This is a genomic window from Streptacidiphilus sp. EB103A, assembly GCF_041261405.1.
GTDB lineage: Bacteria > Actinomycetota > Actinomycetes > Streptomycetales > Streptomycetaceae > Streptacidiphilus.
The window spans coordinates 1-50,474 of record NZ_JBGCAQ010000037.1 but is presented as its reverse complement, the minus strand read 5'-3'; the positions used below and the strand labels follow the sequence as shown (position 1 = coordinate 50,474).

The 50,474-nt window shown below is 69.3% G+C and carries 42 protein-coding genes and 4 pseudogenes; 35 read left to right on the top strand and 11 right to left on the bottom strand.

Annotation, left to right across the window (positions count from 1 at the left end):
* Nucleotides 1–238 precede the first annotated feature (238 nt).
* Nucleotides 239–2,854 carry a class III lanthionine synthetase LanKC gene (lanKC, locus tag ABH941_RS39320; protein WP_370136256.1) on the bottom strand — a complete coding sequence of 872 codons (2,616 nt, stop codon included), beginning with the start codon at nt 2,852–2,854 and terminating at the stop codon, nt 239–241.
* Nucleotides 2,855–3,323: 469 nt separating this feature from the next.
* Here lanKC and ABH941_RS39315 point away from each other — a divergent pair, with 469 nt between their 5' ends.
* The 12 genes and pseudogenes from ABH941_RS39315 (at nt 3,324) to ABH941_RS39260 (ending at nt 11,825) form a co-directional block, all read left to right on the top strand.
* Nucleotides 3,324–3,449, top strand: a complete 126-nt coding sequence (locus ABH941_RS39315; RefSeq protein WP_370136254.1) for a hypothetical protein — start codon at nt 3,324–3,326, stop codon at nt 3,447–3,449.
* A gap of 37 nt (nt 3,450–3,486) precedes the next feature.
* Entirely contained in the window at nt 3,487–4,056 is a 570-nt protein-coding gene (locus tag ABH941_RS39310; protein ID WP_370136252.1) for a DinB family protein, read from the top strand.
* 130 nt (nt 4,057–4,186) lie between these two features.
* Nucleotides 4,187–4,627 (top strand): hypothetical protein, encoded by a 441-nt coding sequence (locus ABH941_RS39305; protein WP_370136249.1) that lies wholly within the window; start codon nt 4,187–4,189, stop codon nt 4,625–4,627.
* 375 nt (nt 4,628–5,002) lie between these two features.
* Nucleotides 5,003–5,962 carry an alpha/beta hydrolase gene (locus ABH941_RS39300; RefSeq protein ID WP_370136267.1) on the top strand — a complete coding sequence of 320 codons (960 nt, stop codon included), beginning with the start codon at nt 5,003–5,005 and terminating at the stop codon, nt 5,960–5,962.
* Nucleotides 5,963–5,981: 19 nt separating this feature from the next.
* Entirely contained in the window at nt 5,982–6,722 is a 741-nt protein-coding gene (locus tag ABH941_RS39295; RefSeq protein ID WP_370136246.1) for an alpha/beta fold hydrolase, read from the top strand.
* A 202-nt stretch (nt 6,723–6,924) separates the two neighbouring features.
* The gene (locus tag ABH941_RS39290) at nt 6,925–7,881 is read left to right on the top strand and encodes a helix-turn-helix domain-containing protein (protein WP_370136243.1); all 957 of its coding nucleotides are present in this window, start codon (nt 6,925–6,927) and stop codon (nt 7,879–7,881) included.
* 22 nt (nt 7,882–7,903) lie between these two features.
* Nucleotides 7,904–8,257 (top strand): hypothetical protein, encoded by a 354-nt coding sequence (locus tag ABH941_RS39285; RefSeq protein WP_370136241.1) that lies wholly within the window; start codon nt 7,904–7,906, stop codon nt 8,255–8,257.
* A 181-nt stretch (nt 8,258–8,438) separates the two neighbouring features.
* Nucleotides 8,439–8,543, top strand: a pseudogene (locus tag ABH941_RS39280) (MerR family DNA-binding transcriptional regulator); the annotation flags it as partial.
* 67 nt (nt 8,544–8,610) lie between these two features.
* On the top strand, nt 8,611–8,922 hold the full coding sequence (locus ABH941_RS39275) for a hypothetical protein (RefSeq protein ID WP_370136270.1): 312 nt from the start codon (nt 8,611–8,613) through the stop codon (nt 8,920–8,922).
* Nucleotides 8,923–9,245: 323 nt separating this feature from the next.
* Nucleotides 9,246–9,632: a BlaI/MecI/CopY family transcriptional regulator gene (locus tag ABH941_RS39270; protein WP_370136238.1), complete on the top strand. Its 387-nt coding sequence runs from the start codon at nt 9,246–9,248 to the stop codon at nt 9,630–9,632.
* Between the two features lie 4 nt (nt 9,633–9,636).
* The gene (locus tag ABH941_RS39265; RefSeq protein ID WP_370136236.1) at nt 9,637–10,566 is read left to right on the top strand and encodes a M56 family metallopeptidase; all 930 of its coding nucleotides are present in this window, start codon (nt 9,637–9,639) and stop codon (nt 10,564–10,566) included.
* 104 nt (nt 10,567–10,670) lie between these two features.
* Nucleotides 10,671–11,825 (top strand): MFS transporter, encoded by a 1,155-nt coding sequence (locus ABH941_RS39260; protein WP_370136265.1) that lies wholly within the window; start codon nt 10,671–10,673, stop codon nt 11,823–11,825.
* Nucleotides 11,826–11,847: 22 nt separating this feature from the next.
* On the opposite strand, the gene ABH941_RS39255 is transcribed toward ABH941_RS39260, so the two are convergent.
* Together ABH941_RS39255 and ABH941_RS39250 are read right to left on the bottom strand one after the other, a co-directional pair.
* Entirely contained in the window at nt 11,848–12,270 is a 423-nt protein-coding gene (locus tag ABH941_RS39255) for a hypothetical protein (protein WP_370136234.1), read from the bottom strand.
* A 3-nt stretch (nt 12,271–12,273) separates the two neighbouring features.
* Nucleotides 12,274–13,071 carry a phosphatase PAP2 family protein gene (locus ABH941_RS39250; protein ID WP_370136231.1) on the bottom strand — a complete coding sequence of 266 codons (798 nt, stop codon included), beginning with the start codon at nt 13,069–13,071 and terminating at the stop codon, nt 12,274–12,276.
* Between the two features lie 201 nt (nt 13,072–13,272).
* On the opposite strand from ABH941_RS39250, the gene ABH941_RS39245 reads away from it, so the two are divergent.
* Nucleotides 13,273–13,926 carry a DedA family protein gene (locus ABH941_RS39245; protein WP_370136228.1) on the top strand — a complete coding sequence of 218 codons (654 nt, stop codon included), beginning with the start codon at nt 13,273–13,275 and terminating at the stop codon, nt 13,924–13,926.
* A gap of 195 nt (nt 13,927–14,121) precedes the next feature.
* On the top strand, nt 14,122–15,045 hold the full coding sequence (locus tag ABH941_RS39240) for an undecaprenyl-diphosphate phosphatase (RefSeq protein ID WP_370136226.1): 924 nt from the start codon (nt 14,122–14,124) through the stop codon (nt 15,043–15,045).
* A 304-nt stretch (nt 15,046–15,349) separates the two neighbouring features.
* Here the strand turns inward: ABH941_RS39240 and ABH941_RS39235 are convergent.
* Nucleotides 15,350–15,601: pseudogene (locus ABH941_RS39235) on the bottom strand (transposase); the annotation flags it as partial.
* Nucleotides 15,602–16,431: 830 nt separating this feature from the next.
* Between ABH941_RS39235 and ABH941_RS39230 the strand changes: the two are divergent.
* The 4 genes from ABH941_RS39230 (at nt 16,432) to ABH941_RS39215 (ending at nt 25,989) form a co-directional block, all read left to right on the top strand.
* Nucleotides 16,432–19,452, top strand: coding sequence for an alpha-mannosidase (locus tag ABH941_RS39230; RefSeq protein WP_370136224.1), 3,021 nt, complete (start codon nt 16,432–16,434; stop codon nt 19,450–19,452).
* Nucleotides 19,453–19,557: 105 nt separating this feature from the next.
* Nucleotides 19,558–21,555 (top strand): DUF2264 domain-containing protein, encoded by a 1,998-nt coding sequence (locus ABH941_RS39225; RefSeq protein WP_370136221.1) that lies wholly within the window; start codon nt 19,558–19,560, stop codon nt 21,553–21,555.
* Nucleotides 21,548–24,661 (top strand): alpha-mannosidase, encoded by a 3,114-nt coding sequence (locus tag ABH941_RS39220; protein ID WP_370136219.1) that lies wholly within the window; start codon nt 21,548–21,550, stop codon nt 24,659–24,661. The genes ABH941_RS39225 and ABH941_RS39220 overlap by 8 nt, the downstream gene beginning before the upstream one ends.
* A gap of 128 nt (nt 24,662–24,789) precedes the next feature.
* Nucleotides 24,790–25,989 carry an ROK family transcriptional regulator gene (locus ABH941_RS39215; RefSeq protein WP_370136217.1) on the top strand — a complete coding sequence of 400 codons (1,200 nt, stop codon included), beginning with the start codon at nt 24,790–24,792 and terminating at the stop codon, nt 25,987–25,989.
* 204 nt (nt 25,990–26,193) lie between these two features.
* Here the strand turns inward: ABH941_RS39215 and ABH941_RS39210 are convergent, their stop codons facing one another.
* Nucleotides 26,194–28,368 (bottom strand): beta-galactosidase, encoded by a 2,175-nt coding sequence (locus ABH941_RS39210; protein ID WP_370136215.1) that lies wholly within the window; start codon nt 28,366–28,368, stop codon nt 26,194–26,196.
* 696 nt (nt 28,369–29,064) lie between these two features.
* Here ABH941_RS39210 and mgrA point away from each other — a divergent pair.
* Nucleotides 29,065–30,093, top strand: coding sequence for an L-glyceraldehyde 3-phosphate reductase (mgrA, locus tag ABH941_RS39205; protein WP_370136213.1), 1,029 nt, complete (start codon nt 29,065–29,067; stop codon nt 30,091–30,093).
* A 128-nt stretch (nt 30,094–30,221) separates the two neighbouring features.
* Here mgrA and ABH941_RS39200 read toward each other — a convergent pair whose 3' ends face one another.
* The 4 genes from ABH941_RS39200 to ABH941_RS39185 form a co-directional block, all read right to left on the bottom strand.
* Nucleotides 30,222–30,575, bottom strand: coding sequence for a hypothetical protein (locus ABH941_RS39200; RefSeq protein WP_370136210.1), 354 nt, complete (start codon nt 30,573–30,575; stop codon nt 30,222–30,224).
* Nucleotides 30,576–30,838: 263 nt separating this feature from the next.
* Nucleotides 30,839–32,992, bottom strand: a complete 2,154-nt coding sequence (locus tag ABH941_RS39195; RefSeq protein ID WP_370136208.1) for an ROK family protein — start codon at nt 32,990–32,992, stop codon at nt 30,839–30,841.
* Nucleotides 32,985–33,320, bottom strand: coding sequence for a hypothetical protein (locus ABH941_RS39190; RefSeq protein WP_370136206.1), 336 nt, complete (start codon nt 33,318–33,320; stop codon nt 32,985–32,987). The genes ABH941_RS39195 and ABH941_RS39190 overlap by 8 nt, the downstream gene beginning before the upstream one ends.
* A 31-nt stretch (nt 33,321–33,351) precedes the next feature.
* Entirely contained in the window at nt 33,352–35,646 is a 2,295-nt protein-coding gene (locus ABH941_RS39185; protein WP_370136204.1) for a beta-galactosidase, read from the bottom strand.
* Nucleotides 35,647–35,969: 323 nt separating this feature from the next.
* Here ABH941_RS39185 and ABH941_RS39180 point away from each other — a divergent pair, with 323 nt between their 5' ends.
* The 12 genes and pseudogenes from ABH941_RS39180 to ABH941_RS39125 all read left to right on the top strand — a co-directional run bounded on the left by ABH941_RS39180 (nt 35,970) and on the right by ABH941_RS39125 (nt 46,196).
* A complete protein-coding gene (locus tag ABH941_RS39180; RefSeq protein WP_370136201.1) occupies nt 35,970–37,319 on the top strand; it encodes an ABC transporter substrate-binding protein in 1,350 nt (449 codons plus the stop codon).
* A gap of 9 nt (nt 37,320–37,328) precedes the next feature.
* A complete protein-coding gene (locus ABH941_RS39175; protein ID WP_370136198.1) occupies nt 37,329–38,228 on the top strand; it encodes a carbohydrate ABC transporter permease in 900 nt (299 codons plus the stop codon).
* A complete protein-coding gene (locus ABH941_RS39170; protein ID WP_370136195.1) occupies nt 38,225–39,100 on the top strand; it encodes a carbohydrate ABC transporter permease in 876 nt (291 codons plus the stop codon). Before ABH941_RS39175 ends, ABH941_RS39170 begins: the two co-directional genes overlap by 4 nt.
* A 78-nt stretch (nt 39,101–39,178) precedes the next feature.
* On the top strand, nt 39,179–39,862 hold the full coding sequence (locus tag ABH941_RS39165; protein WP_370136193.1) for a ThuA domain-containing protein: 684 nt from the start codon (nt 39,179–39,181) through the stop codon (nt 39,860–39,862).
* Nucleotides 39,847–40,965: a Gfo/Idh/MocA family protein gene (locus ABH941_RS39160; protein WP_370136190.1), complete on the top strand. Its 1,119-nt coding sequence runs from the start codon at nt 39,847–39,849 to the stop codon at nt 40,963–40,965. Before ABH941_RS39165 ends, ABH941_RS39160 begins: the two co-directional genes overlap by 16 nt.
* A gap of 157 nt (nt 40,966–41,122) precedes the next feature.
* Nucleotides 41,123–42,094, top strand: a complete 972-nt coding sequence (locus ABH941_RS39155) for a hydroxyacid dehydrogenase (protein ID WP_370136262.1) — start codon at nt 41,123–41,125, stop codon at nt 42,092–42,094.
* A gap of 118 nt (nt 42,095–42,212) precedes the next feature.
* Nucleotides 42,213–42,443, top strand: a pseudogene (locus ABH941_RS39150) (type I phosphomannose isomerase catalytic subunit); the annotation flags it as partial.
* Between the two features lie 96 nt (nt 42,444–42,539).
* Nucleotides 42,540–42,785 (top strand): S-adenosylmethionine:tRNA ribosyltransferase-isomerase, encoded by a 246-nt coding sequence (locus tag ABH941_RS39145; RefSeq protein WP_370136259.1) that lies wholly within the window; start codon nt 42,540–42,542, stop codon nt 42,783–42,785.
* Between the two features lie 16 nt (nt 42,786–42,801).
* A complete protein-coding gene (locus ABH941_RS39140; protein WP_370136188.1) occupies nt 42,802–43,095 on the top strand; it encodes an acyl carrier protein in 294 nt (97 codons plus the stop codon).
* Nucleotides 43,082–43,948, top strand: a complete 867-nt coding sequence (locus tag ABH941_RS39135) for a fructosamine kinase family protein (protein ID WP_370136186.1) — start codon at nt 43,082–43,084, stop codon at nt 43,946–43,948. Before ABH941_RS39140 ends, ABH941_RS39135 begins: the two co-directional genes overlap by 14 nt.
* Nucleotides 43,949–44,069: 121 nt before the next feature.
* Nucleotides 44,070–45,839, top strand: coding sequence for an ABC transporter ATP-binding protein (locus tag ABH941_RS39130; RefSeq protein WP_370136183.1), 1,770 nt, complete (start codon nt 44,070–44,072; stop codon nt 45,837–45,839).
* A 12-nt stretch (nt 45,840–45,851) separates the two neighbouring features.
* Entirely contained in the window at nt 45,852–46,196 is a 345-nt protein-coding gene (locus ABH941_RS39125) for a hypothetical protein (protein ID WP_370136181.1), read from the top strand.
* Here ABH941_RS39125 and ABH941_RS39120 read toward each other — a convergent pair.
* On the bottom strand, nt 46,193–46,675 hold the full coding sequence (locus ABH941_RS39120) for a hypothetical protein (RefSeq protein WP_370136179.1): 483 nt from the start codon (nt 46,673–46,675) through the stop codon (nt 46,193–46,195). The genes ABH941_RS39125 and ABH941_RS39120 overlap by 4 nt on opposite strands.
* 539 nt (nt 46,676–47,214) lie before the next feature.
* On the opposite strand from ABH941_RS39120, the pseudogene ABH941_RS39115 reads away from it, so the two are divergent.
* Nucleotides 47,215–47,358, top strand: a pseudogene (locus tag ABH941_RS39115) (flavin reductase family protein); the annotation flags it as partial.
* On the opposite strand, the gene ABH941_RS39110 reads toward ABH941_RS39115, so the two are convergent.
* Nucleotides 47,330–48,724, bottom strand: coding sequence for an IS256 family transposase (locus ABH941_RS39110; RefSeq protein ID WP_370136176.1), 1,395 nt, complete (start codon nt 48,722–48,724; stop codon nt 47,330–47,332). The pseudogene ABH941_RS39115 and the gene ABH941_RS39110 overlap by 29 nt on opposite strands.
* 192 nt (nt 48,725–48,916) lie before the next feature.
* Between ABH941_RS39110 and ABH941_RS39105 the strand changes: the two genes are divergently transcribed.
* The 3 genes from ABH941_RS39105 to ABH941_RS39095 form a co-directional block, all read left to right on the top strand.
* Nucleotides 48,917–49,543, top strand: a complete 627-nt coding sequence (locus tag ABH941_RS39105; RefSeq protein ID WP_370136173.1) for a multiprotein-bridging factor 1 family protein — start codon at nt 48,917–48,919, stop codon at nt 49,541–49,543.
* A 23-nt stretch (nt 49,544–49,566) separates the two neighbouring features.
* Nucleotides 49,567–49,920, top strand: coding sequence for a hypothetical protein (locus ABH941_RS39100; RefSeq protein WP_370136168.1), 354 nt, complete (start codon nt 49,567–49,569; stop codon nt 49,918–49,920).
* Between the two features lie 208 nt (nt 49,921–50,128).
* Nucleotides 50,129–50,474 (top strand): transposase family protein (locus tag ABH941_RS39095; protein ID WP_370136166.1); only part of this gene is annotated, 346 nt, incomplete at its 3' end.

Sequence of the window (50,474 nt, the reverse complement as noted above, 5' to 3'; positions counted from 1 at the left end):
CCCCACGGGCCGCGGGCCCGCCGGCCCCCCCCCGCCCCCCGCGGCGGCGCCGGGGCCGCCCGCCCCGCCCCGGGGCGGGCCCGGGCGCCCGGGCGGCCGCCCCGCTCCCAGTTACCTGCTGGTTACATGGTGGTGGTGGTCGTGTAGTTGGTGATGAGGCTCGCGTGGATGCTGAAGCAGGGGTACCAGGAGGCATCCTCCTGTTCGACGTCGAGCTGCTGGAGGGCGAGGATCTGGCTCATACTGATCGTCCTTTCCTTGTGGGTGAGGCAATCACGGCGGATGAGGCGCCGTGGTCCAGGGTGAACAGCTCGTCCTCGGGTCCGTGCAGGACACGTAGCAGGGCCAGCAGGACTCCTGCGGCGCCACCCGACAGGTCGGCGGCGTACCGCAACCCGCCCGCGCCGAGGTAACGAACGCCTCGCCCGTGGGGACTGGCGCTCTTCAGGAGTCCTGTGGCGACCCGTACGGCTGTTTCGCGGTCGGCCGGACAGCCGGTCAGTTCGGCGTGTTCGGCGAGGAAGTAGGCCAGCCCGGCGAGTCCGGTGTAGAGACCGGGTTCCAGGGTGCAGGTCTTCCGGGCGTCGGCGATGAGCAGGGGAAGTGCCGCGGCGCAGCGGTCGTCCGGGGCGGTGGCCACGTACCGGGTCAGGGCCGTGGCCACGCCGGCCGACCCGACGGCCAGGTAGGGCATGGCCCGCCTGAGCACGGCGTTGTCGGCGTAGGACAGGCCACCGTCGGGCAGCCGCAGGGCGCGGTCGAGTTCCTCGTGGAGCAGCTGACGGCCGGCTTCGAGATAGCGTGCCTGACCCGTCTCATCGGCCAGCCGGTGGAGGAAGAGGGCAAGCCCGGCCCTGCCGTGGAAGAGTCCCCTGGCGTCGTGGTCGCCGAGAGTGGCTCCCAGATCGGTCGTGCGCAGGATGGTGTCCCCTGCGGCTGCGGCCCGCTCCAGGTGCCGAGTGTCCCGTGTGCGCCGGTGCAGAGCGAGCCAGCTCAGGCCGATTCCGGCCAGGCCGCCGGCCAATGTGGTGCAGGTCCGGGTGAGGGGATGGTGCTCGGCGGCCCGCAGGAGCTCGACCGCCTCGTCCAGGCGGCCCAACTGCGCCAGGACCCGGGCGATGCCGGCCGATCCCGCGTTCAGCCCCGGGGGCAGTTCGTCGCGCAGGGCCAACGCGTTGAGGACCAGGTGCTTCTCGATCCCCTCGGGGACGGGCACGCCGGCTCGGTGCAGAGCGTGCACCACCCCGGCGGTTCCGTAGGCCACGCAGACGGTGTTGGTGCGGAACGCTTCGAACGCCGGCGGGAAGAGCCAGTCGGTGCGGTTGGTGTCGGCCGCGTCGAGTAGTCCGGTGGCCACCTTCCCTGCGAGTTCGGCGAGATGGCCCTCGGAATCGGCTTCGACGTCGGCCGGCGCGGGCAGTGGGGTGGAACTGCCGTTGCCCGCACGGGGGAAGGCGGTCGCGCGCGCCCAGAGGTCCGCCGGCGGCACCCCGGTGACCGCCAGGTCGCGTCGCAACAGCGCGAGGTAGGACGCGGTGGGCTCGGCCGCGCCCTGGAGAGGAGGAGCGAGGAGTGACAAGGCGAGTGCAGCCATGCCGTACCGGTCCCTCAGGAACGGGTCCCCTTCGGCGTCGGACAGCTCGCGGGGCGGGGTGAATCCGGCGGTGCCCATGGGCGCCGGTGGCTCGGTCAGCCGTGTTGCGGCCTCGAAGTCGACGAGTCTGGCGCGCCGGTCAGTGGTGATGATGACGTTGGCCGGGCTCAGGTCACCGAACCGGTAGCCCTGGGTGTGCAGGTGGGTCAGGGCGTCGTCCAGGCTGCGCAGGATCTGCCGGCATCCCTCGAAGTGACCGGCCGTGTCCTGGGCGGGCCAGTGGGACTTCGTGATGGGCGAGGTGCGGGCCACCCACTGCTGCAGGGGCATGCCGTCGACGAATTCGCTGACCAGGAAGTCGTGCTCCCACTCGGTGAAGTGGTCGAGGGGTTGCGGGCACACTCCGGGGGTCGCCGTGTGAACTGCGGTGAGCACCTCGTACTCGCGGCGCAGTCTCTCCTGTGCGCTGACACCGTCCCAGCTGTAGCCGTTGTGGGCGCGCGCCTCCTTGATGAAGACGAGGCGTCCGGTGCGCCTGTCCACCGCCTGGTACGCCCCGCCGGCGTTGCTGGGCTGCAGCACCTTGAGGATCTCGTAGTCGCGGATGACGATCGGCCCGGTGTGCGGTGCGGGCTCCTCGGCGACGAAGGGGTCGAGGATTCCGTCGGGAAGGATGAAGGCAGGCCGGCGCAGGTCCGGCACGTCGCGTCCGTAGCCGTCCCGGATGATCGGTTCTCTGGTGCCGTCGGGCAGCAGTCGACTCCGGTGGCTGAAGGCGCCGTAGCGGTAGTGGACGGTCCGTGAGTCCCGGTACCGCCGGTCGGAGAGGATGTAGGGGCCTTCCTCCCCGTCCAGGGCGGTTGACAGGGTGTCGAGGAGTCGGGCAGCTGTCTCGGTGTCGGGTGGGTAGACCGCGCAGAACTTGCCGGCCTGTGCCCGGTCCGCGTGTTTGTGGTGCAGGACCAGGAAGAACGTCCGGGCGGCGACGTGTTTGAACGGCACCCGCTCGGCGAAGCACGTGTCCGCCACCACGTCGAGGACGTCCTGGGCGCTGTCGAGGCGCGCGGACACGTGGATCTTCCAGCCCTGGGCGGCCCGGTGCACCTCCGGGTGGCTCCAGGCCGTCCAGATGTCACTGTCGGCGCACAACCATCCCTCCGGCACGCGCACAGGGGCGAACCGCTGCCCGGTGTCGGCGATAGTTGCCAGCGGAGCGTAGTGCTCCCGGTCCGCGAACGCCTGACCGACGACGTCGAGCAACGGATTCTCCTGAGGACGGAACGAGGTTGGGCGGAGCGGTGGCACCTGGTGCGTGGCGGTCGACGGTCCGCCTTGACGAAACCGCCGCCCTGCGGGCAGAACTGATTGTTGACCAAGACGCCGGCGAGGACATCCGTGTAATCACTGAAGCCCCCTACGTACTCAGCTCGCCCGCACCCATCTCTCCGGCGCCTTCGGCGGCCTGGTCCCGGCCGAGGCTCATGCCCGCCTGCTGCTGGGCCGCAGCCTCGCCGACGCTCACCGGCTCGACGAGGCGGACCCGCCATCGGCCGGGCCATGCAGCTCGCCGACACCAGCGGAGCCGCCCCCTTGAGCATGCTCGTCGTCTACACCCAGCGGCGGATCGGCGGCCGCCGTCCTCGCTCGGGTCGGCGCGACACCGCCGACCCGAGCCTGTCCGAACAGGAACGCCCCATCGCCGAACTGGTCGTCCGCGGCCGGAGCGACCGTGCCATCGCCGCCCGACCTGTTCATCTCCATCAAGACCGTCGAGGGCCATCTCACCCGCATCCACTGCAAGCTCCACGCGCTCGGGATACTCATGCTGATCTCGGGTGGGAGTCTGCGGTCTTGATCATCCGTCATGTCTCCGTTGTATGTAGTGTGCGGAAATGACAAGAAGCGAGCGAATCGCGGACCAGCTGGACCGGCACTGGCACAGAAACCTGCGGCCGCGGCTGCACGGTCTTGCCGATGAGGAGTCCTTCTGGGAGCCGGTGCGCGACTGCTGGAGCATCCGCCAACGTGGCACGTCGGCCGCACCGATGTCGGAGGGTTCGGGGGAATGGACGATGGACTACGCGTCCCCTGACCAGGAGCCGGTGCCGGCGCCGGTGACCACGATTGCCTGGCGGCTGGCGCACATCACCGTCTCCTGCCTGGGCTATCGGGTCGGATGGCACTTCGGCGGCCAGGACCTCGACTCCCAGCCGATCGCCTACGCGGGGACCGCTGACGAGGCGCTGAAACAGCTCGATGAAATGTATGGGAGATGGGACGCGGGGGTCCGCGAGCTCTCGGACGCTGACCTGGAGAAATCGCCCACGGTGGGTCCCGAGCGGTTTCCCATGGAGGGCATCGTCCTGCACGTCAACAGGGAGCTGATTCATCACGGCGCCGAGATTTCCCTGCTGCGCGACCTCTACCGCTGGCAGGACGGAGCCGTACCGCGCCGAATATGACTTTCCGGCAACCGGCGATCGAGCTTCGGAAACCTACCTGAACTCCGTGACGCTCCGTGGCGGCGAGCTTCAGTGAAGCTGCGCCCTCTGGAAGTAGCTGGTCAGGGTGGTGGCGTGAGGGTCGTTCGGGGTGCTCATGCTGGTGTCGGGCAAATGTCTCGGATGTAGATCATCTGTCAGCGGGCTCCTCGAGGTTGGTCAGGACGCGCAGGACGCCCTCATGGGCGTGGCACATCCCTTGATCACCCCCAGCCTGTTCGCCGCGAGCAAGGAACTGAGCGAACAGATCACACATGGCCTGGAGACCAGCGACAAGGTGCTGGGCACGATCAGGGGTACAGCAGAAGGCATCAGACCTGCCCACCTACTCCAGACCCCGGAAGGGTACGCCCGGCGGATGGCCGACACCCCAGCCGACTTCCGCGCGCTGCGCAGTGCCCTATGCGATCTTGACAAGGGGGAGGTCTGGGGCGGGTTGAGCGCGGTACCAAGGCCGGAGGACCAGACCGCCGTGATCTATGTCTGCCGACAGCACTACCTGGCGTTGCAGTACCCTCACCGGCCGACATGAGGTGGCTGTGGCTCTGCGCTCATCCATTTCCTTGGGCGTTGCTCGGCCCACCTGACGGTTCGTGACACAGTGTGGCGCGACTGTGAAGCTGTGCATGAGGGCGACGCCGTCGCGGTCGATGCGACTCGGTGAAACGACCCTGGCGGCCGTCAGGCCGCCGGGGTCGTTGTGAACAAGTTGTCGGCGTCATGCTCACGGTGTCGCATGGGTTCTCGGCTAGGTGGGTGCGGGCGGGCACCATGCCGAGCCTGCACAGTCCTGTTCCCAGCGCGCATCCGCCGCGCAATTCCCACGTCCCCGGTGAAGGCTGTTCCTAGACGCAGGTGGCCTGCAGCAGTAGCGCAGGGCCGTCCCCTACTAGCGGAAGCCAAGATGATGACCGACGTCAAGCCCGTCCTCGAGCCCGCGGCGCAACAGTTCGCCGACGACACCGCGAATCCGCCCTACCTGTTCGACCTGCCGGTCGCCGAAGGCCGTAAGACGGTCGACTCGGTGCAGGACGGCGACATCCCCGCCCCCGCCGTCGACATCGTCGATCTCACAGTTCCCGGCGGACCGTCGGGCACCGTGAGCATCAAGATCTACCGGCCGGCCGGTTCCGTCGGCGAGCTGCCGGTGATCCTCTTCACCCACGGTGCGGGCTGGGTGTTCGGCGACGCCCACACCCACGAGCGGCTGGTGCGGGAACTCACGACCCGCGCCGAGGCCGCGACCGTCTTCACGAACTACTCGCTGTCACCGGAGGCGAAGTACCCCACGGCGATCGAGGAGATCTACGCCGCGCTGGAGTGGATCGGCGAGAACGGGGCGTCGCAGAACCTGGACGCGAACCGGATCGCCGTGGCCGGTGACTCCGTCGGCGGGAACATGACCGCGGCGATCACCCTGATGGCCAAGCAGCGCGGCGGTCCGCGGATCGCCGCGCAGCTGCTGTACTACCCAGTCGCCGATGCGAACTTCGACACCGGCTCCTACCACCAGTTCGCCACCGACTACTGGCTTCGCCGCGACGCCATGCAGTGGTTCTGGGACCAGTACACGACCGACGCCGCCCAGCGCGCCGAGATCACCGCCTCGCCGCTGCGCGCCACGTTGGACGAGCTGGCCGGGCTACCGCAGGCCCTGGTCATCGTCGGCGAGGCGGACGTGCTGCGCGACGAGGGTGAGGCGTACGCGGCGAAGCTGCGCCAGGCCGGCGTTGCGGTGACCGCCGTCCGGTTCCAGGGCATCATCCACGACTTCGTCATGGTCAACGCCCTACGCGACACCCACGCCGCCAAGGCCGCCACCGCGATGGGCGGCGAGTTCCTCCGCAACGCCTTCTACGACGCCTGATCCGGAAGGATGAGCCGACATGCCCGAATCCGAATCCACACCCGCCGAAAGCGCGCCCACCGTCGTGCTGGTGCACGGAGCGTTCGCCGACGCCTCGTCGTTCGCCCGCGTCATCCCTGAACTGTTGGACCGGGGCCTCAAGGTCCTGGCTCCCGCCGTTCCCAACCGCAGCCTACTCGGCGATTCCGCCTACATCGCCTCCGTCATCGGCTCGATCGGCGGCCCCGTCGTCCTGGTCGGGCACTCCTACGGCGGCGCGGTGATCACCGTGGCCGGGGTGGAGGAGAACGTCAAGGCACTGGTGTACCTGTCCGGATACGTGCTGGCGGAGGGTGAGAGCCTGGGCGAGCTGCAGGGCGGTTTCCCCGACTCGCTTCTGGCCGGCGCCCTGGTCTACACGCCGTTCCCCGTGGCGGGCTCGGACCAGCCCGGCACCGACGTCTCGGTCGACCCGGCGAAGTTCCACGAGATCTTCGCCGCGGACGTCGAGGAGGAGCTGACGAGGGTCCTGGCGGTCTCGCAGCGCCCGCTGGCCGCCGCCGCGTTCGGCGAAAAGGCTCCGGCCGCCGCCTGGAAGACCAAGCCGGCTTGGGCGTCGGTCGCATCGGCCGATCACACCATCAACCCGGACGTTGAACGATTCGGCTACCGGCGGGCCGGGATCACGCCGATCGAAATCGACTCCTCGCACCTGGTCATGCTGTCGCACCCCAAGGAGGTCGCCGATCTCATCCAGCAGGCCGTCGACGCCGTCTCCTGAGTCCACGCCCACGTCCACGGCCCCCGGATCCCCGTCCCCGTCTTCCACCCCACGTGCGCACGCTGGAACTGCGCACCGGCGCGGCAGTCGTGATGCAGAACCAGAACACAACCGTGCGGGCTCGGCGCACGCATGCCACCCATGATTGGCCGCGCCCGGTTAGCATCGAGAGAGGAGCTTCGATCCGAAGGCAGGCCGCCGCATGGTCGTCGTGCACGACACCGACTCGATCCCGGCGCCGGACCGCATCGACTCCCTGAACGCGGCCTTCGCCGACAGGGAGAGCCCGCAGTCGGTCACCTACGTCAACACCGCGGCCATCCGCCACACGATGGAGCTGTTCGATCTCGGGTCCGGAATGCACCTGCTCCGGAACGTGGGGACCGGGCTGCACATCGTCCGCAGCGCGCGTCACGTGCGCCAGGGGGCTCCGGACCAGTTGGCGATCGCCATGCAGACGCGGGGCTGGGGGCTGGCGGTCACCTCCGACGGCCCGGTCGCGTTCGCTCCGGGTGGTCTCAAGATCGTCGACACCACCAAGCCGTACACCTATCAGCAGTCGGCGGTCAGTGACCACACGGTCATGCTCATCGACCCCACGCTGCTCGCCCTGCCGATGGACGTGCTCCGCAAAGCGGCGCCGGGCCTCCGGGCGAGCCCGGTGTACGGGCTCGTGCGCGCGCACTTCGTCGGGCTGTGCAACACCCCGACCGACCTGCCGACGGATGCGGCCGCGTCGGTCGGCGTGGCCACCGTGCAGCTGATCAGGGCCCTGATCACTACGTCCATCGACGATCCGCGGCGCGCCGAGGCCATGCACGACACGGAGGCCGTCCGCATCAGGATGTTCATCGAATCGCTTCTGCATGACCCGACCCTGTCCGTGGAGCGCATCGCCGCCGCGCACAACGTCTCCGCACGGCAGCTCTACAACATCTGGGCCCGATCCGGGAACGAGACCACCATCGCCGAATGGATCATGCACCGCCGGCTGGAGCGGGCCCGCCGGTCCCTCGCCGACGCGGACCCCAGAGTCTCGATCGCGGCCGTCGCCCGCGCCTCCGGATTCACCAACATGAGCCACTTCAGTCAGCGTTTCCGCAAGGCGTTCCAGACGACCCCGCGCGAGTGGCGCGACTTGCGCCGCGTCGGCGATTGAGCGTGGCTCCGGGCTTCGCATAGTGATCGTTTTCGACGCCGCCGAGGCCTCGCCGGAAGGCCGCGCGGAGGCCTTCCACGCCGCCCTCAACGACGTCACGCCGCCGACCGTCGTGACCTATGACGGCCCCGGCGAGTCCATCCAGTGCCGGATACCGGCCTGGCACTTCGGAGCGGTCAGCCTGGTCGCGACGACGGGCACGGGACTGCGGCTCCAGCGCGGACTGCGCCGGATCCGTGTCGAGGGGCCCCCGGCCGGGGTGGAGCCGTCCCCGGCAAGGGCGGCGCTCGGCCCCGGTGGCCTGGAGCCGCGGCCGCCCCCTCGCGCGAGCGGTACACGAGGCACGCCGGCCCGACCGAACCCGGGACTACCCTGACATCGGCGACACCGCCGAGCTAACAGCTGTGGAAACCAGCCGCTGCCCTCCTGGTCACTCCTCGCGGAACGTGCCTGAAGGATCTCCGCCGCTTTTTTGGGTCAATGCGGTGATCCCGTCGACCCGGTGGTTGCTTCTGTTGCTTGACCTTCGAGTCGGGTTGAAGGTTTACCGTCACGGCATGACCACGTACCGGATCTCGCAGTTGGCGGAGCGCTCAGGTGTTCCGGCCACGACCCTTCGCTTCTACGAGAGCGCCGGGTTGCTGCCGGCGGACCGTCCGCCCTGGAACTGGGCGTGCGCGCCCCCGAGGGCGCGGCGTCCATGCTGGCCGACCTGTTCGGAGCGACCGTATGAGCGATCCCCCTTCACCGCGTCCCGCCCGCCCCTGGGGCGTCCTCGGGGCCGGTGCGGCGGCAGCCCTGGCCTGCGCGGTGTGCTGTGCGGGCCCGCTGCTGGCGGTCTTCGGCGCGATCGGCGCGGCCTCGGCGGTCGCCTCGGTGTGGGTGCCCGCACTCGCGGTCCTGGCCGCGGCCGCGTTCCTGGCCCTGCTCCTGGTGCACCGACGCCGCCGCGCGGCGGCCTGCCGCACCGACCGCGCACCGGGGCCGGTGGATCTGCCCATGCCCCTCGCCCCGGGCACCACCGCCAAGCCCTGGTCCTGAACCACGGCGACACCGGGGCGATGGCTGCTTGGATGCACCTGGTGGTCCTCGATGCGCTCGACCGCGCCCTTGGACTCCTGTGACACCGGGGAAGCTCCTTGCTCACGTGCCGACCGCGCCGGTGGCGGCCACTGCCGAGCCAGCCTCACAGGTCACGCAGCTGCATCCTGACTGCACTCTTGGCCCCGTGGGGTCGGTAGCAGTGGACTCGCCTCCGTCCCGCTTCCTCTACATTGCGTAGTAGCTTGGGGCCCTCCAGGCAGCCTCAAGCGGACAGCGGCCTGGCATGTTCGAAGTCTTTGACGACAAGGGGTCACCGGGTGGTGGAGGAGCGTGATGGGCGCGGCGGCGCGGGCCGCCGTGCGGCGGGCGCGTTGGAGTCCGACGTGATGGCCGTGCTGTGGGCCGCCGAGGGTCCGTTGACAGCGGCGCAGGTCGGCGACCTGTTGCCGGACGAGTTGGCGTACACCACGGTGCTGACGATCCTGTCGCGGTTGGTGGACAAGAAGCAGCTGACCCGGGCCCGCGCCGGGCGCGGATACGCGTTCGCGCCGGTGCGCGACCAGGCGTCGGACACCGCGCAGCGGATGGCGTCGCTGCTGGACCAGGGGACGGACCGCAAGGCGGTGCTGGCCCGGTTCGTGTCCACGCTCAGCAGCGAGGACGAGGCGATGATGCAGGAGCTGCTGCGCGGGGACGAGGGGACCTGACCCGGTGCGGATCAGTGTCTACATCCCCTTCGTGGTCGCAGCCCTGCTGGCACTCCTCGCTCCTCACCTGGCACTTCGGCTCGCGCCGCGCACGGCGACCTGGGCGCTGGCGGGGGCCGCGCTGGTGGCGGGGGTGAGTTGGCTGGGTGCGCTGGCGCTGCTGGCGTTCTCCGGGTTCGGGCGGATCCCGCTGGTGGCGTTCCTGGGTTCGTGGTCCACCACGGTCCTGGACGCAGAGGACCCGGTCACCCGGACGGTGGCCGCGGTCTGTGCGGCGGTGCTGATGGTGTCAACGGTCGTCCTGGGCGTGGTCTCCTGGCGTCGCGGGCGCGTGCTGGTGGCCGCGTTCGTGGAGTGCCACCGCATGCCGGGCGACGGCGAACTGGCGGTGATCGACGACGCCCGCCTGGAGGCGTTCGCGCTGCCGGGGCTTCCTGGTTGGCCGGGCCGGGTGGTGGTCTCCACCGGGATGCTGCGCACGCTGGACGGCGCGGAGCGCGGGGCGCTGATGGCGCACGAACGCTCCCATCTGCGTAACCACCACCACTTCTTCCTCCTGGTCCTGCACCTGTCGGCGGCGGCCTGCCCGCTGCTGTTCGCGCTGGCCCGCGAGGGGGCGTTCACCGTGGAGCGGTGGGCGGACGAGGACGCCGCCGCGGCGCTCGGGGATCGCCGGCTGGTGGCTCGCGCGGTGGCCCGTGCCGCACTGGCCAAGAAGGACAGTCCGAACCGCGAAGGGGCGCTGGCCGCTACCGGCGGTCCGGTGCCGCGCCGGGTCAAGGCGCTGCTCGCTGCTCCGCCGTTGCCGCGCCGGATGCCGCTGGTGGTGTTCGCGCTGCTGCTGGCGTTGTGCTGCGGCAGCCTGGCTGAGGCTGCTCACGACACCGAGAAGATGTTTGAGGGCGCCCAGCACGCCTACGCCGCCAGCCACTGACCCGCACAACGAACTGATTCCCGCCGTCAGCACTCGGCCCCCAGGAGACCCCTGCCGTGACCGCGCCTCTGTCCACCTCTCCTCCCGTTCCTGCGCGGTGGCGGATGTGGCCGCTGTATGCGGCCGGGTTCACCACCGCGTTCGGCGCGCACGGCATCGCGGCCAACCTGGGTTCCTTCGCCGCAGGGCACCATCAGTCGCTGCTGGTGCTGGGCGGCCTGCTGGCGCTGTACGACGGGGCGGAGGTGCTGCTGAAGCCGGTCTTCGGCACCCTGGCCGACCGGATCGGGGCCCGCCCGGTGCTGTTGGGCGGCTTGGTCGCGTTCGCCCTCTTCTCGGCGCTGTTCGCGGTGGAGGACGACACTGGGCTGCTGTGGCTGGCGCGGCTAGGCCAGGGGGCGGCCGCGTCCGCGTTCTCCCCGGCGGCCTCCGCCTTGGTGGCCCGGCTGAATCCCGCAGCCAAGCACGGGCGGGCGTTCGGCTCCTACGGCTTCTACAAGAGCCTCGGATACACCGCAGGCCCGCTGCTGGGCGGCGTCCTGGTCTGGGCCGGCGGACTGCCGCTGCTGTTCACCATCATGGCCGTCCTGGCCGCAGCCGTGGCGGGCTGGTCGGGGCTGGTCGTGCCCGCCGCCGCGCCGCTGCCCCGGCGCCGCCAGACCGTCCTTGACCTGGCCCGCTCCCTGGGCAACGGCGCGTTCCTGCGCCCGACCCTCGCGTTGGCGTGCGCGACGGCCGCACTGTCGGCGGGGGTCGGGTTCCTGCCGGTGTCGGGCGCGGCCGCTCATCTGGGGACGGTGGCCACCGGGGCGGCGGTGTCGGTGCTGGCCCTGTGTGCCGCGCTGGTGCAGCCGCGTGCCGGACGGGCCATGGACGCGGGACGGATCAGCGCACCCACGGGCATTCGCGCCGGTCTGCTGCTGACGGCGCTGGGGCTGGCAGCGGCGATGCTGCCCGGTGTCGCCGGGCTGCTGCTGGCGGCTGTGGCCATCGGAGCCGGCACCGGCCTGATCACCCCGTTGGCGTTCGCCGCCTTGGCCGCCTCCACAGCACCTGAGCGGCTCGGGCAGACTATGGGGGCGGCCGAGCTGGGACGTGAACTGGGTGATGCCGGTGGTCCGTTGTTGGTCGCGGTGGTCGCTGTGGCCACCACGCTCACCGGCGGCTTCGCCGCCCTGGCGGTGGTGATCGGCGCCGCACCCTTGATCCTCTCCCGCACCGGGGAATCGCCCGTCGAGCAAGCACCCCCACCCTCCTGAACGTCGGCAGGCACCGCTGCGATCAGCGGCGCTGGCCCGAGGGTGCCGGATGGCCCACGGTGGCGGCCAAGGCGTCGAGTTCCACCGACAACCGGGTCACCTCGCTGCCGAGGTCGGCCAGCAGCGCGGCGCGCGCCTGCGGCGGGAGGTCGGGCACCTGGTTCAGGACCTGCACGTGGGCCTTGACGGCGGTCAGCGGCTCGCGCAGCACCTGGACTGCGGCGTTGACCCTGTGTCGCTCGCGATCCTGGGTGCTGGCCAGGGCTTGCAGCAGATCGGTGACCGCCGCGGCCAGGCGTGCGACCCGTCCGCGCCCGCGGGCCGCCTGCCGGCCGACGTCTGTGAGCCGGGCGTCGATGCGGCCGCTGCGGGCGGCCAGCTCGATCGCGCGGGTCAGCTGCTCCACCTGCGAGCCACCCAGACGCCGGGTGAAGACCTCGCTCACCGGTCAGCTCGCGGCGTGGCGTCGACGCTGCCCGCCACCAGCAGCAGACCAGTCCTCGCGCACAGCAGCCGCAGTACCAGCAGCAGCCGGCACCGGCTCACCCTGCGATGTGGACTGCCCCTCGGACAGGGGGCCGAAGCGGGCCAGCAGCGGGGACAGCACCGGGATCTGGGTCAGGCGGGACTGGAACCAGGTGTGCCACAGGCCGGACAGGCAGATGATCGCCGAGCAGGAGACCAGCAGGGAGCCCAGCACGTCGGTGGGGTAGTGCGCGCCGATGTAGAGCCGGGAGAACGCGACCAGGGCCACAACTGCCGCTCCGGCCAGAGCGACCGGCTTCTGGTGGCGGGTGCCGCGGGCCAGGAAGCAGGCGGCGATTGCGGCCGAGACGGTGAAGGCGACGTGGCCGCTGGGGAAGCTGTTGGAGCCGATCTCCGGGTCCAGGGAGTAGATGGCTGGGGGCCGGTTGCGGGCGACCAGGATCTTCGCGATCTCCGAGCTGTTCCAGCCCACGGCGACCACCAGGAACGTGGTGACGGTCTTGACCGGGCTGTGGCGCACGAACAGCAGCCAGCCGCACCACAGCGCGAGGATCACCAAGCCGCCGACCGGGGAGACGATGTCGCTGACCGCGAGCATCGCCTGGTTCAGCCACCCGGTACGCGTATCCAGCTGCAGGCGGCGGTCCCAGTGCAGTTCGTGCGGCTGCAGCAGCGAGGTGTGGGCGGCGACCAGGCCGATCGCCAGCGCGATCACGAACAGCAGCAGGGCGGTGCGGAACCAGTGGCGCACGTACGGCATGCGGGTCCTTCCAACGGCAGGGGGAGCGGCACAGCGGGTGCCGGGGCGGTCGCCGCCCACCGCGCACGTGGGTGCACCCCGGGGGAAGGTGAATAGCACGTGACGTTGGGACGGCGAAGCGGCGACCGCCCGGCATAAGCTACTACACGTTGTAGAGTCGCGGATGGTTCCACCCCGCTCCCGCGCACCTGAGGACGGCCGATGCACGCGATCACCGACTGGCTCGGATCCCTGTCCGGACCCGTCGTCTACGCCGTGGTCTTCGCCCTGGTCTTCTGCGAGGACGCGCTGTTTGTCGGCTTCGTCCTGCCCGGGGAGACCGCCGTGGTCCTGGCCGGGGTGCTGGCCAGCCAGGGCAAGGTCTCGGTGTGGTGGCTCGCGAGCGTGGTCGTGCTGGCCGCCATCGCGGGGGACAGCGTCGGCTACGAGGTCGGGCACCGCTTCGGCCTCAGGATCCTGACCACCAGCCCTCTGCGCGGCCACCAGGACCGGATCGCCAAAGCCCAGGACCTGATCCGGCGCCGCGGACCCGAGGCGGTGTTCCTGGGCCGCTTCATCGCCTTCTTCCGCGCGATGATGCCCGCCCTGGCCGGCATCTCCCGCATGCCCTACCGCCGTTTCCTGCTCTTCAACGCGCTGGGTGGCCTGGCCTGGGGCATCGGCTACACCCTGCTCGGCTACTTCGCGGGCAACGCCTACAGCAGGATCGAGGCCCAGGTCGGCCACTACGTCGCCGTTGCGGTGGCCGCCGTCGTGGTCATCGCGCTGGTGGCGTGGCACCTGCGCCGCAGGCGCCGTGCCCGTGCTCCCAAGCCGGACGGTGACGCCCGCGACGACGCCGAATCGGATCTTTAGCCACCATCCGCCGACGGGGCGGCGAGGCGGAGCCGGGCCGGTGGGTCCGGGCTGCCGGGCGCCAGCTGCTCGTTCCGGGTGTTGAACGCTGGATGTCAGCTTGGCGAACAGTGGCTTCCAAGCCCGCTGGGCTTCTACAGCGTGTAGTAGCTTCGGGTCGCCCGCTCGTCAAATCCCTTGCTGCGAAGGCTGCCCGTGTCCGTTCTCACCTATCCAGAGGCCATCGGTGTCGGCCTGCTGCAGGGCGTCACCGAACTCTTCCCCGTCTCCAGTCTGGGCCACAGCATCCTGGTGCCCGCACTGCTCGGCGGACACTGGAAGACCGACCTCAACGTCTCCGCCGCCGACTCGCCCTACCTGAACGTGCTGATCGGCCTGCACCTGGCAACCGCCCTGGCGCTGGTCGTCTTCTTCCGGCGCGACTGGGTCCGGGTCATCTCCGGCCTGATCAGCTCCGTGCGCCAGCGCCGGATCGAGACGGTGGACGAGAAACTCGCCTGCCTGCTGATCGTGGCGACGATACCCGTCGGCATCGCGGGACTGGCCCTCGACAAGGTCTTCCGCGAACACCTCGGCAAGCCCATCCCCGCCGCGATCTTCCTGACCGTCAACGGCCTGGTGCTGTTCGTCGCCGAACGCCTGCGCCGCGGCGGCACTGGCCAACGCCGCGCCACCGACGACCTGCCCGCCCCCGGCGACGAGCAGCTGCACCCCGACGAACTCTCCGACCGAAGGATCACCAAACTCGGCTGGGGCCGCGCCCTGATCATCGGCGGCGCCCAGATCCTCGCCCTGCTCCCCGGCATCAGCCGCTCCGGCGTGACCATCAGCGCCGGCATCTTCAAGGGCCTGCGCCACGAGGACTCCGCCCGCTTCGCCTTCCTCCTGGCCACCCCCGTCATCGGCGCCGCCGCCCTGCTCAAGGTCCCCGCGCTCCTGGGTCACCAGGGCGACGGCATCCGCGGCCAGGTCCTGGCCGGGGCGGTCGCCGCGTTCGTCGCCGGCTACATCGCAGTCCGGTTCCTGACCCGGTACTTCGAGACCCGCACCCTGACCCCCTTCGCCATCTACTGCACCCTGGCCGGCGCGGGCAGCCTGGCCTACCTCACCCTGGGCTGACCGACATCGCGCAGACGAAGCCCCGGCCGGGGACTGGCTCGAACGTGCGGCGCAGGCCGATGAGGTAGACGCGTAGATAGCCCGCTCTGTCCTCGCGTCCGGGGTCCCTGAGGCTCTGCAGGAGATGGCGTGCGGTCACGCCTTGTCCGGACTGCTGGAGGAGCACGGTCAGGATGCGCCACTCGATGGGGGGTGAGTCTAACGGCGCTTCTTCCCCCGGTAGCGGCTCGCAGGTTGGGCGCACGGTGTAGTCGCTGATGGCGGTGGTGTGGCTGATCGGCGCTGCTGTTGCCGGGCGGCGCAGTACGGCGCGGGTGACGTCGTTGCGGTTGCCGCCGGTCACCGTGGCGGCCAGCGGGATGCCGTCGGCGTCCACGATGACGTGGTGCTTGCTGCCGGTCTTGCCACGGTCTACCGGGGAGCGCCCAGTGTGGTCTCCGCCCTTCAAGGCACGCAGGTGGGAGCCGTCCACGGAAGCGCGGGACAGGTCCAGGACGTCGCCTGCGCGCAGTTCGGCGAGCAGGAGTTCGTGCAGTTGCTGCCACACGCCTGCCTCGTTCCGGGCATTGACCAGCATCTCATTGAACATGTTTATCTCGATCATGGGTGTCATGTCGGTCGAGGTGCCCCGTAGCTCGATGGCCTGTTCGGGTGGATTGTCGGCACGTGCAGCGTCCGCGACGGCTCCCGCCAGCCACAGTCGCCCGACCGCTTGCTGACCCGCGCTCCTAGATGCGGCGGGGAACGTCGGTGTGGAGGCCTGCCCGACAGGTGAGTCCAGCGGCCTGGTTAGTCAATGGATTTGAGAAAGATTGGGATGCGAATGTCTGAAGGGGGCGTCTCGACGGGTGGGCTGGGTGATGTGGTGTCCGATGCCCGTAGCGGCATCGTCCCGGGCCTTGCAGTGCTGAAGTGCGAGCATGAGGGGGCGCTGCCTTCCCGAGTTCCTCCAACGTATTGACAAACCTCGGCTCCGGTTCGTAGGTTCACCGGGAAGCGATTACCACCCGACCGCTGCTCGCGATCGCGCGCGGCGCCGATGGGAGCGTGCGATCACTGTGACCACTGACACCACCCGCCGGGCGCCGGCCGTCCGTGGCAGCTGGGTCGGGTACCGACCCGTGGCGATCGGCGATGGATGCCTCCGCGCTTCCTGAAGGACCAGGGCTTCGCCGCCGAGACCTTGGGGGCCTCGCGCCCTACGGGAACGCCGGTTTCCTGGACATCGTGCTCACCTTCATGGCCGCCGCGGGCCTGCGTCGTGTCCTGCTGGCCGCGACCACCTGCGAGCGGCCCGCCTCGGTGACCCGACTCGGAAGTCGGGCGTTGTCGCCCGAGCCTCTCGACCGTCCCGCACCTCTTCGAAGCAACAGGAGACCCCACCTCATGCACGACGACCGAGTACTGGTCGAGGCACGACTGGAACGCGTCCTGCGGGAGCGTATCCGCCCGGCCGTGTACCCGCTGACGGCCCCGCTGGATGTCGAGATCTGGTCCACCGCGGGTGAGCCCGTACCGGTGGCCGAGGGGCTGGCGGCCCCGACCCTTCCCATCGCCGAGGGAACCCCGTGGGGCGCACCCTGGGGCACGAGTTGGTTCAAGGTCTGCGGAGCGGTCCCCGCCGAGTGGGCCGGTCGGACCGTCGAGGCCGTGCTCGATCTGGGCTTCACCCCGCGTACCCCGGGTTTCCAGTGCGAGGGGCTGGTCTACCGGCCGGACGGGACCCCCGTGAAGGGGCTCCACCCGCGCAACTCCTATGTGCGGGTGGCCTCCCCGGCGCTCGGCGGGGAGCAGGTGCACTGGCGTGTGGAGGCGTCGTCCAATCCCGACCTCGACGGGGGCGGGGTGCCCTTCCAGCCCACGCAGATGGGGGAACGGGCCACGGCGGGGGACGCGCCCCAGTACGTGCTCGGGCCCATGCGGCTGGCGGTCTTCGACGAGACGGTGTGGAACCTGGTCATGGACCTGGAGGTGCTCGGCGAGCTGATGGCCGAACTCGCCGTGGACGCGGCGCGCCGCTGGGAGATCCTGCGCGCGGTCGGCCGGGCGCTGGACGCCGTCGACCTCCAGGACGTCAACGGTACGGCCCAGGCGGCACGCGACGAGCTGGCCGGGGTGCTGGCCGCGCCCGCCGTCCCCGCCGCGCACCGGATCAGCGCGGTCGGCCACGCCCATATCGACTCCGCGTGGCTGTGGCCGCTGCGTGAGACGGTGCGCAAGGTCGCCAGGACCGCCTCCAACATGACCGCATTGCTGGAGGAGGAGCCCGAGTTCGTCTTCGCCATGTCCCAGGCCCAGCAGTTCGCCTGGATCAAAGAGCACCGGCCGGAGGTCTGGGCCCGGGTCAAGGAGGCGGTCGCGGACGGGCGGTTCGTCCCGGTCGGCGGGATGTGGGTGGAGTCCGACACCAACATGCCGGGCTCCGAGGCGATGGCCCGTCAGTTCGTGCACGGCAAGCGGTTCTTCCTGGAAGAGTTCGGCCTGGAGAGCGAGGAGGCCTGGCTGCCGGACACCTTCGGTTTCGCCGCAGGTGTGCCGCAGATCATTCGTGCCGCCGGGGTGCGCCGGCTGCTGACCCAGAAGATCTCGTGGAGCCGGACCAACAGCTTTCCGCACCACACCTTCCTGTGGGAGGGCATCGACGGGTCGCGGATCTTCACCCATTTCCCGCCGGTCGACTCCTACAACTGCGAGATGAGAGGGCGTCAGATCGCCCACGCGGATCGCAATTTCAAGGAGAAGGGCGCTGCCACCCGCTCGCTGGCACCGACCGGCTTCGGCGACGGCGGAGGGGGCACGACCCGGGAGATGGTCGCGAAGGCGGCGCGGCTGCGCAGCCTGGAGGGCTCGGCCACGGTGCAGTGGGAGGCACCTGCCGAGTTCTTCGCCAAGGCCGAGGCCGAGTATGCGTGCCCGCCGGTCTGGGTCGGCGAGCTCTACCTGGAACTGCACCGGGCCACGTTGACCAGCCAGGCGCAGACCAAGCGCGGCAACCGGAGCAGCGAGTCGTTGCTCAGGGAGGCCGAGCTGTGGGCGGCGACGGCGGCGGTGCGCGTCGCAGCGCCCTACCCGTACGCCGAGTTGGACCGGATCTGGAAGACGGTGCTGCTGCACCAGTTCCACGACATCCTGCCCGGCTCCTCGATCGCCTGGGTGCACCGTGAGGCACGGGAGACCTACCGGCGGGTGGGGGAGGAACTGGAGGGCATCATCGCCGGTGCTCAGCGCGCGCTGGCCGGCGAGGGGTCGACCCAGCTGGTGTTCAACGGCGCGCCGCACGACCGCAGCGGCGTGCCCGCGGGCGGAGCCGCGCCAGAGGCAGGACCGGGCGGCTTGGTTGCCCCTGTCCCGCGCGAGGGCGGCGGGTATGTGCTGGACAACGGCCTGCTGCGGGTTGAGATCGACGACCGTGGCCTGGTCGTGTCGACCTACGACATCGGGGCGGGACGTGAGGCGGTCGCCCCTGGGCAGGCGGCCAACCTGCTCCAACTGCACCCCGACTTCCCGAACCAGTGGGACGCCTGGGACGTCGACGCCTTCTACCGGAACACCAGCAGCGACCTGGTCGAGGTCGCCGGCATGGAGGTGGCGGGTTCGTCGGTCCGCGTCGAACGGGTCTTCGGCGCGTCCCGGGTCGTCCAGTTGCTGTCGGTGCCGTGGGGTGTGAAGCGGCTCGACATCGACACGGAGGTGGACTGGCACGAACGCGAACGCTTCCTGAAGCTCGCCTTTCCGCTGGACGTGAAGGCGGACCGGTACGCCTCGGAGACCCAGTTCGGGCACGTGTACCGGCCCACCCACCAGAACACCAGCTGGGAGTGGGCGAAGTTCGAGGCTTGCAACCACCGCTTCGTATACATGGACGAGCCGGGCTGGGGTGTCGCGGTCGTCAACGACGCCACCTACGGCCACGACGTCACCCGTTCGGTGCGCGGCGCGGGCACGACCACGACGGTGCGGGCGTCGCTGCTGCGCGCACCGCGCTATCCCGACCCGGAGACCGACCAGGGTGTGCACCGGTTCCGGCACGCTCTGGTGCCGGGGGCAACCGTCGACGACGCGGTCCGCGAAGGCTACCGGGCCAACCTTCCGGAGCGCAGGGTCACCGGAGCGGTCGCCGCGGTGGAGCCGCTGGCGACGGTGCGCGAGGAGGCCGCCGTGGTGAGCGCGGTGAAGCTGGCCGATGACCGCAGCGGGGACCTGGTGGTCCGCATCTACGAAGCCCACGGCGGCCGCACCCGCGCCACCGTGTCCGTGGCCGACGGCTTCGCCGTGGACCGTGCCGTCCTGACCGACCTCCTGGAACGGCCGCTCGCGGGCGCCGACCCGCTCGCGACCGGGCAGGGGACCGTTCGACTCGCGCTGAGGCCATTCCAGATGGTGACCCTTCGGATCCCGCGAACCTGACCCTCCGTCACCGGTCCGACGTGGAGCATCGCACGGCAGGCGCGGTGTTCGGTGCTCCACGTCGTCAGGAACCGGTGGCCTGATCCGGGTGCAGTCCGAACAAGCATGGGAGAGACACCGCTCTTGAACCGCAACCCCGCCGAGGACCGTGCCCACTGGGAGCTGACCGCGGACCGCCTGCTGCTCGCGGCGAGGCCGTACGCGACCGCCGGACACGCCCTGATCGGACTGCCCGGTATCCCGAGCGCCAACGGCATCCACAGCGACGGCCTCGAAGGCTTCGCCCGCACCTTCCTGCTGGCCGGGTTCCGGCTGGCGGGCGCACGCGGGGCGGACCCGCACGACCTGGCCGGCTGGTACGCGGCGGGCCTGGCTGCCGGCACCGACCCGAAGAGCCCCGAACGCTGGCCCACCTTCGCCGAGAGCAACCAGGCCAAGGTCGAGGCCGCCTCCATCGCGCTCGCGCTGCACGAGACCCGGCTATGGATCTGGGACCGCCTGGAGGACCGGATCCGACAGCAGGTCCTTGATTGGCTCGCGCCGATGGTCGGCGACCCCATGCCCGGGAACAACTGGGTGTGGTTCCAGGGCGTCACCGAGGCATTCGCCCAAACCACCGGGGGCGCATGGCGCCAGCAGGACCTGGACCGCGTCATCGCGCTCACCGACGGCTGGTACGCCGGGCAGGGCTGGTACTCCGACGGGCTGACCGGCGGCGAACGCCGCAACTTCGACCACTACAACGGCTGGGCCATGCACCTGTACCCGCTGTGGTTCTGTCGCATCCTGGGCGACGCCGCACCCGCCGGGCTGCTCGACCGCTACCGCGCCAGGCTGCGGCGCTTCCTGGAGGACCAGCGGTACCTGGTCGGGGCCAACGGCTCGCCCCTCGTCCAGGGCCGCTCGCTCACCTACCGCTACGCAGCCCTCGCGCCGCTGTGGACCGGCGCGCTCTTCGATGCCACACCCCTGGTACCGGGGGAGACCCGGGCCCTGGCCAGCCGCATGCTCGACCACTTCACCTCGCACGGCGCCACCGACGACCGCGGCCTACTCACCCTCGGTTGGCACCGGCCCTACCGCGGCGTGCTCCAGGTCTACTCCGGGCCCGCCTCGCCCTACTGGGCCAGCAAGGGCTTCATCGGCCTCGCACTGCCACCGGACCATCCGGTGTGGACCGAAGAGGCCACCCCACTCCCGGTCGAACAGGGCGACTTCCTCCGCACGCTGGCCGCACCAGGCTGGCTGGTCTCCGGCACCGCCGCGGACGGCGTGGTCCGCGTCGTCAACCACGGCGGCGACCACGCCGACCCGGCACATCCGCACGCGGACGACCCCTGCTACGCACGCTTCGCCTACTCCACCCACACGGCACCGGAGACCCCTGGGGACCCCACCGCCGCCCCGGACGCCTGCGCGCACACCGACCCGCTCGACAACGCGGTGGTCCTGCTCGACGCGCAGGGCCGCGCCTCCCACCGGCGCCCATGCATCCGGATCTCCGTCGACGGCGCCACGGCCGTCTCCCGCTCCCGGGCCCACTGGCCGCAGAACTCCACCTGGGATCCCTTCGGCGGCCCCGACACCACCCACCGGCCAGGCCCCTGGATCACCGTGGGCTCCGCACTGCGCGGATCGGTCGAGGTCCGCGCCGTCCGGGTGGACGGTGACCCCGGGGACGGCCATGTGCTGCGCATCGGCGGCTGGGCCCTGGCCGTCAGCCAGGCCGCCGCACCAGCCGACGGCACGGTGACCGGTGCCACGGCCCGCGTCGCGGGCTCCGCCGGACTTCTCTCGCTGGTCGTCGGCGTGCACGGACTCCCGCACGCCCGGGTGGTACCGGGTGCCGACAGCAACGCCATGGGCCCCGCCTCGGCCACCCCGGTCGTGGAGACCGAGGGCCCAGTCGCCCACGGAGTCCTCCACCTCGCGCTGGTCCACCTCGGCGGAGCCGACCCCGCCGCCCTACCCCAGATCACCCCCCGGGCCGAGGACACCACCCTGCTCGCGGACGTCACCTGGCCCGACGGCACCCACGACACCATCCGCCTGACTGCACCCGACCACGCGCACGACCCCTGGAAGGACCACCACGGTGCATGACGACCGCCGGATCACCGAGACCCGGATCCGCAAGCTGCTGGACCGGGTGATCCGCCCCGCCCTCTACGGCACCGCCCGCCCGCTCACCCTTACCGCCTGGAAGGTCGACGGCGAACCCGTCCCGGTGGCCGAGGCCCTGCACGCGGACTACCAGCCCTTCGCCCTCGGATCGACCTGGGGCGGCCCTTGGTCGACCACCTGGCTTCGGGCGCGCGCACAGATCCCCCAGGAGTGGGCCGGCCGCCGCGTCGAGGCGGTCTTCGACCTCGGTTTCGACCTCAACCGCGGCCCTGGCGGCCAGGCCGAGGGCCTGGTCCACGACGCCCACGGCACCCCGATCCAGGGTCTGCACCCCTACCACCGCAGCGTGCTGCTCGCCCAGTCCGCCACCGCCGGCGACCAGGTCGACCTGCTCGTGGAGCTCGCCGCCAACCCCTGGATCGTAGGCAGCGCCGGCCACAACACCCACCTCGGCTCGCTGGATACCGCGGGCACCGAGCACCTCTACCGCCTGGGTCAGGCCGAGATCGCCGTGCGCGAGGAGGACGTCTGGCACCTGATCCACGACATCGAGGTGCTCGACGAGCTGATGCACGAGCTGCCCGAGGGCTCCTCCCGGCGCCACGAGATCCTGCACGCGCTACGCCGAGCGGCCGACGCCGTCGACGCCACCGATGTGCCGGGCACCGCCGCGCAGGCCCGGAACCGGCTGGCCGAGGTGCTCGCCCGGCCCGCGCATGCCTCCGCGCACACCATTTCGGCGGTCGGGCATGCCCACATCGACTCCGCCTGGCTGTGGCCGGTCCGCGAGACGGTGCGCAAGTGCGCCCGCACCTTCACCAACATCACCACTCTCGCCCAGGAGTACCCCGAACTGGTCTTCGCCTGCTCCTCGGCGCAGCAGTACGCCTGGATGAAGGAGCAGTACCCGGAGGTCTACGCCCGGATGAAGAAGGCCGTCGCCGCGGGCACCTGGGCGCCGGTAGGCGGCATGTGGGTCGAGGCCGACGGCAACCTCCCGGGCGGCGAGTCGCTGGCCCGCCAACTCGTCTACGGCCGCCGCTTCTTCGCCGACGAGTTCGGCGTCGAGCAGCACGGCGTCTGGCTGCCCGACTCCTTCGGCTACACCGCCGCCTACCCCCAACTGGCCAAGCTGGCCGGCGCGCGCTGGTTCCTCACCCAGAAGCTCTCCTGGAACGAGACCAACCGGCTGCCGCACCACACCTTCGCCTGGGAGGGCATCGACGGCTCCCGCGTCTTCACCCACTTCCCGCCCATCGACACCTACAACGCCGAGCTCACCGGGGCCGAACTCGCCCACGCCGAGGACAACTTCATGGACAAGGGGGCTGCTACCCGCTCGCTGGCGCCGTTCGGGCACGGCGACGGCGGAGGCGGCCCCACCCCCTCGATGCTGGAGAAGGCGCGCCGCCTACGCGACCTGGAAGGCTCGCCCCGGGTGGTGATCCAGGCGCCCGACGCCTTCTTCGCCGCCGCCGCGGCCGAGCACGAGAGGCTCCCGGTATGGCGAGGTGAGTTGTACCTGGAGAACCATCGCGGCACCTACACCAGCCAGGCCCGCACCAAGCGCGGCAACCGGCGCAGCGAGGCGCTGCTGCGCGAGGCCGAGCTCTGGGCCGCCACCGCAGCCGTCCGCACCGGCACGGCGTACCCGTACGAGCGCCTGGAAGCCCTGTGGCGGCGGGTGCTGCTCAACCAGTTCCACGACATCCTGCCCGGCACCTCCATCGCCTGGGTGCACCAGCAGGCCGAACGCGAGTACGGTGAGATCCACGCCGAGCTTGAGCAGGTCATCGCCGATGCCACCGGTGGGCTCCCCGGAACCCTCGCGTTCCTCAACGCCGGACCCTACCCGCGCCGCGAAGTCACCCGGGTCGCCATCGGAGATGGCTTCACCGACGCTCAGGCACTCGCCGACGGCAGCTCCGCGGTCCTCGCCGATGTGCCCGCCCTCGGCTCCGGTCGGACCGCCTCCACGGCCGCCACTGTCACCGCCACTGCCCATGACGGCGGCTACGTCCTCGACAACGGCATGCTCACCGTCCTCGTCGACCGGCGCGGCCTGATCACCAGCGTGTACGACCACACCGCCCGGCGCGAGGCCGTCGCCCCCGGCACCGCGGGGAACCTGCTCCAACTGCACCCCGACGACCCCAACCTGTGGTCCGCCTGGAACCTGGACCCCTACTACCGCGACACCGTGCACGACCTGGACCAGGCAGAGTCGGTCACCCTCGTGGACGCAGGCCCGCTGCTCGCCGCGGTCCGCGTCGTCCACGCCCACGGGGCCTCCCGCTTCATCCAGGACATCGAACTGACCGCCGAGAGCCGCCAGGTGACGGTCCGCAACGACATCGACTGGCAGGAGCGCGACACCCTGCTCAAGGCCGCCTGGCCCCTCGACGTCCACGCCGAGCACGAGAGCGCCGAGATCCAGTTCGGCCACGTGCGGCGCCCCACCCACGAGAACACCAGCTGGGACGCCGCCCGCTTCGAACTGTGGGCGCACCGCTGGGTCCACGTCGGCGAACACCACTGGGGCGCCGCCCTGCTCACCGACTCCACCTACGGCCACGACGTCCACCGCGACACCCGCGCCGACGGCGGAACCACCACGACCGTCCGCCTCTCCCTGCTGCGCTCCCCCCACAGCCCCGACCCCCAGGCCGACCGGGGCCGACACCGATTCAGCTACGCCCTGGCCCCCGGCGCCGGCATCGAGGAGGCCATCGCCGGGGGCTACGCCCTCAACCTTCAACTGCGCCCGGCTACCGCCGAGGCCCGGCCGCTGGTCGCGCTCGACACCACCGACGTGGTGGTGGAGTCCGTCAAACTCGCCGACGACCGCAGCGGCGACGTCGTGGTCCGCCTCTACGAGGCGGGTGGGGGAGCGCTCGCGGCACGGCTGTCGACGGGCTTCGCGCTCGCCACCGCCCACGACTGCGACCTGCTGGAACACCCGCAGCAGGAACTGACCGCGACGCCCGGTGCGACCGGGACCGCTGGCATCGACCTGCGCCTGCGCCCGTTCCAGATCCGCACGCTGCGCCTTCGCCCCGCCGCCACGGCCGAGGATCCCGCGTGACGGGCCCGCGCGGACGCCGCGGGCCGGCAAGCTCCGCCGTCGGCAGCACAGGGGTGTCATAGCATGTCACCGACCGGACGCGTCGGGGCGGCGGACCTGTGACACCGCCCGAGGCTGGGAGAAGAATGATGACGGAGAGCAAAGGGACGTCCACCATCCGACGCGGCACCAACCTGCCGCGCGTGGGTGACTTCAACGAGTCCGTGATCCTGGACGCCATCCGCCGGCACCCGACGGGCCTGAGCCGGGTCGAACTCGCCCGCGCCACCGGGCTGTCCGCACAGACCGTCTCCAACATCACCCGCCGACTGCTCGACCAGGGCGTGGCTCGGGAGTCGGGCAAGCAGAGCAGCGGGAACGGCAAGCCCCGCACCCTGCTGGAGATCGTTCCCGGCTCCCGCTACGCCCTCGGCGTGCACCTCGACCCGGCCGTCATCACCTGCGTGCTGGTCGACCTGCTCGGCACGGTCGTGGCCCAGCGCAGCCAGGTCACGCCCAGCGGCGACACCGACAAGATCGCTGCGGACATGGCCGCCTCGGTGTCCGCGATCGTGGCCGAGTCCGGGGTGGACCGCGAACGCATCCTGGGCCTGGGGATCGCCGCACCCGGCCCCATCGACGCCGAAGCAGGCTGGGTGGTGGACCCGCCCGAGCTGCGCGGCTGGGGCCGGTACCCGCTGCGCGACAGCCTCAGCGAGGCGACCGGTTTCCCCGCGGTCCTGGACAAGGACGTCACCGCGGCGGTCGTCGCCGAGCGCTGGACCGGCTCGGCCACAGACAGCCGCAACCTGCTCTTCTTCTACTTCGGTACCGGCTCCGGCATGGGCCTGGTCGTGGACGACACTGTGCTGCGCGGTGCCTCGGGGAACGCCGGGGAGGTCGGCGGCTTCGGCGCGGCGTTCTCGACCAGGACCGTGGTCGAGGAGTCGATCGCCCTGGGCGTGCTCGGTGCGGAATACACGGTGACCAGCCCGCCCGACGCCCAGCGGGGCCTGGAGCGGCTGGCCGCGCTGGCGGTTGCGGGCGACGCCCAGGCCGACGGTGTCCTGGAGCGCTTGGCGATCCGTATCGGCCGCGGTGTGAGCGCGGCGGCGACGCTGCTCGACATCGACACCATCGTCTTCGGCGGCCCGACCTGGCACCTGCTGGCCGACCGGCTGCTGGTCACCATCGAGCCGATGGTCGCCAGCTCCCCGTTCGTCAAGGCCACCCACCCGACGGCCGTCGTCTCCACCACCTTGGGCGTGAGCGTGGCAGCAGTCGGCGCGGCCTCCCTGGTGCTCGACCACGCACTGTCGGCCCAGCCCAGGACCCTGCTCCTGAAGTGACAGGACATCAGCCTGGGTCGCTGGTGCGCTTCTGGCTGTCGGCGGCCGACGTGACCGGGGCACGGCGCCGGTCCCCTTGCGCTATCCGACCTTGGGGTGCGCGTAGACCGTCGCGTCGCTTCCGGGTGGGCGGCGATGGCCTCTCGGAATGAAAGGTGGCCCGACTCTGCGAAGAGTCGGGCCACCACGGGTGGAGCGGGTGTACTACTTCCCAGTGGTACCGGTGGACCACAGGGCGGTCCCGGCCGCGCTGTAGATCACGACGTTGCCGTCGTTCTGCACCTGGAGGTAGGTGCCGTTGTTGCCGCTCGTGCCGGTGGACCACACGGACGTGCCGGCGCTGTTGTAGAGGACGAAGTTGCCGTCTCCCTGCATGATCGCCTTGCTCGCCGGCGTCTTGGCGGTACCCGAAGACCACAGTGCGGTGCCGCTGCGGTACAGCACGAGGTTGCCGTCGCCCTGCAGGTCGAGGCTGTAGGTACCGTTGCAGGAGGCGAGCGACTTGCCGGAGGTCAGCTGCTGGTTGGCGGTCAGCGTGCCGCAGGCAGGGGTGGTGCCGCCGCAACTCGCGGGCGCGGCGGTGCCCGACGGTACGGCTCCGGCCACGATCGACCACTTGGTCAGCGAGGCAGGCGTGAGGCTGGCCGCGGCGCAGATGCCGCCGGCGACTGCCTGCTGCGGAATCACGGTGCCGCCGGCGTTGACCAGGTGGTAGTTGCCGGCGGCCAGGCCGAGTCCGGCCGGGTTGATGGTGATCGCGTTGTCGTACGCGGTGCCGGAGTTGATGTTGGCGATGGTGAGCTGCGCGCTGGTCCTGGCGGCGGAGACGACCGGGACGATCTGCACGATGCCGCTGTTGGCCAGGGTCGCGTAGGCGGGGGCGTGCTGGGAGAGCTGCGAGACGGCCGTCAGGAGGCTGCCGCCGGCGTTCTTGTACGCGGTCAGGTTCGCGTCCACGCCGTTGATCGGCAGGACCGCCTTGTACTGCGAGAGCTTGACGATCCCGGTGTTGACCTCCTCACTGGTGACCACGCTGAAACCGCCCTGGTACTGGTGCCATGCGGCGGCGATGTCGTCCTCCGGCGCGCCCAGGCCGCCACCGGAGGTGTTGCCGAAGGCCAGGGAGTCGTCCAGGTAGATGGCGACGGGCTGCTGCGGGTAGGACCCCGACAGGCTCTTGATGTTCGGCAGCCAGTTGGTGTAGATCGGATAGACGACGGTGTCCTTCTGGGTGCCGTCGTGGATGAAGAAGTCCGTGCCGCCGCCGTCGGGCAGCATCATGCCGTAGTTGCTGATCCACTGCACGCCCTGCGCCGCCAGTTGCGTACTGTCGGTAGGCGCGGTCCACTCCGTGGCGACGTTGACCCCGTAGGCGTGGCCGAGGCCGGCGAAGAGGAGGTCGATGCCCGAGGATCCCGAACAGTCCTGGATGATGGTGACGTTGTACTTCTTGGCGAGGGCGAACAGCACCTCCGGTACGTTCTCGTAGTTCGCGAAGTTACCGACGTGGCCGCCGAAGTAGTAGTAGAGCGGCGTGCTGGCGGTGACCGCACGCACGTCAGCGGCCAGCTGCCCGTAGACCTGCTGCACGCTCCACAGGCGGAACAGCTGGTAGACGCTTGCCAGGGCCTGGCCCGGCTTGGCCGCCGGGACCTGTGAGAACGCGGCGTACGAGGTCTTGTGCGCGGTGTTGAACGCGCTGATGCTGCTGTAGGTCTGCGGCAGGTAGACGTTGTGGAACTCGTTGATGTCGGCCTGCGCCCAGCCGTCGACGTTGCCGCTGACGGTGCTGTCCCAGAACGAGTCGAGTCGTCCGTAGTCCAGGATGCTCCCGCCGTATCCCGCCGAACCCGCCACGTGCTTGACGGTGTCGGTGACATAGGTGAGGTAGGCCGGCTCGTCGGTGGGGTCCCACCAGGCCGGGGTGGCGCTCTGCGCACCGGTGTTGGTGATCTCGTGGCTGGTGACCCAGGACGCGGGGCTGCCTCCCCACCCGGAGTACCAGAAGATGGGCACCAGGCGGATGCCGGCGGCGGCGGCGTTGGACATCTCCAGGTCGAGTTCCGTGAAGTCGAACTTCCCGTTCGAGGGTTCGACGGTGTTCCACGGCATGTCGATCGCGGCGGTGGTCAGGCCCTTTGCCTTGAGCGCGGAGAAGTCGGACTTCGACCAGGCCGTGCCGTTGTTGTCCCACTTGAGCTGCGTGGACCAGAACGGGGTGGCCGCCGCGGCCTGCGTGGAAGCTCCTGCGCTGAGGAAGGGGGCCGTGATCAGGGCGGCGATCACGGCGAGGGTCGCGATGAGCGCAGCCGGGATCGGGATCGGAAGCTTTGACTTGCGGGACCGGCGCCTGCCCGCGGACGGCGCCTGGTCCGGCACGGGCTGCTCCGCGAGGGCATGTCTCGGCCTTTTCATGAATATCATCGCGTTCCGTCTCTCAGGGCAGGCCGTAGTGCGCTGCAATAGCATGTGCGCGCCGGCCTGATGGTTGGGGGTGGAAATACATGGCATGTTCTAGCACACTCGCCCGTTCGCGGATATGCCTCGTGCGTTATTCCGTAATGGACCTGCAAGGCCCAGGGTGTCGGTGCGGTGGCGGCCATGCTTCTGGTGACCCGGGCAGATGGTGCCCCGGTCGGCCAGTCGCGGCGGGCTGGTCGCCCGTGGGCCCATTATCCGAACTTGAGATTCTGTTAAGGAACGAGCCACAAGTTGCAGACGAGAGGAAACTGACTGGTCACGTGGGTGGGATCCTGGGCTCGGATGAGGATGCGGAAGGCAGCGGCCAGGCTGACGTTGAACAGGTCGGCGAGGTGCCACTGTCTGTGGGCGGCCAGTTCGGGCCGGTTCGGGCATGAGCTCGGATGCAATATTGGATTGATGTCTGCTATGCAGTTGAGAAAGGGGACCCCATTCAACCTGGGCGCATGTCACCCCCTCGCCTACTGTTTCCATCATTCTCGTCTCAATTTGTCAAAAAAGTCGCTTGACGGAATTCTAAAAGGTCTTTTACTATGTCCGCGTCGGCTAAGATTGCCTTACACCTGGTTGACGAGTGAAAGGCGAACTGCGACGATGACCCCTGCCCCGTACCGAGCAGCCGAGATGCGCTATGACGGCACCATGGAGTACCGCAGGAGTGGCAGGAGCGGGTTGAAGCTGCCCGCGCTCTCACTGGGCCTGTGGCACAACTTCGGTGACGACAAGTCCTTCGAGACCCAGCGGGCGATCTTGCGCGGGGCCTTCGACCATGGGGTGACGCACTTCGACCTGGCCAACAACTACGGCCCGCCGGGCGGCGCCGCGGAGGCCAACTTCGGCCGCCACTTCGCCCAGGACTTCCGCCCGTACCGGGACGAGCTGGTGATCTCGACCAAGGCCGGGCATCCCATGTGGCTGGGCCCGTACGGCCAGAAAGGCTCGCGGAAGTACATGCTGGCCAGCCTGGACCAGTCGCTGACGCGGATGGGCCTGGACTACGTCGACATCTACTACTCGCACACTCCGGACCCCGAGACCCCACTGGAGGAGACCATGGGCGCGCTGGACTCCGCGGTGCGGCAGGGCAAGGCGCTGTACGTCGGCATCTCCTCCTACAACGCCTCGCAGACCCGGGAGGCGGCGGGGCTGCTGCGCGAGATGGGCACACCGCTGCTGATCCACCAGCCGTCCTACTCGATGGTGGACCGCTGGATCGAGGAGGGCGGCGTGTTGGACGCGCTGGAGGAGGTGGGCGCCGGCTGTATCGGCTTCACCCCGCTGGCCCAGGGACTGCTGACGGACCGCTACCTGAACGGCCTGCCCGCCGACTCGCGGGCTGCGGCCGGCAAGTCGCTCAAGCCGGGCCTGCTGACCGAGGACAACCTGGTCCGGCTGCGCGCGCTCAACGAGATCGCGCTCCGCCGCGGGCAGTCGCTGGCCCAGCTCGCCCTGACCTGGCTGCTGCGCGACCCGAGAGTGACGTCCGCGCTGATCGGTGCCTCCTCCGTGGCGCAGCTCGTGGACAACCTGGCGGCGGTGCACGGGGCTCCGCTGTCGCAGGAGGAGCTGGCTGAGATCGACAAGTACACGACGGGCGAGGGAAAGATCAACATTTGGGGCTGAGCCCGCCGCACCGCGTGACGGCTGCCGATTGGGCAAGACCATTCGGCAGCTACCTCTGTCCACGTTGAGCAGGGAGGTGCGCGGGGGTGCCTGCGATCGATCTGTTGGCGTCCACGATGGCACGTGTGTCAGGTGCCGGGCAGTGCCCGCATGACTCGGTCCACCAAGTCTGGTTCGAGGAGTCGGCCCGGTGCGTCGACGAGTTGGATCACTCGCAACAGCGCGGCGCCGACTTCGGTGTCCGTGGATGCGGCTCGGTAGACGTGGCGTAGGTAGGCGTTGAACCGCTCGGCCTCCTCGGTCGGCGGCGTACTGGCCTCCGGGAATCGCAGATCGGCGCTCACGGTGATCGCCCAGGGGATGTCGATGATCTGGGTCGCGCCGGCGAAGAACCGCTCCGAGAGTCGCGCGCGGTCTGCCCTGAGCAGGTCGCGCAGTAGCACGGCCTCAGCCGCGGCGACCGACATTCCCTGCCCGTACACGGGATTGAAGCTGCACACTGCGTCACCGACGACGAGGTATCCCTGCGGGAAGTCGGCCGGGGTGAGCCCCTTATGCCGTCGCTACGGATGCCCGCCGCCGAGGGCCTACCCGGTGGAGTGGTCAGGCCGGCGTCGGCCATGCGTACAGGGGCGGTCACCAGCCTGTGCTCGGCCAGCGCCTCCCAATGCGCTCGCGTCCACTGGGTATGACGAGACAGATCACGGTGTTTGGGGGAAGCCGCCTCCTTGTCACAGAGGACTCGTCAGGGGATGCGGCGCAGCCGCGGGGCGAACGTGGAGTGGAAGATGGTGGACGCTGCTCCGACGGCGACGGCCTCGCTGCTGTTGACGGAGCGCTCGACGCGGACGCGGCGCAGCCGCCGGGCGGTTGGATACGCGTTGACCGCATGTTCGATCTCGGTGAGGTAGACGTCCGCGACCTCTTCGGTGAAGAACGGCCCGCCGACCACGACCAGGCCGAGGTCAAGGAGGTCGATCACGGACAACACGCCCCTGCCGATGGCCTTCGCGGCCTGCTGGACCGTCAGCCGGGTGTTGCGCTGCGCGGCCGGGAGCGAGAGCCGGTCGGGCGAGTCGTAGCTCCCGGGGTTGCACTCCTGGAGGATCTTGGGTCGCCCGGACGCCTCGAACCGCCCCAGCGTCACCGCGCAGAGCTGGCCGAACTCGCCCGCGTTGGCGGTCAAGCCGCGGTAGAGGTCGCCGTTGAGGAAGAGCCCGGATCCGACGCCGGTGCCGAGGTAGAGGTACACGAAGTCGCAGGCGCGGCTGTCGCGGCCGATCCAGCGCTCGCCGACGGCCGCGGCTGAGCAGTCCTTCTCGATCACGATCGGGCACGCGAACCGCCGCTCGAGCAGGGTGCGCAGGGGGACATCGCGCAGCACGGACATCAGCGGGGGGTCCAGCACGGTCCCGGAGACGGTGTCCACGGGTCCTGGGGTGGCCACGCCGATACCGAGGAATCCGTCCTCCCAGCGGCCGCGCCCGGCCTGTTCGAGAACCGACTCGCCGAGGTCGGCGATCTGTGTCACCACGGCGCCTGGACGTGAGTCGGAGGTGATCGGCTCGGCGCGGCGGGCGACGATCCGGCCGGACAGGTCGACCAGTACCGCCGTCAGGACATTGGGGTCGATGTGGATTCCCAGCGCGTGTGCGGCGTCGTCGCGCAACCTCACTGGGCTGCTCGGTTTGCCGATCGCCGAGTGCTGCCTGCGCTGCTCGACGAGCAGGCCGCGCTGGATCAGGGAGCGCGTGATGCGGGAGACGGATTGTTGCGTGAGGCGGGTGCGTTCGGCGAGTTCTCCGCGGGTGATCGTGCCCGCGAGACGCACGGTTTCGATCAGGACGCACTCGTTGAAGGACCCGAGGTCGATCTGGTTGGCCCCGCCGCCAGCCGCTGGGCGAGACCCGGGGACGGGCGATTTGAGCCGGGTGTCGGACGATGTCGGGAGCGGCTCGCGGATCCAGCGGACCCGGGTGTGTGCGGCTCCGTCGGCGTAGCGGGCGAGCGCGGAGGCCAGGTCCAGGAGCAGGCGCGTCGAGGACTCCGGGTGCCGGGCCGCGTCCAGGGCCAGTACGGCACTGACGAAGGAGACCTCGCTGGTGCGCTCGGGCGGTTCATGGACCGAGATGCCGAGACGATGGCAGTGCTGCGCGAGGTCGACTTCTTGCACGGTGGTGTGCCGTGCTCGCAGGACGATGGCGTGAAGGCCCTGCTGCGGATGGGTGCGGCGCACGGCGTCCAGGAACAGGGGCGTGCCTTCGGGGTTGGGGGTGGGGGTGGCGGGCTTGTGCATCGCGACCTTCGCCGCGGCGGTCATTGCGTCACTGACGGCGGTCAGGGCGTAGGTGTCGACCACCGGGTCTTGCGGGGGTAGCACCGGTACGGCGGATGGACGGCTGGCGAGTACCAGCACGGTGTACTGCGGGTCGAGGTGGAGGCCGACCAGCCAGTGGTCGGTCGATTCCAGAGCGGGGCTCACCGGCACCTGGGGGGCGGTGAGCTGGCCCCCCGACAGGTTCCAGCGGCGCCGCGCCTCCGCGACGGCGCTGTGCGAGCAGCCGAGGCGGCGAGCCACCTGCCGTGAGGTGCGGTTGTCGGGTGTGGAGGTGAGGATGCTCGTCACGATCTCGCCCTCGTCGACCGTCGTGGGACGGCCGCTGCGTGCGCGGTCCAGCAGTCCCTCGACGCCGTCGGTGGCGTAGCGCTGGCGCCACGTCGTCACCGTCTGTCGGGATACGCCCAGTTGCCGTGCGATGTCGGCGTTGCGCAGGCCCTCGGCGGCGAGCAGCACGATCGAGGCCCGCAGCGCCTGCTGGTTCTTACCTTCGGCCCATTGGCGCAGTACGGTGTGCGCGTCGGTACCCGGAGCTGTGCTGGGGGAGGGCAGGTCAGGCATTCGACGTGCTCGCAGTGTGGCGCGCGGCAGGGATCCGGAACGGCCACGGTGCTGGGTCGAGTGCGCCGTCGTGCGACTGAGAGGGCACGCTCGACCAGGCGGGACCGGCCGGGATCTGCCTGGAGGACTGGGTCCACGTGGTGGACCAGGGACCGCCCCACGTCTCACCGATCGAGAACGGCTGGTAGCCGTCGCCCGGGTCGGCCACCGGCGTGGGTTCGCCGGGGGCGTGCCACGCGCTGACGGTCAGTGCCGCGCGCGTGGTGATCAGGGCGGGGCTGAGGTACCGCGTGATGCGGTCCTCTACCGGTTTGCGGTCGTCGTGCACGGCGGGGCGGTCCCTTCGGAGCAGCGGTGCGTCAGTTGCCGGTGGTGGAGAGGGTGGCGCCCCCGATGTACAGCGGCTGGGTCGGATCCGAGGCTGCCAGGCGCAGGTCGGCCGCGAGGTTCTGCAGTTCGTTGAACTGCACGCCTGTCAGCGTCACGGTCGCCGTCTGCCAGCTGCCCGTCCCGCTGCCGACCACCGTGGGACCACCGAGGTACGGGTTGCCGGGCGCGTTGTACTGCACCTGGAAGTTCTGTCCCGCGACCGACCAGTAGGTGATGTTCGCCGTCACTGTGGACGCCTTGGCCACCTGGCTGGACGGGTCGACCTGGAGATAGACATTGGCCGCAGCGGCGCCGCTCTGCTTGCTGGTCCAGGTGGTGTAGGCGGGGAGTCCGCCCTGGGTGACGGCGGTGAGGTTCCCGTCGGCGCCCTGGCCGGTGGCGCCGACGTTCAGGAACATCACGCCGCCGCCGCTCTGCCCGGCGGTTGCGCTCACCGACGTCGCGCCGCCGTTGGTGACCGGGCAGGTCTCGGGGACGGGAGTACCGGCCGGTGCGGCGCCGGGCAGCAGCTTCCACTGGTCGAGCTGCGCGGAGGCCATCGTGACCGGGACGCACACGCTGCCGTCCGGCAGCGCCTGTTGCGCCGGTGCCAGTCCGGTGAGCTGGTCCACCACGTGGTAGGTGCCGCTGGCGAGGTTGAGGCCGTTCGGGTGCAGGGTGACAGAGCCCGTGTATCCGAAGTACGGGCTGATTTCGGCGACGGTGATCGAGGCGCTTCGGTGGTTCTTGGCCGTGGCCGGGACGACCTGGAGTGTGTGCTGGCTGGTCAGGTCGGCGTAGGCCGGTGCGTACTGGCTCAGCTGGGAGCTGGCGGTGAGCAGTGTCCCGCCGCGCTGCTGGTAGGCAGTCAGATTGGCGTCCACGCCGTTCATCGGCAGGACGGCGCGGTAGCGCGACAGTCTGTCGGCGTGGTTCGCGATCTCTTCGCTGGTGACGACGGCGAAGCCGGCCTGGTAGCCGTCCCACAGTGCGGTGATGTTGTTCTCGACGCCGTTCAGGCTGCCGCCGCTGGTGTTGCCGCGGGCCTGGGAGTCGTCGATGTAGACGGCGACCGGCTGTGTCGGGTAGGAGCCGGACAGGCCCTGGAGCACGGGCAGCCAGCGGGTGAAGATCGGGAAGCCGATGACGTCCTTACTGGTGCCGTCGTGGATGAAGAAGTCCTCGCCGCCGCCGTTGGGCAGGGTCATGGCGTAGTCGGACAGCCACTGGGCCGCCTGCGCCGGTATCACGGGGTCGGTGGTCACGGTCCACTCCTGGGCGACCGGGACGTGGTAGGCGCGGCCCAGGCTGCCGAACAGGAGGCTGAGGCCGGCCGAGTTGGCGGCGTCCTCCACCACCGTGACGTTGTACTTGCGGGCGAGGAGGAAGAAGACGTCGGGCAGGTCGCCGAGCTGGGGCGCGTTGGAGATGTGCCCCCCGAAGTAGTAGTACAGCGGCCCGCTGGTGACCTTGCGGACCGCTGCGGTGAGCCGGTCGTAGGTGTCCTGCACGCTCCACTGGCGGAACGCCTGATAGACGCCGGCCAACGGGGCGCCGGGCACGCCGGCCGGGACCTGGCCGAAGGAGGTGTACGTGGTGCTGTTCTTCGCGTTGAAGGCACCGATGCTCCGGTAGGTGGCCGGGAGCCAGTGCGTGTGGAAGTACTCGATGTCGGCTGGCGCCCATCCGCCCACGCCGGGAGTGTCCAGCCACTGGGCGTCCAGGTGGCCGTAGTCCAGGAACGCGCCGCCGTACCCCGGCTGGTGCGCGATGTGCGCCAGGGTGCTGGTGACGTAGGTGAAGTAGTCGTTCTGCTCGGTGAGGTCCCACCAGGCCAGGGCGACCCCGGTGGCACCGGTGCTGGTCACCTCGTGGTTCGTCTCCCACGTCACGGGGCTGCCGCGCCAGCCGGACTGCCAGAAGATCGGCACCAGCTGCACGCCGCCGGCGGCGGCGTTGGCGAGCTCCTGGTCGAGCTCGGTGAAGTCGAAGGTGCCGCGGGACGGCTCGATCTTCGACCACGGCATGTTGATCTCGGCGCGGTTGATGCCCTTGGCCTTGAGCGCCGCGAAGTCCGCGACGGACCACGGCGTTCCGTTGTTGTCGAACTGGAACTGGGTCGCCCAGTAACCGGCGCTTTGGTGCCGGGTGTTCGCGGGCTGGGCGATTGCGGACGTCACCGCCGCGCGATGCGCGGGCTGGGCGGTCGCGTACTGAGTGGGGGAGACAGTGGCGGCAATGCTGCAGAGCAGTGGGATCGCTCCGCGTCGGACCGTGCGCAGCATCGACTTCCCCTTTCAGGGGTCCTGACTTGCGGGTGGGTTCGACTCCAGGGCGCCGTCGGCGGCGTGAGGGGTATGTAACTCCAAAAGTGTTACTAGGACTAGACCTCTCGTCGCAATTTCATTTTGGATCGCAGCGACCTGCAACGATGTCCCCCATGAGCGATGACTTACCTGTCGCGCCTGTCCAAAAAGTCATTGGTCGCGCACTGCCCTTGACCGGTCCGCGTGCCGGAACGGATGCTTCGGGGACTCCAGTAACCGCGGTAGCGCACCTTGCGCCCGTGCCGTCGGCCGTGACCACACCGTTCCCAAGAGGAGCCGTCATGGCTAGAACCACCCGTGCCCGCCGCATCTTCGCGGTATCTGCTGCCTTTCTCCCGATCGCCGCCGGCCTTAGCGCCTGCGGCAGCAGTAGCAGCAGCTCGTCGGACACGCTCGTCATCGCCGAGTGGACGAACCCCGCCTCCATCGCGCAGACACAGAAGGTGGACGCCCTGTTCGAACAGCAGCACCCCGGCGTCAAGATACGTCTGCAGAGCGCGCCGACGGCCGCCAACGCCTGGCCGACCCTGCAGAACAGCCTGCTGGCATCCAGGAGCGTGGACGTGCTCGCCCAGTTCCCGCCGACGCCGAAGGCCTTCCCGCCGGCCTCGATCGGCATCAAGCCCACAGGCACCGCCGCGCTCATCGCCTCCGGCCAGTTCCTCGACCTGTCAACGCAGCCGTTCATGAAGCGGTTCGACCCGGTCGCGCAGAAGTACGCCAACGGCTACAACGGCGGCATATACGCCGTGATGACCGCCGAGTACGTCAACTCCAGCGGCCTGTTCTACAAGAAGGACCTGCTGGCCAAGTACGGCATCGCGATCCCGACCACCTTCGGCGAGTTCATCGCCGACATGCAGACCCTCAAGTCCAAAGGGATCACACCGCTCTACGTGGCCGGGAAGGACAACTACCAGAACAACATCTGGGCCGGCATCATCAACCAGCTGCTGATGCAGGACAAGCCGGCCTCCGAGGCTGCCTCGGTCTTCCTGCAGCGCGCCCAGGACTTCTGGAGCGGTGCGCAGAGCTGGGACAGCCCGCTGTACCAGGAAGCCGCCAAGCGCTATGAGCAGGTCATGGCGTTCGTCGAGCCCAGTGCGGGCGGCGTCCCGGCCCAGACGGCGCCGGGGAACTGGGCCGTCAAGGGCGATGACTTCCCGTTCTTCGTGGACGGCTCCTTCGACGGCAACACCATCGCCACGGCCAATCCGAAGCTGAACTTCGGCTTCATGTCGATCCCGGGAACCGACACCGCGGCCTGGAACCGTCCCGTCCTGGCCCCCGACCTGTCCTGGGCGGTGCCGGTGTGGTCCAAGCACCAGCAGCTCGCGCTGGAGTGGCTCGACCTGTTCACCCAGCAGAGCAACTACGCGGACTATGTGAAGACCACGGGCTCCCTGTCAACGGAACCCACGGTGCCGACCCCCTCGCTGTCCTGGACGGACTGGCTGTCCTCGCATGTCTCCCAGGGCTACCCCAACGCCTCCCAGCCCTGGATCCCCAGCAGCTTCCCCAAGATCGCGGGCGGCCCGGACCTGACCAAGGTGCAGCCGATCGGGCCGCAGCCTATGGCCGACGCGCTCAAGCAGTCCGCTGACGCCTACCGCTCTGCACCGAGGAGCTGAACCCCGTCGATGGCCACTATTCCCTTCGGCACCAGGCGGACGCGGCGATGGATCCCCTGGCTGTCCATCTCCGTGCCGGCGATCGGCTGGCTGGTGTTCGGGCTCTTCCCCTCGCTCGCCACCGTCTTCTACTCCTTCACCCAGTACTCGGGGCAGCCCGGCACCCCGCTGAACTGGTGCGGTCTGTGCAACTACCGCAACGCGTTCCACGGCTCCTCCGCGGACTTCGGCGCCGCCATCCTCACGACGCTGAAGTACGTCGCCGGCGTCGCCGTGCTCCAGATCGGGGCCGGGCTCGGCCTGGCCCTGCTGCTTCGCCACCGGCGGCGCGGGTTCGGCCTGTACCGCGCGCTGATCTTCATGCCCCAGATCTTCTCGGTGACGATCGTCGGCGTCCTGTTCTCGCTGATCCTGGACCCGCAGAGCGGGCCGGCGGAGAAGATCTACCACGCACTGACCGGCGGGACCAACGCGTTCCTGGGCGACCCCACCTGGGCCCTGCCGCTGGTCGTCCTGATCAACGTCTGGATGTTCAGCGGATACACGATGCTGGTGTACATCGCCGCGCTGCGCCGCATCCCACCCGAGCTGTACGAGGCGGCCTCACTCGACGGGGCCGGACGGTTGCGACTGTTCCGGCACATCACCTGGCCGCTGCTCGCCTCGGCCACCACGGTCAACGTCTTCCTGACCGTGGTGGGAAGCATCGGCGAGTACTCGCTCATCCTCGTCCTGACCGACGGCAACTTCAACACCAAGACGATCGGCCTCTACATGTTCGACACCGCGTTCGGACAGAACCCGTCCCTGGGCTACGGCTCGATGCTGGCCATGGCGCAGTTCTTCATCACCCTGGTCATCGGTGGCGGACTGCTGTTCTTCCTGCGCAGGCGGGAGGTGACCCTGTGAGCCTGCGCATACGCAGCGCCCTGCGCACCGGCGGGCTGCACCTGGCCTGCCTGCTCATCTCGGCCGGCCTGTTCGCCCTGCCCCTGGTCTACCTGGCGCTCCAGGCATTCAAGACGTACACGGGGTTCCTCCAGGACCCGACCGGCCTGCCGCATCCGTGGACGGCCTCGAACTTCAGCCAGGCCTGGAGCCAGGGCGACTTCTCCACCCAGATGGTCAACAGCCTGCTGTACGCCGTCGTCCCGGACATCGCCACTCTCATACTCGGCGTCTTCCTCGCCTTCCCGATCTCCCGCGGCTACTTCCGGCGCTCCAACGCGCTCTACGCCTTCTTCGTGTTCTCCGGCTTCCTGCCCGCCGGCCTGATCCCGCTGTTCATCGAGGCGCAGAAGCTCGGCACGTACAACAACCGGATCGGCTACCTCGTGATGACGTCGCTGGCCGGCGCGGGGTTCTTCTTCTTCGTCGGCTACATCAAGACCATCCCGGTCGAGATCGACGAGGCGGCGGCACTGGACGGCTGCGGCTATGTCCGCTTCATCTTCACCATGATCATCCCGCAGATGAAGCCGGCCCTGGCTACGTTCGCCGTGTTCGGCTTCGTGGCCAGCTGGAACAACCTGATCCTGCCCCTGGTCATGCTCAGCGACCCCGGCCTTTGGCCGGTGACCCGTGGCCTGTTCTCCTTCTTCGGCCAGTACTCCTCGCAGTGGCCGATGGTCGCTGCGGCGACGGCAATCGTGGCGGCCCCGATCGTGGTGGTCTTCGTGGTCCTGCAGCGGTACCTCGTCGAAGGTGTCGCCGGTGGCGCTACTGGCACCCAGGGCGTCGGCCAGGCCCAGCCGGTGGGAGCCGTCGCCGACGCGGAGTGACGGCGGACGCACTGATTCACACACCGACACCCAGGCCCGGCAGGACCTCCCCTGCCGGGCGCTCAGGAGAGTACCCACATGACAGAGCCAGAACAGCAGCCACCGAAGGCCCCTCGCGCGCTGGTCGTGCGCGGAGGGTGGGAGGGCCACGCACCGGTCGCCGCCAGCGACCGCTACGCGGCCGTACTCAAGGAGGACGGCTACGAGGTGACGCTCAGCGAGAGCCTGGACAGCTACCTCGACAAGGCACTGATGGCCGCCAGCGACCTGATCGTGCAGTGCTGGACGATGGGACAGATCACCGGCGAGCAGCTCGCCGGCCTCTCCCGCGCGGTGCGCGCGGGGACCGGCTTCGCGGGCTGGCATGGCGGCATCATTGACTCCTTCCGGAACGAGACCGGCTACCAGTTGATGACGGGCGGACAGTTCGTGCATCACCCACGCGAGTTCACCACCTACCAAGTGCGCCCGCAGCCCGAACGCGCCGACCACCCGATCATGGCCGGGATCAGCCCGTTCAGCGTCACCACTGAGCAGTACTACCTGCACGTGGATCCGGCCGTCGACGTCCTCGCGGTCACCGACTACGAGCCGGACCCCGACAACCCCGAACTCACGGGCACCGTCGTGCCCGTCACCTGGACCCGACACTGGGGCGCGGGCCGGATCTTCGTCACGGCGATCGGACACAACCTCGCCGACCTGGACATACCCGAAGTGGACTCGACGATCAGGAAGGGCATGGCATGGGCCACCCGATGACGGACCAGCAGATCCTGCGCGTGGGCGTGGTCGGCGCGGGGAACATCAGCGGCGCGTACTTCGACACGTTCCCCCGGCTGGAGAACCTGCGGGTGACCGCGATTGCCGACCTGGACCCGGCCCGCGCCACGCTCGGGGCGAAGGAGGTCCCCGGCGCACGGGCCCTGACTCCCGAGGAGCTCTATGCCGCACCGGACGTCGACCTCGTCCTCAACTTGACCATCCCCGCAGCCCACGCCGAGGTCGCCCACGCGGCCATCCGCGCTGGCAAGCACGTCTACGGCGAGAAGCCACTGGCCGCCACCACCGCCGAGGCCGACACGCTGCTGGAAGCGGCCGACGCCGCCGGGGTCCGCGTCGGCTGCGCCCCCGACACCGTACTCGGGACCGGGGTGCAGACCGCGCGCGCCGTCCTGGACGCCGGCGAGATCGGCGCACCCGTCGCCGCGACCGCCTTCATGGTCACCCCGGGACACGAACGCTGGCACCCGGCACCGGAGTTCTACTACCGACCCGGCGGCGGCCCACTGCTCGACATGGGTCCGTACTACCTCACCGCGCTGATCACCCTGCTCGGCCCGGTACGCCGGGTGGTCGGCATGTCCGCCACCCCGCGTGGCACCCGCACCATCGGCAGCGGACCGCGGTCCGGCACCGAGTTCCCGGTCGAGGTGGCCACCCACGTCACCGGCGTGCTGGAGCATGAGAACGGAGCGCTGTCCACGCTGCTGATGAGCTTCGACGTGTGGGCCGGGTCGCTGCCCCGGATCGAGGTCTACGGGACCGGAGGCTCGCTCTCGGTGCCGGACCCCAACGGCTTCGACGGCGAGGTACGGATGTTCCGCGCCGGGGCCAAGGAGTGGGAGCCGGTACCTGAGCGCGGCGGGTATCCCGGCGCCTCCCGCGGTTACGGCGTCGCCGACCTGGCACGCGCACTCGCCGACGGCGGCCCGCACCGCGCCGACGGCCGACTCGCGTACCACGTCCTGGACGTCATGGAGTCGCTGCTCGCCGCTGCCCGCAGCGGTGAGTCGGCGTGGGTCACCAGCACCTGCGAACGCCCGGCGGCGGTCCCCGCAGGTGCCCGGCCCGAGGCGCAGTAGGCCCCGGAAGCCCCGCACCGTCGCGGTGGACGGCCCCGCCCTTCCCGCCCGTCGCCCGCCGTGGCGAACCTGTCCTGCACGGAAAACGACATCTGACTCATCACTGCGCAACTATGGAGTCCGAGCCTTGACCGACCGACCCACCGCACTGTTCGCGATGGCCCCTGAGAACCTGTCCCGGCTCTTCCCGCCACCACTGATGAACCGGCTCTGCGACCTGCTGGACATGGACCGCCACCTCGTCCTCGCAGGCTTCGACCAGCCCGGGGCAGCCGACGCCCTCGCCAAGGCCGAGATCCTGATCACCAGCTGGGGCTGCCCCCCGATCGACCAACAGGTTCTGGACGCGGCCCCCCGGCTGCGGGCCGTCCTGCACGCGGCGGGTACCGTGCGCGACCTCATCACACCACCGTGTTGGGACCGCGGCCTGCTCGTCTCCACCGCCGCGGCCGCCAACGCCGTCCCGGTCGCCGAATACACGCTCGCCGCCGTCCTGCTGTCCGGCAAGAACGCCTTCGCCCTGCGGGACGCCCTCGGCCACGGACGGTCAGACCCCCATGCGGACCGAACACTGGGCAACTACCGCCGCCGCATCGGCGTCATCGGCGCCTCCCGGGTGGGAAGGCGGCTTCTGGAACTGCTGCGCCCGCTCGACCTCCTTGCCACGCTCGCGGACCCCTACGTGGACCCCGCCGAGGCCGCGGAACTGGGAGCTACCCTCCAGCCGCTGGACGAGCTGCTGCGTGGAAGCGACATCGTCAGCCTGCACGCACCAGACCTCCCGCAAACCCACCGGATGCTGGACCGCCGCCGCCTCGCCCTGATCCCCGATGGAGCCACCTTGATCAACACATCACGGGGAGCGCTGATCGACCCCGGCGCGCTGATCGACGAACTCGTCTCCGGGCGACTGAACGCGGTACTCGACGTCACCGAACCCGAACCCCTGCCCGCGGACTCACCGCTGCACCGACTGCCCAACGTCATCCTCACCCCCCACATCGCCGGGTCACTCGGCAACGAACTGGAACGACTCGGCAACGCCGTCGTGGAGGAGGCCGAGCGACTGGTCGAGGGCCGCTCACTCGAACAACCGGTACTGCACACGGACCTCGACCGGGTCGCCTGACTGCATCCGCCTGCGGCCAGGCCCGGAGCACTCAGGGGATCCCGGGCAACAGGTGGATCCCTCCCTGCGTCCAGTCCCCGCGGGCGGAGCACAACGTACGAATCAAGGAGGACGACCAATGGACCGGTTGCGCAACACCGTTCGCCGTTACCCCTGGGGATCGCCCACAGCCATCCCCGAACTCCTCGGGCAGGAGCCGACCGGCGAATCCCTGGCCGAACTGTGGATGGGTGCCCACCCGGGAGTCCGTCCCTCCCTCATTGACCGCGGCCACGGTCCGGTCTCCCTCGCGGAGGTAATCGCAGCCGACCCCGGGCGCGAACTCGGCCTGGCCGCCGTTGGCAGGTGGAGGTCAGTACCGCGGCCGCGGACGAGATCAACGACCGACGTCGAGCCGGCGGCCGGATCATCGTCTGCGGAACCTCCGCGCTGCGCGCTGGAGACGGTGGCCGATCCCCGCTCCGGCCGAGTCTGGCCCGGCTCGGGATGGACGGACCTGATCCTGGGACCAGGGCACCGGTTCACGGCATGCGACGGCTTCATCACCAACCTGCACATGCCCCAGAGCTCCGAGTTGCGGCTCACCTCAGCGGTAGCCGGTCGGGAACTGCTGCTCAACCTCTATCAGGACATCGTCGTCCCTGAACGCTACCTGTTCAACGAGTTCGGCGACTCCATGCTCATCGTCTGAAAGGCGGGAAGAACTCATGGACGACCAACTGCACTGGACCCCACTGTTCGAGGATATCGTCCGCACCAACTTGGGGCTCGGCCCCGAAACCGTGCTCTCCGCGAGCAGTTCTCTGCCCGACCTTGGCCTTGATTCACGGTCCGCGGTGAATCTGTCGGTCGACCTGGAGGAGGCCTTCGGACTCCTCTTTCCCGACGACGCCTTGATCGCCGCCACGTTCGCGACGGTGGGCTCGCTGTGGGGGGCCGTGCTCAAGGAACAGGCCACGCAGGTCGGAGACGGGACGGTGCCGCGCCATGACCGATCGTGAACCTGAGGACGACTGGAGTCCGGATCTCCTGCCTGCCCCGATATCGACCACGGCCGTGACCCGACTGCACGGCGGTGTTGCCAACAGCACCTGGCTGGTCGAACTGGCCGACGGCGCAACTGTGGTGGTCAAGGGGAGCCTGAGCGCGCCGCCAGGGTTGTTCCGGGCCGAGGCCGAAGGACTGGGCGTGTTGCGGGAACACGGCCTTCGCACGCCCGAGGTGGTCAGTGTCAGCGAGGCGTCGCTCGTCCTTCGAGCGCTGAATGCCGAGCTTCCGCAGGACGACCGCTTCTGGGAGTCCGCAGGGCGCGCGGTGGCCACCCTGCACGAGAGCACCGGAACGCGGTTCGGATGGGAACACGACGGCTGGCTTGGACGACTCGTGCAACGAAACGGCTGGGATGCCGACGGGCACCGGTTCTTCGCCGAGAACAGGATTCTGCGGTACCTGGCGGAGCCCGCCGCGCAGCGGGCCCTCGACGCGTCCGACCGTGCCGCCCTGGAGCGGCTGTGCGCCCGACTGCCAGACCTGCTCCCGGCAAGTCCTGCTGTCCTGAACCACGGGGACCTGTGGCGGAACAACCTCATCGCGGACACCGACGGGAGCCCGGTGTTCATCGACCCGGCGGTCTGCTGGATGTGGGCCGAAGCCGACTTGAGCATGGCCTACTGCACCGGAGGCGTACCGGATCGCTTCTTTGACGCCTACCACGAGCTGCAACCACCGTCGGACGGCTGGCGCGAGCGCATGGACCTGCTCAACCTACGCGAACTACTCAGCGTGGTAGCGCATTTCGGACCGGCCGGGGACTACACCGATCGGATCCGGACCATTGTGAAGCGATTCGTGTGAGCGATCGTATCGCAATGCCCAGGGAGGAGATCGCATCCGTGCACCATGTATATCTGCTCCGGAGGAGCCTTCGCCCGACTGCTAGGTCCGTGCCCGACGCCGCTCGGGGTGGAGCCGCCTGATGATGTACCGCTCTGAGCCCGTCGACCAGCACCACTACCGCGGCGAGCACCCGCTGCGCACCGTGGCCTACCTCTTCCGCCAAGACCGCTCCCGCCTCGCGCTGGGCGCGTGCGTCTTCCTGGTCAAGTCCAGTCCCACCTGGCTGTTGCCACTGGTCACGGCCAATGTCGTGGATGTCGTAGTCGCGCACCAGCCTGTTCTCCGGCTCTGGCTCAACTGCTGCCTGCTCCTCGGCCTCCTCCTGCTCAACTATCCCGGTCAGCTGCTCTATGTACGCTGCTTCAGCCCAGCAATCCGTCGCGTCAGCAATTCCCTGCGATTTTCTCTGTGCCAGCGGCTTCAGGAACTGTCCATCGGCTACCACACGAGGGTGAACTCCGGTGTGCTGCAGACCAAGGTCGTGCGTGATGTCGAGACCATAGAGCAGATGCTCCAGCAGGTCACCGACGGTGGATTGGGAGCGATTTCCGGCCTTGTCGGCGGGCTGATCGTCATCGGGTGGCGCACGCCGTCGTTCCTGCCCGTCTTTCTCCTCGTCGTACCCGCGGCCGCAGGCGTCATGATGCGGTTGCGCGTGCGTTTGCGTACGCAGAACGAGACCTTCCGGGCAGAGGTCGAACAGCTCTCGTCCCGCGTGATCGAAATGAGCGCGCTCATTCCGATCACGCGTGGGCATGGACTCGAGCGCAGTGCGCTTGAACGTGTGGACGGCACCCTGCGCCGGGTGCGCGCAGCAGGTTTGACGCTCGATCGGACCAATGGCAAGTTCGGGGCACTGAGCTGGATCGTGCTCAACACATTGGGTGTCAGCTGTCTTGCGGCCGCCGCGTTGATCGCGTACTACGGCACCTTCGGCGTCACGCCGGGCGACGTCGTGATGCTCAGCGCGTTCTTCACCAACCTCACCGGTTCCGTGGCGGTTCTCCTGAGCCTGGCGCCGGCGATCAGTAGGGGCCTCGCGTCGGTTCGATCCGTCGGACAAGTACTGGAGGAACCGGAACTGGAGGGCAATGAAGGCAAGACCGTGGTCACCCGGACCGTGGGGGCTTTCGACTTCCGCGACGTCAGCTTCGTCTACCCCGACACCGCCCAGCTGGCGATCCAGAGTTTCAGTCTCTCCGTACGCGCTGGAGAGACGATCGCCATCGTCGGTGCATCCGGGGCCGGCAAGTCGACGATACTCAACCTGATCACCGGGTTTCTCCGCCCTACCACCGGCCATATCGAGCTGGACAGCGTGGACATGGAGACACTCGATCTGCGCACGTTTCGCCGCTTCGTCTCGGTCGTGCCACAGGAGACGATCCTGTTCGAAGGCAGTATCCGACAGAATGTCAGCTACGGTCTCGAGCATGCCACTGAGGACGCGATTTTCGCTGCCCTGCGCGAAGCTAACGCTCTCGAATTCGTCCGACGGCTTCCGGACGGCCTCGATACCGTTGTCGGCGAGCGCGGCGCCCGACTCTCCGGTGGACAAAAGCAGCGCCTCGCGATTGCACGCGCGATCATCCGGGATCCAAGGGTCCTCGTCCTCGACGAAGCGACCTCGGCGCTCGACACGCAGTCTGAGTCATTGATCCAGGAGGCACTGGGACGGCTGATGCTCGATCGCACGACGTTCGTCGTCGCACACCGGCTCTCCACAATCCGAGCAGCGGACCGAATCGTGGTCATGGACAGCGGCCGACTCTCGCAGATCGGGACGCATGAGACCCTGCTCCGCACACCGGGAGCCTACGCACGCCTACACGCAGTTGGCGCAGCGTGAAGATCAGACAACGTGGCCCACCCGGACGGCATCACCTGGGCCGGCTTCATCGGCACATGCCTGGAGGTCACAGGCGGGTCCGGCTGTCCCGTATGGGCGGACAGCGCGGACCTGATCCGCCACGGAGTGAAGCAGTGGACGGAACTGCCGCTGTGGCGCACGCACAGCGGTGTGTGGTCGGTGGACCCCTCGCGGGCAGTAGCGTCAGGGTTCTCACCTCGGCCCCTCGTGGAGACGATCGCCGACACCTGGGCGTGGCTGCACGGCGGAGGCCAGGCCGTTCCGCACCCGCGTGCCGCAGAGCACGGGATCGCCCCGGCCCGTGAGCAGCAGTTGCTCGCCGAGCTGAACGGTTAGCCGCCGGCCAGCAGGCCCGGTGACGCGCCGAGTTGACGCGGCGCCGACCGGCGGGTGAATTCCTCCAGTTGCTCGCCGAGTTCGGTGGGCAGCTGGGAGCCCTGGAACTGGGGGGCGGTGAGTGCCCGCCGAACGTGGTGGGTGCGGTTGAGCAGGCCAGTGACGCGCTGCTCGGTCACGACCTCCAGCAAGGTGCGGATCGCCGCGGCGGCCCCGTCGAGGTCACCGGCGATCAGCCGCGCCATGGCCAAGTCGGCTGCGGCACCGCCGCGCACCGGAGCGGACTGTTCCCCGGCCGGCAGTGCGGACACCAGGTTGAGGGACTGCTGGGCGAATCGCTCTGCCTGCACGGGGTCGCGGAGCAGCAGCATGCTCGTCGCGTGCGACATGTTGAGCCGGGCCTCCGGGAACCCGAACTCACCGACTGGCTGGTGGAGATCGTCGACTGTCCCGGTGTCGACCACCAGGGACTGCTCCACAGCGCGACGTGCCCCGTCGCTGTCCCGTAGATGGGCGAATGCCCGCGCCTCGATCGCGTGGAGCCGGCGGCGGCCGACATCTCCGACTCCCGGATGCGTCTGCGCGGACCACGATCCAGTCGATGGTGCCGTCGTCCTTGAGCACTTTCTTCTTCTTGAAAGCGGAAGTGTCGTTCTCCTTGTAGATCTTGGCGAACTCAGGCCAGCGCAGGCGGCGCCTCGTGTCCTCGGAGTCTTCCTGCTGCCTGTCCACGCCCGCTTCCAGTCCGAACCGGTTGGAGGAGATACGGAGGTAGGCGCCGGGGCGCTTGGGGACGAAGGCGGCGAGATGGTCGTGAAGGTTGAGGGTGACCTGGCCCCGGCGTGCTTCTACGGGGACCTCGAAGGCGTCCCAGACAGTGGTGGGCGTGGTGATGCGGTGCCGACTCCAGTGACTCGGTACCCTGCGACACCGGGCACTTTCTCCTGGACTTCCGGGCTTGGTCATGCCGCTGACCTGGTGATACGGTGCGCGGCCGATGCACGGCATACTGATCGTCATGCGCATCGACTTCGACCCTCAGGCCATGGGCGCGGCTGCGTTCTACAAGCTGCTGACGGCGGTCGTCGTCCCACGCCCTATTGCGTGGGTTTCGACCGTTTCGCCAGACGCCTTTATTCCAAACCTTGCCCCTGCGAAGTTCGGTAGAAAGCAGTATCGCAGTTCGTGACGTTAGCCCAGGTCAGAAGGCATGACAACGGGTTTCGGTGAACCGCCCATTGATCGACGGGCTCATGGCGATCGGGCTTCGTGCGTGAATGGGAGGAGAAGGCCGAAGGTGTCGCCGAGGAGGAGACATCAGTCGGACGATGTGTCGGCGGGAAGCACCGGAACGTGGGAAGCGCGTTCTCCGCGCTGGGCGGTTCTTTCGGCGTCGGCGGGGAGCACAGCATCGCCACGTCGATGAAGTTCGAGTGCCGGATGCGCTTGTGGTGCTCGGCGGGGAACCGCAGGTAGGGCGCGAGGCTTTTACGGTCCGTCAGCATCGACTTCATGGCGGCCGGGTACTGCTTCTCCCAGGTCGCGACGAACGCGTCGATGCGGTCCTGGACGGCCTGGACGAGCTGCTGGCCGGGCTCGATGCCCTCCAGTTCGGGCGCCGTGGTGTCGAAGACCTTCCAGAAGTCGTCCTTGACGGCCTGCTGGTCGGCCTTGCTGACCTTGGACAGGACGTTCCGGGATTTGTGGATGACGCACCGCTGGCGCAGGGACCGGCCCAGGACCAGTTCGCAGGCGGCGATGATGCCCGGGGCGCCGTCGGATATCACCAGCAGCGGGGGACGCAGGCCGCGCTGGAGCAGGCCGGCCAGGAAGTCCTCCCAGGCGTCGGTGCTCTCCGAGGCGGCGGCGGCCAGGCCGACGAACACGGGCTTGCCGTCGGTGGTGATGCCCCAGGCGGCCAGGACCGGCTCGCTGCCGGCGCCTGTGTGCATCTTGAAGTGCGATGCGTCCAGGAACAGGTAGTCCAGTACGACGCCGGACAGGTCGCGGTCGCACCAGGCCGAGTATTCGGTGCGGATGGCCTGGCAGATGGTGGAGACCGTCGACTTCGACAGTGCCGCCTCGGGGCCCAGGGCGTCGGCCAGGGCGTTCTCCACGTCGCGGACGGACAGCCCGCGCACGAAGGAGGCGATGACCAGCGATTCCAGGGCGTTGGTGCGGGTGACGCCGGTGCCGAACAGGCGCGAGGCGAACTTCTCGGTGGTCCCGCGCAGTTTCGGGCGCTGGACGGTGACCGGTCCGGCGGTGGTCCTGACGGTGGTGGGGCTGTAGCCGTTGCGGTGCCCGGCCCGCACCGCAGGGGCGTCGCCGTCCCCGGCGGTGGCGGCGCGCTGGTAGCGGGCCCGGCCCAGGAAGGCCTCGACCTCGGCCTCCACGGCGGTCTGGATGATCATGCGGGCGCCGAGGCGGGCGACGTCCTCCAGGACCTCGACCAGGTCGCGGTCCCCGGTGAACAGGGCGTCGATTTCGGTGCGCAGGGCATGCGTGGGCGATACTCGTGCGGTCACGGGCGTAGGACTCCATCGAGAGCAGTGACGTGAGAACTTGGCGGTTCAGCACGGCACCCTACGCCCGTGATCATTTACACCGATCCTTGGACGCGACCCGCCTGGATCCGGTTCTCGTGAGGGCGGGCCGACACGTGCTCTGCTGACTTGGTCCCCGGGGATTGCTCGCTCGACTGGTGGAAGAGTGTGGTCATGGAGAATGCCAACCGCATACTGCCGGTGGACGTGGTCGCGGCACTGACGTACTGGCCTGACGTCATCTGGGTAGGTCAGAAGAACCCTCCCGACCCGGTGGATCTCACTGTTCTGCCCCCTTTCTTCAACGAGGTGCTGCAGGAACGGCCCTGGTGGAACCGCGACTGGAAGGTCAGCCACGTCGAGCCGGGTCTTCCCCTGGAGATTGACAGTGATCACCGTGGTCACCCTTCACGGTTCACCGAGGTTTCAGTACCCGGCATGGTCGGTTCCGGCAGTGGGGAGAGCCTGCCTTTCGTCGCGAGGGTCGGGTTTGCGGGTGACCAACTGATCCGATTTCAAGTCAAGATCGGCGACGTGGTCCTCGGTCCTGCCGTTGCCCCCGCTGGGCGGCTGGAGCCACATCCGTTTGCAAGGGTTCTCACCGGGTTGATGGACCTGCGCGGGATTCCGGTCAAGGTGATGGCAAGGGAGACCGCGAAATCGATGTCCACCATCCACATGCTTCGCAGCGGAAGGCACAATCCGGAGCCCCTCCTCATCCAGGAGATCGCCAAGGTTTTGGGCATGTCCGAAGCGGACGTCAGAGTCATCGCTGGACTTGAGGACGGCAGTACGCAGTAGCCGCCAGGCGTCGGTGTTAGGCCGTGGTCGACCGGCCCGGACTTGGTGATCCTCTTGATCTCGCGTCGTCCGGTCAGAGTGAACCTCTCGGGCCGCTTCGATCAGGAACGCGCCTGCCGGCCTTTGCGTTCTGGACTCAGCCGGCCGGCCCGCAACGCGCCCATCCGCAGAGCGACTTCCTCAAGAACCTCGCCCTGGCCGACGGCCTCCTCGCGGTCGCGGTGGGCGGCGGGGACGTGCCTCCCAACGGTATGGCGCCGATCCCGGACGGCCCCCGGGGCCAAAAGCCCCGCCATCCCGCACTCCGCTACGACGTGGGCAAGACCGTCAAGCACCCCGAGACGCTCAAGGCCATCGGTAGACCCGGTGGATCTTGATGGACAACGAATAAGTTCAGCACCTATTCCTGAAGCGGGCGCGCCAACCAGGGTCTTCGAAGTTGAGCGGTGTGGCGGTGCCAGCGGCCTGATGGTGTGTCACTCACAGTGATCTGTCGCCTGGTTGATACCCCGAACGCAGAGTGCCCGTGGCCGTAGGTGATCCTGGTTGTTCTCTACGCAACCTGATCACTACGGAACCACGGGCATGGACAACGATACGACGTTGCTGCTCGACCTGGACGGCCTGGCCGTTCAGCGGGTCGAGCGGCCGGAGGACGGCACCCGGCGGGTGCACCTGGTCACGGCCGAGGAGAGCGCGCGGGCCTGCCCGCGGTGCGGGGTTCCGTCGGGCCAGGCCAAGGGCACTGCGGTCACACGGCCCCGGGACCTGCCGATCGGCGAGCGGGCCCTGGAGCTGGTGTGGCACAAACGCCGCTGGTACTGCCGCGAGCCCCTGTGTCCCACGGTGTCGTTCACCGAGCAGGTCCGACAGGTCCCGGCACGGGCACGGATCACCGGGCGGTTACGCGCCGCGGCCGGGAGCAGGGTCT

Bases quoted from the DNA above. Each gene is read 5' to 3' on its own strand.
- ABH941_RS39300 (WP_370136267.1), top strand. From the start codon at position 5,003: ATGACCGACGTCAAGCCCGTCCTCGAGCCCGCGGCGCAACAGTTCGCC.
- ABH941_RS39165 (WP_370136193.1), top strand. From the start codon at position 39,179: ATGACAGAGCCAGAACAGCAGCCACCGAAGGCCCCTCGCGCGCTGGTC.
- ABH941_RS39310 (WP_370136252.1), top strand. From the start codon at position 3,487: ATGACAAGAAGCGAGCGAATCGCGGACCAGCTGGACCGGCACTGGCAC.
- ABH941_RS39130 (WP_370136183.1), top strand. From the start codon at position 44,070: ATGATGTACCGCTCTGAGCCCGTCGACCAGCACCACTACCGCGGCGAG.
- ABH941_RS39225 (WP_370136221.1), top strand. From the start codon at position 19,558: ATGGGAGAGACACCGCTCTTGAACCGCAACCCCGCCGAGGACCGTGCC.
- ABH941_RS39295 (WP_370136246.1), top strand. From the start codon at position 5,982: ATGCCCGAATCCGAATCCACACCCGCCGAAAGCGCGCCCACCGTCGTG.
- ABH941_RS39290 (WP_370136243.1), top strand. From the start codon at position 6,925: ATGGTCGTCGTGCACGACACCGACTCGATCCCGGCGCCGGACCGCATC.
- ABH941_RS39180 (WP_370136201.1), top strand. From the start codon at position 35,970: ATGGCTAGAACCACCCGTGCCCGCCGCATCTTCGCGGTATCTGCTGCC.
- ABH941_RS39230 (WP_370136224.1), top strand. From the start codon at position 16,432: ATGCACGACGACCGAGTACTGGTCGAGGCACGACTGGAACGCGTCCTG.
- ABH941_RS39185 (WP_370136204.1), bottom strand. From the start codon at position 35,646: ATGCTGCGCACGGTCCGACGCGGAGCGATCCCACTGCTCTGCAGCATT.
- ABH941_RS39135 (WP_370136186.1), top strand. From the start codon at position 43,082: ATGACCGATCGTGAACCTGAGGACGACTGGAGTCCGGATCTCCTGCCT.
- ABH941_RS39105 (WP_370136173.1), top strand. From the start codon at position 48,917: ATGGAGAATGCCAACCGCATACTGCCGGTGGACGTGGTCGCGGCACTG.
- ABH941_RS39260 (WP_370136265.1), top strand. From the start codon at position 10,671: ATGTGGCCGCTGTATGCGGCCGGGTTCACCACCGCGTTCGGCGCGCAC.
- ABH941_RS39250 (WP_370136231.1), bottom strand. From the start codon at position 13,071: ATGCCGTACGTGCGCCACTGGTTCCGCACCGCCCTGCTGCTGTTCGTG.
- ABH941_RS39140 (WP_370136188.1), top strand. From the start codon at position 42,802: ATGGACGACCAACTGCACTGGACCCCACTGTTCGAGGATATCGTCCGC.
- ABH941_RS39160 (WP_370136190.1), top strand. From the start codon at position 39,847: ATGGGCCACCCGATGACGGACCAGCAGATCCTGCGCGTGGGCGTGGTC.
- mgrA (WP_370136213.1), top strand. From the start codon at position 29,065: ATGACCCCTGCCCCGTACCGAGCAGCCGAGATGCGCTATGACGGCACC.
- ABH941_RS39275 (WP_370136270.1), top strand. From the start codon at position 8,611: ATGAGCGATCCCCCTTCACCGCGTCCCGCCCGCCCCTGGGGCGTCCTC.
- ABH941_RS39195 (WP_370136208.1), bottom strand. From the start codon at position 32,992: ATGCCTGACCTGCCCTCCCCCAGCACAGCTCCGGGTACCGACGCGCAC.
- ABH941_RS39215 (WP_370136217.1), top strand. From the start codon at position 24,790: ATGACGGAGAGCAAAGGGACGTCCACCATCCGACGCGGCACCAACCTG.
- ABH941_RS39155 (WP_370136262.1), top strand. From the start codon at position 41,123: ATGGCCCCTGAGAACCTGTCCCGGCTCTTCCCGCCACCACTGATGAAC.
- ABH941_RS39245 (WP_370136228.1), top strand. From the start codon at position 13,273: ATGCACGCGATCACCGACTGGCTCGGATCCCTGTCCGGACCCGTCGTC.
- ABH941_RS39175 (WP_370136198.1), top strand. From the start codon at position 37,329: ATGGCCACTATTCCCTTCGGCACCAGGCGGACGCGGCGATGGATCCCC.